General features: G+C 51.8%; 42 protein-coding genes. 8 read left to right on the plus strand and 34 right to left on the minus strand.

Features of this window, described 5'->3' with window-relative positions; translation table 11 throughout:
* The 8 genes from ED901_RS25440 to flgB form a co-directional block, all read right to left on the minus strand.
* Positions 1 to 388 (minus strand): flagellar basal body P-ring protein FlgI (locus tag ED901_RS25440; RefSeq protein WP_240993950.1); only part of this gene is annotated, 388 nt, incomplete at its 3' end.
* A 72-nt stretch (positions 389 to 460) separates the two neighbouring features.
* A complete protein-coding gene (locus tag ED901_RS15200) occupies positions 461 to 1,180 on the minus strand; it encodes a flagellar basal body L-ring protein FlgH (RefSeq protein ID WP_120509063.1) in 720 nt (239 codons plus the stop codon).
* 92 nt (positions 1,181 to 1,272) lie between these two features.
* Positions 1,273 to 2,055, minus strand: a complete 783-nt coding sequence (gene flgG, locus ED901_RS15205; RefSeq protein WP_122096412.1) for a flagellar basal-body rod protein FlgG — start codon at positions 2,053 to 2,055, stop codon at positions 1,273 to 1,275.
* Between the two features lie 23 nt (positions 2,056 to 2,078).
* Positions 2,079 to 2,834, minus strand: coding sequence for a flagellar basal body rod protein FlgF (locus tag ED901_RS15210; RefSeq protein WP_122096413.1), 756 nt, complete (start codon positions 2,832 to 2,834; stop codon positions 2,079 to 2,081).
* Positions 2,835 to 2,842: 8 nt separating this feature from the next.
* Positions 2,843 to 4,075 carry a flagellar hook protein FlgE gene (gene flgE / locus ED901_RS15215; RefSeq protein ID WP_122096414.1) on the minus strand — a complete coding sequence of 411 codons (1,233 nt, stop codon included), beginning with the start codon at positions 4,073 to 4,075 and terminating at the stop codon, positions 2,843 to 2,845.
* Positions 4,076 to 4,122: 47 nt separating this feature from the next.
* Positions 4,123 to 4,788, minus strand: coding sequence for a flagellar hook assembly protein FlgD (locus ED901_RS15220; RefSeq protein ID WP_122096415.1), 666 nt, complete (start codon positions 4,786 to 4,788; stop codon positions 4,123 to 4,125).
* An 11-nt stretch (positions 4,789 to 4,799) separates the two neighbouring features.
* Entirely contained in the window at positions 4,800 to 5,204 is a 405-nt protein-coding gene (gene flgC, locus ED901_RS15225) for a flagellar basal body rod protein FlgC (RefSeq protein ID WP_122096416.1), read from the minus strand.
* 8 nt (positions 5,205 to 5,212) lie between these two features.
* Complete coding sequence (gene flgB / locus ED901_RS15230) at positions 5,213 to 5,626, minus strand: flagellar basal body rod protein FlgB (RefSeq protein ID WP_122096417.1); 414 nt, start codon at positions 5,624 to 5,626, stop codon at positions 5,213 to 5,215.
* A 347-nt stretch (positions 5,627 to 5,973) separates the two neighbouring features.
* Here flgB and flgA point away from each other — a divergent pair, with 347 nt between their 5' ends.
* The 6 genes from flgA to ED901_RS15260 all read left to right on the plus strand — a co-directional run bounded on the left by flgA (position 5,974) and on the right by ED901_RS15260 (position 14,174).
* A complete protein-coding gene (flgA, locus tag ED901_RS15235) occupies positions 5,974 to 6,621 on the plus strand; it encodes a flagellar basal body P-ring formation chaperone FlgA (protein ID WP_240993945.1) in 648 nt (215 codons plus the stop codon).
* A gap of 73 nt (positions 6,622 to 6,694) precedes the next feature.
* Positions 6,695 to 6,994: a flagellar biosynthesis anti-sigma factor FlgM gene (gene flgM / locus ED901_RS15240; protein ID WP_120509071.1), complete on the plus strand. Its 300-nt coding sequence runs from the start codon at positions 6,695 to 6,697 to the stop codon at positions 6,992 to 6,994.
* A gap of 24 nt (positions 6,995 to 7,018) precedes the next feature.
* On the plus strand, positions 7,019 to 7,462 hold the full coding sequence (locus ED901_RS15245) for a hypothetical protein (RefSeq protein ID WP_240993946.1): 444 nt from the start codon (positions 7,019 to 7,021) through the stop codon (positions 7,460 to 7,462).
* A 209-nt stretch (positions 7,463 to 7,671) separates the two neighbouring features.
* Positions 7,672 to 9,072 (plus strand): SrfA family protein, encoded by a 1,401-nt coding sequence (locus ED901_RS15250; RefSeq protein WP_122096419.1) that lies wholly within the window; start codon positions 7,672 to 7,674, stop codon positions 9,070 to 9,072.
* 3 nt (positions 9,073 to 9,075) lie between these two features.
* The gene (locus tag ED901_RS15255; protein ID WP_122096420.1) at positions 9,076 to 12,048 is read left to right on the plus strand and encodes a virulence factor SrfB; all 2,973 of its coding nucleotides are present in this window, start codon (positions 9,076 to 9,078) and stop codon (positions 12,046 to 12,048) included.
* Between the two features lie 29 nt (positions 12,049 to 12,077).
* Complete coding sequence (locus ED901_RS15260; RefSeq protein WP_256370288.1) at positions 12,078 to 14,174, plus strand: virulence factor SrfC family protein; 2,097 nt, start codon at positions 12,078 to 12,080, stop codon at positions 14,172 to 14,174.
* Positions 14,175 to 14,292: 118 nt separating this feature from the next.
* On the opposite strand, the gene ED901_RS15265 is transcribed toward ED901_RS15260, so the two are convergent.
* The 8 genes from ED901_RS15265 to ED901_RS15300 all read right to left on the minus strand — a co-directional run bounded on the left by ED901_RS15265 (position 14,293) and on the right by ED901_RS15300 (position 23,038).
* A complete protein-coding gene (locus ED901_RS15265; protein WP_122096422.1) occupies positions 14,293 to 15,036 on the minus strand; it encodes a class I SAM-dependent methyltransferase in 744 nt (247 codons plus the stop codon).
* Positions 15,036 to 15,488, minus strand: coding sequence for an N-acetyltransferase (locus tag ED901_RS15270; protein WP_122096423.1), 453 nt, complete (start codon positions 15,486 to 15,488; stop codon positions 15,036 to 15,038). Before ED901_RS15270 ends, ED901_RS15265 begins: the two co-directional genes overlap by 1 nt.
* Complete coding sequence (locus ED901_RS15275) at positions 15,485 to 16,453, minus strand: hypothetical protein (RefSeq protein ID WP_122096424.1); 969 nt, start codon at positions 16,451 to 16,453, stop codon at positions 15,485 to 15,487. Before ED901_RS15275 ends, ED901_RS15270 begins: the two co-directional genes overlap by 4 nt.
* Positions 16,450 to 17,412, minus strand: coding sequence for a glycosylase (locus ED901_RS15280; protein ID WP_122096425.1), 963 nt, complete (start codon positions 17,410 to 17,412; stop codon positions 16,450 to 16,452). The genes ED901_RS15275 and ED901_RS15280 overlap by 4 nt, the downstream gene beginning before the upstream one ends.
* Positions 17,413 to 17,415: 3 nt before the next feature.
* Entirely contained in the window at positions 17,416 to 18,114 is a 699-nt protein-coding gene (locus tag ED901_RS15285) for a WbqC family protein (protein ID WP_122096426.1), read from the minus strand.
* Between the two features lie 197 nt (positions 18,115 to 18,311).
* Positions 18,312 to 18,638 carry a hypothetical protein gene (locus tag ED901_RS15290; RefSeq protein WP_122096427.1) on the minus strand — a complete coding sequence of 109 codons (327 nt, stop codon included), beginning with the start codon at positions 18,636 to 18,638 and terminating at the stop codon, positions 18,312 to 18,314.
* Positions 18,639 to 18,744: 106 nt separating this feature from the next.
* On the minus strand, positions 18,745 to 22,386 hold the full coding sequence (locus ED901_RS15295; protein WP_122096428.1) for an ATP-binding protein: 3,642 nt from the start codon (positions 22,384 to 22,386) through the stop codon (positions 18,745 to 18,747).
* Positions 22,373 to 23,038 carry a response regulator transcription factor gene (locus ED901_RS15300; RefSeq protein ID WP_205965109.1) on the minus strand — a complete coding sequence of 222 codons (666 nt, stop codon included), beginning with the start codon at positions 23,036 to 23,038 and terminating at the stop codon, positions 22,373 to 22,375. The genes ED901_RS15295 and ED901_RS15300 overlap by 14 nt, the downstream gene beginning before the upstream one ends.
* Positions 23,039 to 23,376: 338 nt before the next feature.
* On the opposite strand from ED901_RS15300, the gene mutS reads away from it, so the two are divergent.
* Positions 23,377 to 25,932, plus strand: a complete 2,556-nt coding sequence (mutS, locus tag ED901_RS15305; protein ID WP_122096429.1) for a DNA mismatch repair protein MutS — start codon at positions 23,377 to 23,379, stop codon at positions 25,930 to 25,932.
* A gap of 118 nt (positions 25,933 to 26,050) precedes the next feature.
* Here mutS and rpoS read toward each other — a convergent pair whose 3' ends face one another.
* From rpoS to ED901_RS15395, 18 genes are all read right to left on the minus strand, one after another.
* Complete coding sequence (rpoS, locus tag ED901_RS15310) at positions 26,051 to 27,037, minus strand: RNA polymerase sigma factor RpoS (protein ID WP_122096430.1); 987 nt, start codon at positions 27,035 to 27,037, stop codon at positions 26,051 to 26,053.
* A 51-nt stretch (positions 27,038 to 27,088) separates the two neighbouring features.
* Positions 27,089 to 28,099, minus strand: a complete 1,011-nt coding sequence (gene nlpD, locus ED901_RS15315) for a murein hydrolase activator NlpD (protein WP_122096431.1) — start codon at positions 28,097 to 28,099, stop codon at positions 27,089 to 27,091.
* 231 nt (positions 28,100 to 28,330) lie between these two features.
* On the minus strand, positions 28,331 to 28,957 hold the full coding sequence (locus tag ED901_RS15320) for a protein-L-isoaspartate(D-aspartate) O-methyltransferase (RefSeq protein WP_056772817.1): 627 nt from the start codon (positions 28,955 to 28,957) through the stop codon (positions 28,331 to 28,333).
* Positions 28,947 to 29,711 carry a 5'/3'-nucleotidase SurE gene (surE, locus tag ED901_RS15325; protein WP_122096432.1) on the minus strand — a complete coding sequence of 255 codons (765 nt, stop codon included), beginning with the start codon at positions 29,709 to 29,711 and terminating at the stop codon, positions 28,947 to 28,949. The genes ED901_RS15320 and surE overlap by 11 nt, the downstream gene beginning before the upstream one ends.
* Positions 29,692 to 30,738, minus strand: coding sequence for a tRNA pseudouridine(13) synthase TruD (gene truD / locus ED901_RS15330; RefSeq protein WP_162997883.1), 1,047 nt, complete (start codon positions 30,736 to 30,738; stop codon positions 29,692 to 29,694). The genes surE and truD overlap by 20 nt, the downstream gene beginning before the upstream one ends.
* A gap of 22 nt (positions 30,739 to 30,760) precedes the next feature.
* On the minus strand, positions 30,761 to 31,234 hold the full coding sequence (gene ispF, locus ED901_RS15335; protein ID WP_056772822.1) for a 2-C-methyl-D-erythritol 2,4-cyclodiphosphate synthase: 474 nt from the start codon (positions 31,232 to 31,234) through the stop codon (positions 30,761 to 30,763).
* Positions 31,234 to 31,953 carry a 2-C-methyl-D-erythritol 4-phosphate cytidylyltransferase gene (gene ispD / locus ED901_RS15340; RefSeq protein WP_056772824.1) on the minus strand — a complete coding sequence of 240 codons (720 nt, stop codon included), beginning with the start codon at positions 31,951 to 31,953 and terminating at the stop codon, positions 31,234 to 31,236. Before ispD ends, ispF begins: the two co-directional genes overlap by 1 nt.
* A gap of 2 nt (positions 31,954 to 31,955) precedes the next feature.
* Positions 31,956 to 32,276 (minus strand): cell division protein FtsB, encoded by a 321-nt coding sequence (gene ftsB / locus ED901_RS15345; protein WP_056772828.1) that lies wholly within the window; start codon positions 32,274 to 32,276, stop codon positions 31,956 to 31,958.
* 236 nt (positions 32,277 to 32,512) lie between these two features.
* The gene (locus tag ED901_RS15350) at positions 32,513 to 32,893 is read right to left on the minus strand and encodes a DUF3561 family protein (RefSeq protein ID WP_082465706.1); all 381 of its coding nucleotides are present in this window, start codon (positions 32,891 to 32,893) and stop codon (positions 32,513 to 32,515) included.
* Between the two features lie 58 nt (positions 32,894 to 32,951).
* The gene (gene cysC, locus ED901_RS15355) at positions 32,952 to 33,575 is read right to left on the minus strand and encodes an adenylyl-sulfate kinase (protein ID WP_056772831.1); all 624 of its coding nucleotides are present in this window, start codon (positions 33,573 to 33,575) and stop codon (positions 32,952 to 32,954) included.
* Between the two features lies 1 nt (position 33,576).
* Positions 33,577 to 35,004, minus strand: a complete 1,428-nt coding sequence (cysN, locus tag ED901_RS15360; RefSeq protein WP_056772832.1) for a sulfate adenylyltransferase subunit CysN — start codon at positions 35,002 to 35,004, stop codon at positions 33,577 to 33,579.
* Positions 35,005 to 35,017: 13 nt separating this feature from the next.
* Positions 35,018 to 35,926, minus strand: a complete 909-nt coding sequence (cysD, locus tag ED901_RS15365) for a sulfate adenylyltransferase subunit CysD (RefSeq protein WP_056772835.1) — start codon at positions 35,924 to 35,926, stop codon at positions 35,018 to 35,020.
* 10 nt (positions 35,927 to 35,936) lie between these two features.
* Positions 35,937 to 37,361: a siroheme synthase CysG gene (gene cysG / locus ED901_RS15370; protein WP_122096433.1), complete on the minus strand. Its 1,425-nt coding sequence runs from the start codon at positions 37,359 to 37,361 to the stop codon at positions 35,937 to 35,939.
* Between the two features lie 399 nt (positions 37,362 to 37,760).
* A complete protein-coding gene (locus ED901_RS15375) occupies positions 37,761 to 38,297 on the minus strand; it encodes a GNAT family N-acetyltransferase (protein WP_240993947.1) in 537 nt (178 codons plus the stop codon).
* A gap of 395 nt (positions 38,298 to 38,692) precedes the next feature.
* Positions 38,693 to 40,075: an MFS transporter gene (locus ED901_RS15380; RefSeq protein ID WP_122096434.1), complete on the minus strand. Its 1,383-nt coding sequence runs from the start codon at positions 40,073 to 40,075 to the stop codon at positions 38,693 to 38,695.
* A 28-nt stretch (positions 40,076 to 40,103) separates the two neighbouring features.
* Positions 40,104 to 41,027, minus strand: coding sequence for an aminoglycoside phosphotransferase family protein (locus tag ED901_RS15385; RefSeq protein WP_238485024.1), 924 nt, complete (start codon positions 41,025 to 41,027; stop codon positions 40,104 to 40,106).
* 53 nt (positions 41,028 to 41,080) lie between these two features.
* Positions 41,081 to 42,223, minus strand: a complete 1,143-nt coding sequence (locus ED901_RS15390; RefSeq protein ID WP_122096436.1) for a hypothetical protein — start codon at positions 42,221 to 42,223, stop codon at positions 41,081 to 41,083.
* Positions 42,224 to 42,271: 48 nt separating this feature from the next.
* On the minus strand, positions 42,272 to 43,699 hold the full coding sequence (locus ED901_RS15395) for a bifunctional 2-methylcitrate dehydratase/aconitate hydratase (RefSeq protein ID WP_122096437.1): 1,428 nt from the start codon (positions 43,697 to 43,699) through the stop codon (positions 42,272 to 42,274).
* Positions 43,700 to 44,157: 458 nt separating this feature from the next.
* Between ED901_RS15395 and ED901_RS15400 the strand changes: the two genes are divergently transcribed.
* A partial coding sequence (locus ED901_RS15400; RefSeq protein ID WP_162997879.1) for a LysR family transcriptional regulator occupies positions 44,158 to 44,683 on the plus strand: 526 nt, incomplete at its 3' end.

The raw sequence follows: 44,683 nt of genomic DNA on the forward strand, positions 1-44,683 counted from the left end.
CCTGCGCCAGTGCGTAAATCTGATTATCCACCCCCTTAAGTGGCGTCATCAGCAATGTGCCACCACGCAAACTCTTGGCGTTACCGAGGGAGGAAACCACTACATCAATTTTTTCACCGGGGCGGGAAAAAGGCGGCAGATCGGAGGTCACCATCACCGCGGCCACGTTCTTGAGCTGCATATTGGTGCCCGCTGGCACGGTAATTCCCAGCTGAGAAAGCATGTTACTCAGGCTCTGAGTGGTGAAAGGGGTTTGCATGGTCTGGTCACCGGTGCCGTCCAGCCCGACAACCAGTCCGTACCCCATCAGGGAGTTGCTGCGAATGCCCTGTATGGAGGTCAGATCGCGAATTCGCTCGGCCAGGGCGTTCTGCGGCATGATAAACATCAGACCAAAGAACAGGCTCAGGCAAAAAGAGATAAATGAAGTTTTCATGAGCTGTTATCGTTTAGCCATTCATTAATAAGGAGAAAGATTCAGGAACAGGCGCTGTAACCAGCCCATCTGTTGCGCTTCATTGATGTATCCGTTACCGACATATTCAATGCGGGCATCCGCCACCTGCGTGGAAATCACCGTGTTGCTACTGCTGATAGTTCGCGGATTGACCACGCCGGAGAAACGAATAAATTCGGTGCCCTGGTTAATCGCGATTTGTTTCTCGCCGACCACCCGCAGGTTGCCGTTATCCAGCAATTGCTGAACAGTGACAGTGATGGTTCCGCTGAACGTATTTTTGGCCGCAGCCCCCCCTTTCCCGGAGAAATCATTTTTGCCACTGATCGAAGTGGCTGCGCGGTCGCCGCCCAGTAATCCGGCCAACATGCTCGGCACAGCATCTACGGAAAGATCGGTTGAACCGCCCCGGTTGGCATTCGCGGAGGAGCTTTTGCTGGCGCTGACATTTTCCTGCAGCACAATCGTCAGGGTATCGCCCACATTTCGGGGTCTGCGGTCTTCGAACATGGGCTGATAGCCATAGCCCATCGCCTGCCCGGTCTGGAATACGGAACCGTTCGCCGTGGTCATCGCCGACGGCGTGGGTGTGGCCGTCGTCACTCCGTCAACCAGAGGCTTATGCGGGATATACGCACATCCGTTGAGAAACAGAATCAGCACCACCGGCAATGCCCGCTGGGCAAAGGGAGGGAAAGTCAGGGAATAAAGCTGGTTTTTCATTTCATCCACTACAGCGTTAAACAGCCATAAAGCGGCCCCCGTCTGCAGGACAGAGGCCGGGCTTATGGGTGCTATTGGGCTTAATTAGTCAGTTAAAGCTGGGACAGGCGTTGCAACATCTGATCAGACGTTGTGACCGCTTTGCTGTTAATTTCGTAGGCTCGCTGAGTCTGGATCATGCTGACCAGTTCTTCGGCTACGTTAACGTTGGACGCTTCGACATACCCTTGTTTCAGACTGCCGCCACCGTTCAGACCCGGCGTTGTCTCGTTGGGTGCACCCGAAGCCTGAGTTTCGCGGTAAAGGTTTTCACCAATACTTTCCAGACCCGAATCGTTAATAAAGGTGCTCAGTGTGAGCTGACCAATCTGCTGCGGAGCTGTCTGCCCCGGCACCGTTACGCTGACTATCCCGTCTTTGCCGACGGTCAGCGTTTCAGCATCCTGAGGAAGGGTGATCGCAGGCTGTACCTGATAGCCACTGGCGGTAACTAACTGGCCATTCTGGTCGAACTGGAATGAGCCATCGCGTGTATAACCGGTGGTGCCGTCTGGCATCAGCACCTGGAAGAAGCCGCTGCCGTCAATCGCCAGATCCTTGCTGTTATTGGTCGCCGTCAGGTTACCCTGGCTGTGAATGCGCTCGGTGGCGACAGGACGTACACCGGTACCCAGCTGCAATCCTGAAGGAATGGTGGTCTGCTCGGAAGACTGAGCGCCGGGCTGGCGAAGCGTCTGATAAAGCAGGTCTTCAAATACAGCACGCTGACGTTTGAAACCCGTGGTGCTCACGTTTGCCAGGTTGTTAGAAATGACATCCATGTTGGTTTGCTGTGCTTCAAGACCTGTTTTGGCAATCCATAAAGAACGAATCATACTGAAATTCCTTTTTGCCGGGCTTAGCCCATGCTGAGTAGCTGGTTAGCCTTCTTTTCATTGTCATCGACTGCGCTGATGACTTTCATATTCATATCGAAACCGCGGGCGGTGGCGATCATCTCGACCATTGATTTAGCCGGATTGACGTTGCTTCCCTCCAGTGCGCCGGGGACAAGCTGCAGATTCTGATCTGCCGGCAATACCGCCAGACCGGCATTCGGGGACGTGGGCGCAATATGGAATAAGCCATCGTCGCCGTGGGTCAAATCCTGAATGCTGGCATTGACTATTTTCAGCCGTCCGACCTGCGCCAGCGCCGTTGGCTCATCGCCCGCGCCCAGTGCGGTAATGGTGCCATCCGGCGCAATAGTCAGTTCTGATTGCGGAGGAACGTTGATCTGCCCGCCGTCACCGATAACCGGCATCCCGCGGATACTCAGCAAACCCTCGCTGTCGACTTCAATATTGCCCGCGCGGGTATACGCCTCGGTGCCATCCGGCAGCGCAACGCTCAGCCAGCCGTTTTGCGGCAGAGCGACATCAAGGTTGCGGCCGGTCTGATTGATGGCCCCCATCGAATCATCGTGGTAAGGCGTGGATTCCGTCACCAGCGTGCGGGTTGCCACAGAAGGGCCATTCACCGGCACCGCGCGATAAGCGGCGAGTTGTGAACGGAAACCCGCAGTGGTGGCATTCGCCAGATTGTTAGACGTCACAGCCTGACGATTCAGGGCGGCATTCGCTGCGCCCATAGCGGTATATATCGCGCGATCCATATCAGCCGTTAACCCAGGTTAGCCAGGATCTGAAGCAGTTCAGACTGGGTTTTGATGGTCTGTGAATTGGACTGATAGTTGCGCTGATAGACGATCATATTGACCATCTCTTTACTCAGATCCACGTTCGATGACTCGAGACGATTGCCGAGTAATTTCCCCAGATTCCCCGTCCCGGCGATACCGGTAGTAGGCTGTCCGGACTCAGGCGTTTCGGCCCAGCTGTTATCGCCTTTGGAAGACAATCCGCCCGGATTGGTGAAGTTCGACAGCACCACCTGACCCAGCAACTGCGACTGACCGTTACTGTAGCTGGCAATAATCTGACCGTTATCACCCACGACATAACCGTTCATCAGACCCGGTGCATAACCGGTGGTGGTCGGGCTGCCCATTTCCGTATCGGAAGACTGCTGCGTCATACCGGTCAGATCTAAGTTGAAATCCAGTGCTTCAGCGCCGTTTAACGCCGCACTCTGAATGTTCAGATTCGGTGGATTTGTCGTCAGCTGACCCGAGCTATCAAAATCCAGATCCAGCTCGCCATAGATCGGATCACCACCGGCATCAAGCTTGGGAGAGGTCGCGTCGCTGGAATACGCTTTCCAGGTGTTGTCCCCGGTTTTCACGTAATAAATGTTAACGGTGTGCTTATTGCCGAGACTGTCATACGCATCCATCTGCGAGACAGAACTGTACGTTTTGTTATTCGACGGATCGAACGCATTGGCCGGAACAGTCTGGTCAATAACGTCGGTTTCTGAATTCAGGTTGCCTTTCAGGCTCCCTGCATCTGAAGCGCGAGCTGGCATCTGACCATTAGGGATCTGAATCGGGCCGACTGGCGCGCCGGGCTGAATGGTCGGCGGGTTACCCGTGGCCTGATAACCGGTCAGGAACATGTTCTGGTTATTGACCACATATCCATTTTCGTCCTGCTTGAACTGACCGTTACGGCTGTAGAACACCGCGCCAGCTTCGTTAGTCAGGCGGAAGAAACCGTTGCCCTGAATACCCATATCCAGAGAACTGTTACCCATACCCAGAACACCATCACTGAAGTTCTGATTGACGGAGGACACCTGCACACCCATCCCGATTTGTGAACCGGCAAAGACGTCTGCAAAAGCAATTGAACCGGATTTAAAACCGACAGTCTGCGAGTTGGCAATGTTGTTGCCGACCACATCGAGAGCTTGAGAAGCCGCATTTAAGCCGCTGAGACCTTGAGAAAAACTCATTATTATTCTTCCTGAACACTAGAAATTAATGAAACACTGAGACCGAATCACTCAATCAGATACACTTTGCTTAATGTCGTGCTGCCATCAATGCCGAGCTGCAACTCTGCGCTTCCGCTGGCAAACGAAACCCCTTCCACTTTGGCTTTTTTCAGGGACACAATTTTTGGCGTATTGCCGTCTTCATTGGTCGCTGCATAGGTCACTTTGAAGGAGCTGTTTTGATCTATAACGGGCTCGGAAGGCTTAAAGTTGGTCAGATCGTCATAGGTAAATTTATTCACCCCGGCTTTCAGATCTTTCAGCTCCGCGGTGTAAGCATTCCCTTCTTTATCCGTCAGCGTGACCGTGACTTTGTCGGCGTCACTTTCCAGACTGAAGGAAAGATCCTGCTTGCTTTCAGTGATGACTGAATCCCCCTCGACATACACAGAACGACCGACCCATTGGGCGGAGTTCATCTGCTGCATGCTGTTCACCAGGAAGCCGACGCCTTCGAGCGTGCCGTTGAGTTTTTCAACGCCCGCGGCGGTATTAAACTGCGCAAGCTGAGAGGTGAGCTGGTTGTTATCCATCGGATTGGTCGGATCCTGGTTTTGCATTTGAGCCACCAGAAGTTCCATAAAACTCTGCGAAAGGTCGGCGGCACTGTTGCCGCTCCCGCCTGAATTGTTAACGTTGTTATTGCTATTCACTACCGGCGAAACAGCCATGATTAAGTCCCTTATTGGCCCAGCGTTAATGTTTTCAACATCATCGATTTGGCGGTATTCATCACTTCAACATTGGCCTGATAACTGCGCGATGCCGAAATGGTATTCACCATCTCATTGACGACATTCACGTTAGGCATCCGGACATAGCCATTGGCATCGGCCAGCGGATTCGAAGGCTCATACACCATTCGGTCTGGCTCATCGCTTTCAACGACGTCACTGATGCGCACGCCGCCGATCTCCTGACCGGCAGCACTGTCGACCTGAAACACCACATGCTTAGCGCGGTATGGTTGACCGTCTGGGCCGACGGCACTGTCCGCATTGGCCATATTGCTGGCGCTGACGTTTAATCGTTTTGACTGAGCCGCCATCGCGGAACCTGAAATATCGAAAATACTCATTGTAGACATGACAATTATTAACCCTGACTGATGACACTCATCATGCCTTTAATTTGTGAGCCGAGAACGGTGAGGCTGGTTTGGTATTTCATGTTGTTATCCGCGAAACTGACGCGCTCACGATCCATGTCTACCGTATTACCATCTGCACTGGGTTGATCCGGGATACGATAAAGTAATTGTCCGTTATCCATTGCCGGTGCGACTGCGGGAATATGATTGCCCGATGTTAATGATAAGTTCAGAGGCCCCTGCACCGGCGTATTACGCTCCACTACACTTTTTAACTGCTCTGAAAAATCAATATCTCTGGCCAAATATCCTGGCGTATCCACATTGGCAATATTAGATGCCAATACATTCTGACGCTGCGTCAGTAAACCGAGCGCTTCCTGCTGGAAACGTAGCGCATTATCGAGTTTATCAAGCATGAAAAAACTGACCTCTGCCTTATGAAAATTAACGCATGCATTCTATTGGTGAATGATTCAATTTTATACTGCAAGGATAAGACAAAAATAACAGCAATTAGCGGGATGGATTTTCAGTCATTATCCAAAAAATCTCATCCCGTTAAATGGCGTCATAAATTCGCGCATTTAACACGTTAATAAAGTTAACTTATGGCATATACTTTTCATTATCAGAAAGTGATAGCCAAGGGATTTACCCTGCGTTATACAATATAAGGTTTGTAAAACTCATGGTTTCATTTCGCCATTTTATTAAAATGCTGCTTGCCGGAGCAGGAATATTATTTCTGCCCGGTTCAGGAGGTATGCTGGCCTTCGCTGCATCTTCGGATATAAGTCAACTGCATTCGCAGATTACGGCCCTGATTAACATGCCGCACGGCAACGGCGCAGAAATCCCGGTGGTCAGAACAATAAAAATCCTGACGCCCGCGGAGCAACTTTCTGCCCTTTGTGCCGAACCGGAGCTTTCGATTGCAGGCAATAATACCCGGCTGACCGGCAATAAGAGCGTGGTGGCGCAATGCGGCACCCGGCGTAAATTCATTCAAATTTCGGTACACGCGCAAGGGACATGGTGGACCGCCAAACATCCCCTTAAGCCCGGCAGCGTGATCACTGCCGACGACCTTCAGGCAAGAACCGGTTCACTGGAACGATTACCCGCCGGCCTGATTTTCGATCAGCAACAGATTATTGGTAAAACTACCACGCGCTCAGTCAGCCGGGGACAACCTCTGGCAGAGAACCAGTTGCGTAAAGGGTGGGCTGTCGTTTCCGGGCAAGAAGTTGATATCCTCGCGACAGGAAAAGGCTTTCAAATCAGGAGCAGAGGTAAAGCACTGGGCAGCGCCGCTGCCGGACAGCCCTTGCGAATCGCCACCCGTTCTGGGCAAATTATGACCGGTGAGGTTGATCCACAGGGCTACGTGAAAATTAATCTTAAAGAATAATTTTAGTTTTTCTGAGTACCACCGATATTTAAAATATACCGCAAGGTCAGAATACAAATTATCGAGGAACACCATGAGCATAGACCGCACGCTACAGCCTCTGTCAGTCACCGCTGTTAATCTGCAACAGCAGGATTTGAAGATGCGTCCAAGAACCGAAGACGCCAGTTCAGCGAAGATGACGAACAGCGAAAACTCCGGTACACAGATTAAATTAAGCAAGCTGACGCAGGAAATTCAGACCGACAGTTCACGTGATGTCGACTACGACCGTCTGGCAAAAATTCGTGCTGCGATGGATGCAGGCGAGTTAACACTCGATCCTGATGCCATTGCCCATGCGCTGGTTGACGATATATTTCAACTTTCATAAGCCCTGATAAAGATAGTAATGAAAATGGAAAATCTACGTTCTATTCTGCTGAAACTACAGGACTCTTTGGGCGAACTCGAAGCTATTCTGGTAGAAGAAGTAAATCAATTAAGGCGGATTCAGATTAACCCTGTTTCCCTGCAAATTGTGTCTGATAGCAAAAGTCAGTTACTTGCGACCATCACGCATTATGATGACTTGCGTAAGCAGCAGGAAAAATCTTTACATCTTTCTGCACCCTATCAGCAGAATGCGAGATTTGCCTCTTACTGGAATAATATTACCCGTAAAGTGAAAAATTCGAATGAGCTCAACATAAAGATTTATGATCTGCTCGAATTGCATATGCAAAAAACAGACAATTTAAAAAAGCTCGTCAATAATGCAGGGGTGACGTCTTCTCTTTACAGTCAGGAAGGGCAGTCGAATACACCGCCTTCTGGAAAAGTTTATAACATCAGCGTGTAGCGCACAGAATATTCATTCTGTAGAAAAGTTTCGGACTCGTTGTTCCACTTCAGGCTTCTCCCCAGAGAAGCTTTTTTTATTTTAAAACTATCGCTCTATTTGCGGACACTTTCGTCCTCTCTTCGCCCTTTCTCTTTACCATTATTTCCTCTCAAAAGCCGCTAAAATAACCAAAGCAAAATAGGCGGCAAATAATCAGGATTAATGAAGTGGCAAAAATAATACTGCGTAGTGGTTATCTGGATGATTTTACTGCGCTGGGCGAAAACGGACAGACTATATTCGACAGCGCAATCCAGATACGCGAAACATTACGCCTGCGAAAGCAACTGGCTCTGCTCAGTTGTCTGGCGATCCCTCAGCGAAACGATGCGCACGATAAAGTGGACTGGTACGCGCCACATGAAGGTGTGTTGACGCAATGGGCTTACGCCAGTGAACAGCAGCGTACCGGTGCCCTTCGTTATCTGGAAAATGCGGTGGCGGCGGCACGGACACTCAGTCAGCGATGCCTGGACGCAGACAAAATACCGGTTCGCCTGCTGGGATCCTTGCTGACGAAAGTGCTGCACTTTCCTGCCAGCCAGCACATTTATCTGGTGGATGATAAACCGGTCATCACGTTCTGGGGATTTGCCTCCCTGAACGATACCGCACGGGAAGATATTCTCGACTGCCTGCGCCAACCCCTGCTGCCTGAAGAAGTGCAGCCCGTGGAAGCTGCGCCACAAGACGCTCTGACCGCGCCTGAGCCGGAACGGGAAATAGAAAAAGAGCAGGATATTGCGGAGCATGTACGCGTCACACTGAGCCAGACCGACTCCCCGCTACTGAGCAGTACGATGACGCCCGTGACGGTGATGAGCGAACCTCATGTCGTGCCAGCAACCCCGTTACCTGTCACCGGAAAAGCACAGTCTGTCTGGCGTCAGCTGTTGCTAAAAATCGCTCTGGTCGGGCTTTTATTTATCGGACTTCCACTCGCGTGGCCGCATCTGTCTGGCTTGCTGTTTTCCCCCTCAGCCTCCGTGGTAAGCCCGGACTCTGCCAAACCCGCTGCGGCGTCGGTTATCGAACAACCTGAGCCCCCGAAACCCGTTGTGGCGATGGTTTTACCGGTGCAGAAAGCGGAATTTGTGCCCCCTGCCCCGGCGGTTGTGGCTGAACAACGCAAAGAACCTGATGCAGAACAGAAGGCAGAGAAAATCCCGGAAGCAGTCGTGGATAAAAATGCACTGGTCCTCCCGGCTCCGGAGGTAAAAGCCGGTTCCGTGACGTTTATGAATGGCCGCTGGAAAGCCAGCATTGACGTTAACAATCCGCTCACCAGCAAACCGCCGGGCTTGCGCTATCAGTTCAAAAACGGTGAAGGCAGCATACTCATTACGCGCAGTAACAAAGTGACCTGCCAGGCGGAGGTGTATTCAGGGCTGATGCTGACCGGCAATTTGCTCATTAAAAGCCGCAGCAAAGCGAAATGCAGCGATAACAGCCGTTATCAGGTGCCGGAAATAACCTGTAAGCAGCCTCTGAGCGGTGCAGCACAATGCACTGGCCGGTATGAAGATGACACCGTAGTACCAATGACGATAAGCAAGGTGGGTAACTAAATCATGCTGGCAAATCTTATCGACTACCAAAGCGCAGTGACGCTAATGCGCGACAGCAGTATCCAGTGCCTGGACTTTGGTCTGAACCCTGTCACCACAGATCCTCATGGTGGCCGGTTTGTTCGCCATAGCGTTAACGGCCCGCTTTTGCGTCTGCGCCACGATCCTCTGTCAGACCGCTTTACCCTGCCGGGCGAAAATGGCCGCGAACCGGAGATCGTCAGGCCGGAGCTGACCGTCGGACTCGAACACTCCTTGCAGGTACTGGACGGCGTCTGGCTGCCGTTACCCTTTATGCGTTTCAGCCCGCCACGGGCTTTTGTTAACAGCCCGTCGAACTGGGCTCGTATGCAGTTCAAACGCCTGAAAACGCCGGATGCGTCGGGTAATGTCCTGCGCCTGTGCCTGGCTTTTGATACCAAAGTGCAGGCCGATGAAGACTCTGTCGCCGAACTCGCTCTGACCGAACGGGATATCCGCGATGGCATCCGCTTTGCCCTTGCATGGAAAGACCATGAAGTGGCTGAGTTTATGGATAACACCTGGGTAGATGGCTGGCTGCGGGAAGCGTTCGTTCAGCATGCGACGAAGCAGGAAGAACGCAGCACGCAAAGTCTCAACAGCGCGCTGAAAGTCTTCGAATATCAGGCGCATTACCTCAATATTCTGGAGATGGTGGGCACTCAGCTTTCAGTCCCTGAAATACAGATCATTGCTCAAACGCTCAACACCCCGCCAGTGCCTGTTGATCTGATCCTTGACGTCGGCAATACCCATACCTGCGGAGTGATCCTTGAAGATCACGGTGAAAAAAATGTCGGCTTACAGCAAAGCGCGGAGTTACACATCCGTTCTCTGAGTGAACCGCATCTGATCAGCGAGCCACTTTTCACCAGTCGTCTCGAATTTAGCGAGGCCAAATTTGGCAAACATCATTTTTCAATGGAAAGTGGCCGGGAAGATGCCTTCGTCTGGCCTTCCTTTGCCCGCGTTGGCGACGAAGCCAGCGGACTGGCTGCACGGCGTGTGGGTATCGAAGGAACCAGCGGAATTTCCAGTCCGCGACGCTATCTCTGGGATGATACGCCTTCCGCCAGGGCGTGGCGTTTCAGCCAGCTGAGCGGTAAAATCCCCCGTGAGCCCCGAGCCATTGCGCTGCCGCTGATGAACCTGATGAATGATGACGGCCAGCCTTTATACAGTCTGCCGGAAGAAGAACGTCTGCCGGTTTTCTCACCTAATTACAGCCGCAGTTCGCTGATGACGATTATGCTGTGCGAACTGCTGGCACAGGCACTGGCGCAGATTAACAGCGTCAGTCACCGCCAGAGTATGGGCCAGACTCACGCACCGCGTCAGTTACGCCATCTGGTCCTGACTCTGCCTTCGGCGATGCCCAAACCGGAACGTGAAATTTTCCGCCTGCGGGTACAGGAAGCGGTGAAACTGGTCTGGGAAGCCCTCGGCTGGCAGCCCGGAGAAGACAATAATTGCGGCAGTGCCGCATCACGTTTGCTCACTGTGCCACTGCCTGATGTCCAGATGGAATGGGACGAAGCGACCTGCGGGCAGCTGGTCTGGTTGTATAACGAGGTGGTCAATAATTATTCGGGTCAAGCTCCGATCTTTTTCGAGGGGATGGCTCGTCCTGATCGTCAGCTTGCCAGTGATGAACTGCCGGGCAAAACCTTGCGCGTGGCGTCGGTGGATATCGGCGGAGGGACGACTGACATGGCCATCACCCAATATCAGCTGGATGACAGTGCCGGGCGGAATGTCCAAATCACACCGCAGCTGTTATTTCGGGAAGGGTTCAAGATTGCCGGTGACGATATTTTGCTGGATGTTATCCGCCAGTGCGTTCTGCCTGCACTGGAAAGTGCGCTGCAAGCCGCCGGTATCAGCGAGACTCAGCGGGTGATGGCGAAACTGTTTGGAGAAAGCAGTGCCGATGACAACCGTGTAATACTGCGCCAGCAAGTCACGCTACAGCTTTTTATTCCGCTCGGGCATGCCATTCTGGCCTGCTGGGAAAATTGTGACCCCGGAGAGACTTCCGCTCATTTTGAGGGGCATTTCGGCGAGCTTCTGCCTCATCCGCCTACGCCCAACGTTATCAATTATATACAGCAAGTCGTGCAGCCGCTGCTGCCTGCCGGTGCTCCCCCCTTTGACGTGCTGGATGTGCCTTTTTGTATTGAACTTGCAGCCCTGAAAGACGCGATGCTGGCGGGAAACTTCAGCCTGACCGCTCCTCTGCTGTCACTTTGCGAAGTGCTCCGCCATTACTGCTGTGATGTTCTTCTGGTGACGGGACGCCCTTCCGGTCTTCCCGGCGTTCAGGCACTTTTACGTTATCAGCAGCCCGTGCCGGTTAACCGGATCATCTGGCTGGACGACTATCAGCTGCACGAACGTTTCCCGTTCGGTCAGGCAGGCCAGCGGGTCAATCCTAAATCGACGGCGGCACTGGGCGCCATGTTGTGCTCTCTGGCGAAAGACCTGCGTCTGCCCGGCTTTAACTTTAAAACCTCCGATATTCAGGCGTATTCCACCCTGCGTTTCATCGGAGCGTTAGGCAACAGTTTGGTTCTGGATGAGAAAGATGTCTGGTACAGCGACACCGATCTCGATGACCCAACGGCACGGCTGGATGAGAACGTCAGCTTCCCGCTACGCGGTGATGCCTGCCTGGGATTCCGTCAGCTGGCAGATGCCCGCTGGCCAGCGACGCCGCTGTATCAGCTGAAAATCACACATCCTGAACTGGCAAAGCGTATTGCCGGTGACACAGTCCTGCGTGTCCGCCTGCAATATTGCCGGCAACGCGGAGGCTTTACCCTGGCAGACGTGAAAATGGCGGATGGCAGCCCGGTACCCAAAGAGGCTGTGCAGCTAAAACTTAACACCATGGCCGGTAGCTATAACGGCATCCATCACTATTGGATCGACAGCGGGAACGTATATCTAAAATGAGTCAGCCAGGCATTCCATTTCACCCGCTCATGAGGTGGGTCAGTAAATCCCGTTCGCATTCAATGCGTCTCAATATTGAGGCCGATGGCCTGCAGGCCCGGTTGACTGATTTGCAACAGCGCCAGCAAAAGATTGATGATCTCGCTGCGGCGCCGCTAACGCTGGGACTTTACGGCACATCCGTCGCAGGAAAACATCATTTACTCAAGATGATCCTATCTGAAGGGCGGGATGAAATTGATGTTCTGCTGGGGGGAAATCCGCTTAATTATCTGCGACATATCAATCCGGAGAATACCGTGCCGTTGATGGCCGTGCGTTTTACAACGACTCCGGCCATCGCCATGGAAAATCTTCCGCTGCTGCTCACGTTGTTCAGTGAAAGTGAACTGGCACAACGGCTCATCGTTCAGTACCACTCTTCACGTCATCCCCATATTGTGGCGGACAGCAAAATAAGAGACACACTGAAAATCCTGAATCTGCGCCGGCAACCTCATGAAATTCCGGGGATGAGCAGCACAGAGTTTATGTCTGTCATCCGTTGCTATCATCAGCGGGTTCACAGCTCACATCGTCCTGGTGACGCGTTGATTTACCAGATGGCGCAGCTGATACCCTTTTTAGCGCTGGCTGACCGGGCTGCGCTGCTTTCAATGCTCTGGGGGGAACATATCGCACTGACCTCTCAGTGGCAGCAACAGGCGCAAAAACGGCATTATCTGGGTAACGCCATGCAGGTTCTTGCACCGGCAAGTCTGGTGGTAGACCACCTGCTACTGCCCAATAAAGGTTTCCTCATCCCTGCCAGCGACCATGAACGCGGGCAAAATCAGGATGTGATCGTTTGCCCGCTGCATGACGGCGTACCGGGGAACAGACTCAGCATCTCACAGCAGGATCTGACCAGTCTCAGCGCCGGAATAACCTTCACACTTAGCCGCCATTCCTCTTTAAGCTGCGTGGATATCGTGGATATTCCGGCGGATCAGCTGCCTCAGTATCAGGAGAATTTGCAGCCCGACACCCTGCTTATCTGTAACAGCACCGCCGGTCGACAGAACAGGATGCCGGTTGTCAGGGCGCTGACCGACTGGCTGTCAAAAACACAAACGCAAAAACAGCATTCGTTGCCACGGCTCGTATGGGCAATCACGCCGTTTGATGCGCGTTTCACGCACGGCCATCATGCCGACGAAGTAATACAGCGCATGATTACGCAGTCAGGAAAACAGTGGGGAACGCTTCAGGCGCTGGACAACCGCGATATGCCTTGTCTGAATGACTGGTTGTCGGCGGCAATGGCAACGTCATGCCGTGAAGCACGCGTAAATACGTTGCGTGACTCTCTCAGGCAACAGACTGCGGCACAATTCCGGCATTTTACTTCTGGTGAAAGTCGGTCTTCTGCACAATACGAGGCACTGATCCGGGTGATGCAAACACAGATTGCCCGGCACGGAAATCTTATTAGCAGCCTGATGCTTTCACGCACGGCGCTTCACGAAAGCTGGTTACAGCATCAGCAAACGCGCCCTCACCAGCCAGTGGCGCCTTTGATAAGCATCGATCTGTTTGACGAGCCGGAGACGGTGAAGGATGTAATTCAGGAGGAAAATAGTTATGCCGCGCAGGTATTTGCACAATGGGTGAATCATTTAAGCCAGCTGAGCGGAAATACCGCCGTGGCGAATGCCAGCGGACTGGGATCCCATCAGCTGGCAAGTCTGTGCGATATTCTGGTGACAACGAGTTACCGTCTGGGGCTGCCGGCATTACTGGAAGAGGCTCTGGAACAAAAAGGGGCGGAAACACCAATGGCAGTCACTTATGCCGGTAATGTGTTGAACGATTTTGTCAGCTGGCTGGGGTATCACCACACCCGTGAAGCGCTTCGCCCGAAAAGTCGCGTGCAAAAAGACTCAGCAATCTTTACTCCGGCGCCGCAAGCCAGTGCAAACCAACGCCTGACGCAGCTGGGAGTTCAGACTTCTCAGGGAAATGAGCGATATATTTATGACTGGCTGGTGGCGTTACTGACACGGGCGAAAGAGAATGAGCAATGCCCTCATTCAGACGATATCAGCACTGAACATCGCGAAATACTCAAGACACTCTTATCGTAAAACGCAAAATACCCCTCCCTGTAAAATTAAAACATTGTTATTTAATCTACGGGGAAGGGAATGATTTGACTCAGGTTGAATCTATCTGAAATAAAAAATAGGTGGTAAACAGGCTTGATTAACGCCCTCTCTCACACATCAGAAATATGCTTGAACAGAGATCAGGGTAATGTTGTCCCAGCTGATAACAACCTTCCAGATACTCCGGGGAAATAATGTCTGTTTGCAACAAATGGTCCCACTGGAAATTAGCCAGTGCTTTGAAGAAAATTCCGGAACGATGTACAACGTTGAGACCTGCCGCCGTCGCCTCGCGCTCCAGAGTGTCCAGACTATAAGTACACCGGTGGCCGTGTGCTGCCTCAGCCTCTGTCACGGCAGAGTTATGAGAAATCAGTCCCATTTTAACGGCAATCTGACGAGAAGGTGCATTCGCATTAGGGCAAACGAGGAAAAAGCGTCCGCCTTCTTCAAGCCACTCATCATTAATCCGTTTTAATAGTTTTACAGGTTCGTCGATATGCTCAAGAACGTGAGTCAGAACAATATTATTATAACGCTTGGGTAATGTAGCCTCTTCAAACAAGGCATTAATATAGTGAACCTTATCTCCGAGTTTTTCCCGTGCTTGCGCCATTGCAACGCTGGACGCCTCAACACATGTCACGTCGTCAAAATGGTGCATAAAACGTTGAGTGAAATCGCCCTTAAAACTGCCTAATTCCAGTAAACTTCCTTTTATGAAAAAAGGCTCAAAAGAACGGATCATGAAAGGATGCATGACATCAAAATCAAATCCGTAGGCATATTGATGGTCAGGCGCATCATTTATTTCATTATTATAATCACGTTGTAAATTCATCATATTTCTCTTTGCAAATCCATTGTCATCAGGATGGTGCCTGTGGTGTTGAGCTCCGGGGTAAAACCCAGCTTCCGGTAAAGGCTCAATGCAGCTACATTCGCGTTATTAACTTCCAGGCTGACTTTCCCCACCCCTTGCCCATGAACCTGCTCAAGCGCATTTTTCATCAGAAGGAGGGCTATTTTTTGCCCCTGCAAAGCAGGGATCACGCTGACATTAGTAATATAAGCACCCCGGTCAGGATCGTTGGAGTACAGGCATATCAAACCCGCCAGAACGTCATGATGCCAGCCCTCGATACACAGGGCGTGTCGGGTCACTTTCGTCGCGTACTCAGCAATGTTGACCCGGTGGCTCAGGGGGGGAATAAAGGCATCGTCACATATCATCAGATGTTCAGTGACCTGTGCGGCGCTTGCAGAGTCAGAACGGACAACAATTTCGCTCATGATAATTTCAGTTCTGCGAGGCCGAAGCCGTCGCGGCCAAAATCATTACCGTTATAAAGCAGATAAATATGTCCTTCGCATTCAAAGATATGCGGATAGCACTGCATCTCGTCGTCCCATTCACCGGTCTCACCCAGCGCAGGCACCTTAGTGTCGTCACGGGTCCAGGTGATCCCGTCTTCAGAAAAGGCATATCCCAAACGATAACCACGGCCTGCGGCCTGGCGAAAATTATAAGATTCGCGATAACAAAAAAAGAGGTGAAAAAGTCCGCCAAAATGCGCCACTGTTGGGAGTGCCTGACTTTCCTGCGGGCCAAGCCGGTCAGGAATTATCTGATTCGCCTGCTGGCGATGCCATTCAATGCCATCCGCTGATTGGGCGTAACCAATTTTATAGGTACGGTCGGGCGGAGAGTCTGGCGCATATTGCTTCCACCCGGTTCCAAAGATGTACCACATATGGAATGTATCGTTAATCACCTTCACAAACGCATCAGCGACAAGGCATGGCTCATACTGGGACGCCGCCATAACTGGCCCTTGCCCGAACCGCTGAAATGTTTTTCCCGCATCCTGACTTGTCGCAAGCCCGATCGCGGTATCAACCGATACAGAAACCCGCCGGTTCCATCCCGTCGTAAAGGCCATGACTTTATTTTTGTACGGCACAACGTTAAAAGGGAAAATACCATGTTCGTCAAAACATCCCGTTTCTCCCTGGCAAATAACGGGCTGCTGGTTGGTTGCCAGTACCTTTTGAAGTGTTTTATCCATATCAACATACGCGACATGGCTGATGTATTTTCCATTATGAGGGTCGGGAGTGCGGGTGGAAAAATAGATACGGATAAACGTTTCAAATACTAAAGTCTGAGGTGATTGTGCGAATAAACCCGGTTGCCCGTTCAGGATAAATTCGCCGGGCGTAAAAATTTTGCCATGCCGGATCCATTGCCAGTTCATCGTAACTCTCCCTGTAATTGCGCAAGTCCAAAACCTTCGCGGCCTACGCCGTCACCCAGATACGCCATATAGATTTTGCCATCCAGTTCAAATACATGTGGATAGCTGATCATTTCCGCATCCCATCCTTCAGACGACACATCAATGCCCGCTTTACTGTCATCACGCGTCCAGTCAGTTAAGTTTTCACTGGACGCATAGCCAATTCGATAGCCATATTGCTTGCCCCGGTAATCACTGCTGTAGCGATAACTGAAAAACATATGGTATTTGCCATTCGCAAAGAAGACATCCGGGCTGGCCTGAGCCTCATCTTCTTCAATACGACTTGCAATTAAATCGCAGTTGCGTTTTTTCCAATGAACGCCGTCATCTGAGGTCGCCATTCTTATTTTGTAAACAGGTTCAGCACGGCCCTCAACAGTCTTCCACTTTCGCCCGGCGATATAAAAAAGTTGCCACTGGTCGTTGAAGCGCCGAATTTTGGGGCCACTGATAACAAAAGGCTCTTCAGGAGAATATTCGATGACCGGCCCGCACCCAATCCTTTGAAAACTCTGCCCCCCGTCGTTACTGACAGCGGTACCAATGGCGACGTTAAAAGGCACTGATTCACAACGCGTCCAGCCTGCATACCAGGCTCTGATCTGCGTTCCATCGCGTATCACCGAGACAGGATAGGTACCGAATTCATCAAACTCGCCTAATCTGCCCAGCGGAAGGATGGGGTTATCAGCGATGCGCAGCACTTTGAACAGGTCATTACGGTCAAGATCTACCCAGGCTGAATAACTGACAAACTGGCCATTCTTATCTGCAGGAGGCCGGCAGGAGAAATAAACACGAACATAATTATCGAAGACCAGTGTGGCAGGCGCTTGTGCAAAGGCACTGAGCCACGGGCGGCCTGTGACTTCCTGCGGGGTAAAAACTTTACCCAGCTTTTTCCATTGGAACATTATTCATACCAGAGAATAGTTATATTTGACACTGTGGCGAACGGTGTCCAGAGAGTTGAACATCAGAACGTCGGCGATCGAAAGCCAGGGGACGAAAGTGTTTGAAAATTGAGGATATTCTTCCCCATGAGATTGGATGAAATTAAGCCTGATCCCTTCACGGGCAAAGTCGCCTTCGCTGTATAACGCTTTGCCACCAATAGCGTTGATATAATGATCTGCCGATAACGCCTTGCAGATTGATAAAACTTTCTCCGGGCCTTTTAAATTTTCGTTTTTTGATACCGAAGAAGATATAATGATTCTTGTTTTAATATCGAGCAAAGCAGCGGTTCTACACAGTGAATAATGTAGGTACGCAAACAGATTACTCTCTTCATGTAGGACAATATCTTCAACAAATGGATATATCTCACTGAAGAATGGCGCTTTCGAATAGGCACCTTTGAACTGATTAAGTAATTTCGTTTTATTAAATCCCGGCGAGATAGTCCTGTCAGCGATATTCAAAGAATCGGCGCCTTTCGTGAGAGGCAAACTGAATACCGTATCCTTGTTGTTTTGCAACATGCGATTTCGATTTATCCAGCCTTTTTTTGTATATTTAATATTATCATAGATAACAAACACATCAGCTGAAGCCATCAGTTGAAAATAACCAATATAGGGAAGAAAATAAGGCTGCATAATAGCGATTTTCATACTTTTCCTCTCCTGAAGATCCCCGGTTCTTAACGCCATCTGTGAGTCACAGGATACCGTATTTAAGTGGTCGCTAAAGCCTTAAACACGGCGCTGTTTCAGCGCTAATTTGGGCAACGGTCATGCAGACAGGCACTGCGAGAAAACGTGAGAAGATAATAAAAAGCCGCCTGTGAAGGCGGCCTGAAGACGATTTATTATCTGACCATCATATAGTCCTGATGGACAGTGGCACTAATAATGGTATCGACAGCAGTGAAGAAGTCTTCCAGGCCGTTGACCTTATTAAGGTCAACAGTTCCTGTTTTATGTTTTCGAAATACAACACACTCACCGTCGTAGTCATAGTCGAAAAAGACTTCGCCCTCATTCTGACCGGTTATTTTCAGCAGTTTTAATCTGAATGAATTATCTTTATAAACAACCTGAATGGACTCACTGAAATCTCCTTTAAATTGAGAGGAATAGGTCTTTATTTCATTCATCTGTTCGAGATCTAATTTTCTTACGTCGCTCTGCCCCATCGTCACTGATTCCTGTTTTAAAAAGCGGCTTCATTGCCGCTTTCTGAATGAATTAATCGGAGAAAGACAGAGAAAATAAAGGGAGCGGAAGACGTTTTTTCCAAACTTATCCCGAGAAAGGTGTTTCAGTTGTACGGGTATATTCCGCGAGTTTCAGTGCAAGATAGTCCAGCTCAGCCAGTAACTGATTCACTGCTTCTTCACAGTCCTCCTCATTCTCACAGACGATTTCCAGCGTATCGCAGGCATCTGTCAGGTTCTGCGCCTTGATCACCTGTGCGCCACCCCTTATCCGGTGAGCAAGGGCTTTCAGAGTGGCCAGATCCGCGGCGGAAAAAGCGGTCTGAATGTGTTTTTTATCCTGCGACATTCCGGTGAGAAACGTCTGCAAAAGCATTGCGAGCTTTTGTGGACCCCCCTCCGTCAGTTGAATAAGCTCTGCTAAATCGAAATCTTCTTTTGGCGAAATAAACGCAGGGGACACTTCCTGGGATGAGGGTTCATTGACGAACAACGACGCCAGCATAGCCAGCGTGGCAGGCTTAAATAAACAGGCGTTCATTCCCTCGTGAAGGCATTTCTGACGTTCTTCGTTCAGTGCATTCGCTGTGAGCCCGACGATTCTGACAGGCGTGAGTCCCTGAGAATATTCGCTCTGGCGTATACTTCGCGTGAGCGCATAGCCATCCATCACAGGCATGTTGCAGTCGGTTATTACCAGTTCAAACACACCGTTTTGCCAAAGTTCCAGTGCCTCCTGCCCGTTTTGGGCAGACGTGACCTGATGGCCTAATGAGGCGAGTTGTAATGATAAAACTTCGCGGTTGGCGGCGTAATCATCAACGATCAGAATACGTTGTCGTGCCGCTGTTTGTGCCACAGGAGCTGCTCTCGCAACGGCAGGCTGCCATTTCGCCCGACGCAACGGCAGTACAATGCTGATGCAAGTGCCCTGTTGCAACTCGCTTTCCAGCAACAAAGTGCCGCCCATCATTTCGCACAGTGTTTTGCAGATAAGCAAACCCAGCCCGGAACTTTGCTGCGATGAAAGGGTATTGTTTCCTGCCTGAGAGAAACGGGAGAACAAATTCTGGCTGTCTTCATGGGAAATCCCGATGCCACTGTCGCGGATTTCCAGCGACAGTTGCAGCTGCTCATCACTGGATTCTGTCACACGGGCACAAACGCTGATTTCACCCTGGTCCGTGAATTTCAGCGCATTGCTCAACACATTGGAGAGGATTTGTTTGAATCTCAACGGATCAATCAGGACACCGTAATCCAAAGAGCTGCTTTCACGTAACGTAAATTCCAGCCCCTTACGGCGCGATAACGCCTCAAACAACCGGCAAACAGAATGGATGAGCTGACCGAGGTTACCGGTCTGTTCATTAAGGGAAAGATGACCACTTTCGGCGCGCTCGATATCGAGAATATCCCCTATCAGCTCCAGTAAACTTTGCGCTTCAGCCGATGCAATTTTCAGGGAGCGTTTATCGACAATTCCAGCCTCAGCACTATTAGCCGCCAGTTCCAGCATGCCGATGATCACATTCATCGGCGTGCGGATTTCATGACTCATGGTGGTGAGGAATGTCGATTTAGCTTCGCTGGCTTGCAGAGCCCGGTCTTTATCCGTTTGCAATCTTTCCAGGCGCTGCTGACGTTCACTGATGTCATACCAGCCACCGATAATGCCGATGATTTCCCCCTGCCCGGTTCTGTAAGGCAGGATCCAGTGATGGATAATCCGAAAGTCGTTTTGGCTGATACGCAAAATACGGTCACTGACGATACTTTCTCCACCCTCGATGACACGCCGGTAACTTTGTTGTAATTCGTCAGCACGCTCACCGTTATCGCCCAGCACTTCATACACCGATTTACCAAGCATCTCCTCTCTGGTGCTGTTAAGTTGCCGGAGATAACTGCTATTGCATAACAACAATTTTCCTTCACGATCACGGACATAAATAGGTAAAGGGGTGCCGTCGATCAGATCCTTCATAAAGGTCAGTTGATCATTGAGTTTATGTTCAGCCTTCACCCGGCGTCGGATCAGGCTGCGTAGCCAGATTATCCAGAACAACAGAAAGACCAGTGACGCAGTGAGGACCAGAAATCCTCGTAACAATTTACGCCGATCGAAGTTCCAGAAATTGTGATCGACAATAATCTGCCCGCGCCAGTGATTACTGAGTTCGCTCATTTGTGCCGGCGTGATCGTTGCAAGGGACTTACTGATAATACTCAGCAATTCTGGCTTATCTTCTGAGACCGCCACGCTCATATGGAGGGACTGATTGCTGAACACTGCATCAATTTTGACGCGATTTTTATAATAGTTATCGACAATAAAAACAGCTTCCGCCAGGGAGATAATCGCAGCATCCACTCTGTGGCTGTCCAGCATACGGAAGGTTCCGATGGCGTCATCAGCGACCAAAGGTTGCATCAGCGGATAGTCGCGGCGGATGACGTTAAGGACAGGATCACGCTCCACCACGGCCACGCGTAATGCTTGGGCAGAAAGCTCACGGGTTGCCAGAGTACTTTCCGACCGGCTGACGATGACATAACTGTCACGATAGAACGTGGGGGAATAACGAAGTCCTTCAGGAGGGGACTGATGATTGTCAGTGACGGCGACGGCAATATCCGCCGCGTTATTTTTAAGTAAACGTTCAGCTTCACCCGCGCTTTTCGTTTTTATCCAGACAAGCTGCAAACCGGCAATCCGGGCGACTTCTTTCAAAACATCAGAGTTAATACCATGCGCCTGACGGTCGGGACCAAAAAAGGAATAAGGCTCGTTATTGTTTTCCAGCGCGACCCGCAGCACACGGTGCTCATCGCGCCACTGTGTTTCCCGTGCATCAAATAATGCCGCCTTACCTTCCAGGCCCCGTTGCGATTTTATACCCCAAAATTTGAGAAGCTTCTGATGATCATGGGGGGTAATAGAGGTGAGAACTTTATTGATGAGCGCTAAGAGGGGCTGTTCATCGTCTCTGAGAGCAAACGCAAACTGACTTTCCGGCAACGACGCCTTGCTGTGAATGGAAATGTTATTGAAGAAACGACGACCAGAGAGAAACTCTGCACTGATATTATCACCGAGGAAAAAGTCATTTTCACCGAATGAGACGGAACCCATCGCACTAAAATTGGACGGATAAATCTTCAGCCGGATCCCGGGGTATGCCTGCAATATCCAGCGGGGTGGCAGGTAGTGATAGACCATCGCCACAGAGACTCCGTTGAAATCACCGGAAAAATCACGCCCTGCATCTGAGCGTCCGGCCAAGACAGGTTTATCTTCGGAATAAGGGGCAGACAACACCAGCCGCTGCTCAGAAGCATCAAATCCGTTAGCGGTACCGAGGAAATCAATATCCCCGCGCCTGAGTGCAGCAATGACTTCCTGCCGTGAATCAAATACTTTAACCCTGACCGGGATCTGCAATGTATTACTGATAACTGTCGCAAAATCGGCAGTCACGCCGTTATATTTACTGTCAAAGTTGATGATATCAAAGGGCGGATAATCCGGCTCAGAAACCCCGAGCGTCAGCTCACCTTTTTGTTTAAGCCAGCTCTGCTGCGCGTCAGTCAACGTAATCTGCGGCACCGGGCCATTAATCTGCCCGTCCAGTATCGCGCTGTAGGGGGCTGCCGCCGTTGCACTGAAACTCAGCAGCATGACGAAAATCAGACAGACTGCCCGCCACATGTCATTCAATCTCATGCCGTTGTGCCATTTCAGCCAGCGCCAGCACCGTACTGACGTTAAGTTTTTCCAGGATGCGTGACTTATAGGTACTGACCGTTTTTTCGCTTAATGAGAGAGATTCTGCGATTTGTTTATTGTTCAAACCATTCACCAGATACTTCATGACCATCATTTCACGATTGGATAAGGCCGCCAGCTTTTGAGCCTCGCCAGTGTGAAACGTATGTTCCCGCACATCTGGGGTCAACTGCGGGAAAAATGAATATCCAGCCATCGCCGCATTGATAACATCCGTCAGGATAGAAAGGTTATCTTTTTTGGAAACATAACCGACCGCGCCAGCCTGCAGACAGCGCAGGATAAACTGATCGCTTTGCTGTGAGGAGAGAACAATAATTTTGGTCGGGATCTCTTTCTCTTTAAGGCGGCGAATCACATCCAGACCGTCCAGGCCCGGAATGGCGAGATCCAGAATCATTAAATCAGGCTGATGCTTCTGACATTGCTGAACAGCATCAATACCATTACCGCATTCTGCAACAACCTCAAACCCGGCATTTATAACTAATAATCTGACACTGGCCAGTATGAAGGGATGGTCGTCAACAATGATGGCTTTGCGCAACGTAGTAATCTCTGAGTAAGGGTAAAACAGAATCCGCTGCATTAAGGGGCGACATCCATTGATCTTAGCAGTGCTTTGCAGTGCCGGAGAGAATTCCTGTGTGCAAATGATGTTAACATATTGCTAATCCATTTAAGGATGAGCGTCATAAACCACAGCCCCCGTGCTGGCATGGAGTCTCCGTACGTTAGTTTCCCTCCTTGTTACATATTTGTAATTTATCATATTTTTTCTTCGCACAGTTTGCGGGATGCTTTCCATTTTTAGCTGTGACAGCCGATTGCCCGCTGGGCTACTATAAGCGTCATTAAATGGCGGCCTGTATGTCAGAAAAGCCAATAAGTCGCTTGCGCCTAAAATGGATTAATAAGACTAAATCTATGACTGATAATAAAAATTTAGATGCCCACACCCCAATGATGCAGCAATACCTGCGTCTTAAAGCAGAGAACCCGGAAGTTTTGCTGTTTTACCGTATGGGCGACTTTTACGAACTGTTTTATGACGATGCAAAACGTGCGTCACAGCTGATGGATATTTCGCTGACCAAACGCGGATCCTCTGCCGGTGAGCCGATCCCGATGGCGGGTGTGCCTTATCACGCGGTAGAAGGCTATCTGGCGAAACTGGTGCAGCTGGGTGAATCCGTCGCTATCGCAGAACAAATTGGCGATCCGGCACTCAGCAAAGGGCCGGTTGACCGAAAAGTAGTGCGCATCGTCACACCGGGTACGGTCAGTGATGAAGCATTACTCAGCGAGCGCCACGATAACCTGCTGGCGGCCATCTGGCAGGACGGGCGCGGTTTCGGCTACGCAACGCTGGACATCAGCTCCGGGCGTTTTCGCGTCGCCCAGCCGGACGATCTGGAAACAATGGCTGCTGAGTTACAACGCACCAATCCGGCAGAATTGCTCTATCCGGAAAGCTTTGAAGCCATGTCGCTTATTTCTTCACGCCGCGGTCTGCGCCGTCGTCCTATGTGGGAGTTTGAGCTGGAAACGGCTAAGCAGCAGCTGAATCTGCAATTCGGTACCCGCGATTTGAGCGGTTTTGGCGTCGAGCAGGCGGCTCAGGCTCTGCGCGCTGCCGGTTGTCTGCTGCAGTATGTGAAAGATACCCAGCGCACCGCCCTCCCCCACATTCGCGGCGTGACCATGGAGCGCCAGCAGGATGGCATCATTATGGATGCGGCCACGCGCCGAAATCTTGAACTGACGCAAAACCTGGCCGGTGGGGTGGAGAACACTCTCGCCGCGGTGCTGGATCAGGCCGTGACGCCAATGGGCAGCCGTATGCTCAAACGCTGGATCCACATGCCGAGCCGCGACATCCGGCTGCTGACAAACCGTCAGCAAACCATCAGTGCGCTGCAGGATATCACGGCGGACTTACAGCCCGTTCTGCGTCAGGTCGGCGATCTGGAACGTATTCTGGCACGTCTCGCCCTGCGCAGCGCACGTCCGCGCGATCTGGCCCGTATGCGACACGCTCTGCAGCAGTTGCCGGAAATCCGGGCAATCTTGCAGGAAACTCATGCTCAGCATGTTCAGACGCTGGTGGAGCAAACCGGAGACTTCACAGAACTGGTGGAACTGCTGGAACGCGCAGTGATCGAAAGTCCTCCGGTGCTGGTTCGTGATGGTGGCGTGATTGCACCGGGCTACAATGCTGAACTGGACGAATGGCGTGCGCTGGCCGACGGAGCAACAGATTATCTCGATCGCCTCGAAATCCGCGAACGTGAAAAACTGGGGCTGGATACGCTGAAGGTCGGTTTTAATGGCGTTCACGGTTATTACATTCAGGTAAGCCGGGGTCAGAGCCATCTTGTGCCGATCCACTATGTCCGCCGCCAGACGTTAAAAAATGCCGAACGCTATATCATTCCGGAACTGAAAGAGTACGAAGATAAAGTCCTCACGTCGAAAGGCAAAGCACTGTCGCTGGAAAAAGCGCTGTACGAAGAGCTTTTTGATCTGCTGATGCCGCATCTGTTTGCTTTACAGCAAAGTGCCGGTGCGCTGGCTGAGCTGGACGTACTGAGCAATCTGGCGGAACGTGCCTATACGCTGAATTACGCCTGCCCGGCCATGAGCGAGAAACCGGGGATCAACATCACCGGCGGACGTCACCCGGTCGTTGAACAGGTGCTCAGTGAACCCTTTATCTCCAACCCGCTGAACATGTCTCCGGCGCGACGTATGCTGATCATCACCGGCCCCAACATGGGCGGTAAGAGTACCTACATGCGTCAGGCGGCGCTGATCGTTCTGATGGCACATATTGGCAGCTACGTCCCCGCAGAGTCGGCAACGATTGGCCCTGTCGATCGCATCTTTACCCGCGTGGGGGCTGCGGACGATCTGGCGTCAGGGCGTTCAACCTTCATGGTGGAAATGACCGAAACGGCTAATATCCTGCATAACGCCACTGAAAACAGTCTGGTGCTGATGGATGAAATCGGCCGCGGTACCTCTACTTACGACGGCCTGTCACTGGCCTGGGCATGTGCCGAGAATCTGGCTAGCCGCATAAAAGCCATGACGCTGTTTGCCACCCATTACTTCGAGCTGACCACGCTGCCGGAAAAAATGGAAGGCACGGTGAATGTTCATCTGGATGCTATCGAACATGGCGATACCATTGCCTTTATGCACAGCGTCCAGGACGGTGCCGCAAGTAAAAGCTATGGCCTGGCCGTAGCCGCACTGGCCGGTGTCCCGCGCGATGTGATTAAGCGAGCACGCCAAAAACTGAAAGAGCTGGAAACGTTATCTAATAACGCCGCCGCCAGCAAAGTGGATGGCCCGCAGCTGACGCTGCTGACGGAGGAAGTCTCACCGGCAGTTGAAGCGCTGGAAGCCCTTGATGTGGATTCGTTATCACCACGGCAGGCGCTGGAATGGATTTATCGTTTGAAAGAGTTGGTGTAGAAGCGGCAGAACGCCAATGAAATGACAGACATAAAAAACGGCGGAGATTAACCCGCCGTTTTTTTGATGCAAAATCTGATGCTGTATTGCCTAAAAAGTAAATGATTCGCCGAACGAATTACTCACGGAACAAAGCTTCGATGCTCAGCCCCTGTCCCTGCAAAATCTCACGCAGGCGACGCAAACCTTCTACCTGAATCTGACGAACACGTTCACGTGTCAGGCCAATTTCGCGACCTACATCTTCCAGCGTCGCAGCTTCATAACCTAACAGGCCGAAACGACGTGCCAGCACTTCACGCTGTTTTGCATTCAACTCGAATAACCACTTCACGATACTCTGTTTCATATCGTCGTCTTGCGTGGTGTCTTCCGGGCCGTTGTCTTTCTCATCCGCCAGAATGTCTAACAGCGCTTTCTCCGAGTCACCACCCAACGGGGTATCAACAGAGGTAATACGCTCATTCAGGCGCAACATACGGCTGACGTCATGTACCGGCTTGTCGAGTTGCTCTGCAATCTCTTCAGCGCTCGGCTCATGGTCAAGTTTATGCGCAAGTTCACGTGCAGTACGCAGGTAAACGTTCAGTTCCTTCACGATGTGAATCGGCAAACGAATGGTACGGGTTTGATTCATGATCGCCCGTTCAATGGTCTGACGTATCCACCATGTCGCATAGGTAGAAAAACGGAATCCACGCTCAGGGTCAAATTTTTCAACCGCACGGATCAGACCCAGGTTACCTTCCTCGATCAAATCCAGCAGTGCCAGACCGCGATTGCTGTAGCGGCGGGCAATTTTAACCACCAAACGCAGGTTACTTTCAATCATACGGCGACGCGAAGGAACATCTCCACGCAGCGCACGTCTTGCAAAATAAACTTCCTCTTCTGCCGTAAGCAGAGGGGAATAACCGATCTCACCAAGGTACAGTTGAGTTGCGTCCAGCACTCGTTGGCTTACAGTCTGCGACAACAACTCTTCTTCAGCGTCGTTATCGGCAGTCTCTTCGACTGTGGTTTTCTCGTCAAAGGCTTCAGCGCTGTTCTCATCGAAATCTACATCATCATGTAACTCGTTAACTTTCAGCGTATTCTGACTCATAAGCTGCTCCTACCCGTGGTCCCGAGGGCAGAATTTAAGACTCTGCCCGAGTTATCGCTGCGGAAGATAACGCAGCGGGTTTACGGATTTCCCCTTGTAACGAATTTCAAAATGCAATCTTACTGAACTGGTTCCGGTGCTACCCATAGTCGCTATTTTTTGTCCCGCCTGCACTTCTTGTTGTTCCCGGACCAGCATTGTATCGTTATGTGCATAGGCGCTCAGGTAATCATCATTGTGTTTGATGATGATTAGATTACCGTAACCGCGAAGAGCATTGCCTGCGTACACTACACGCCCCGAGGCGGTGGCGACGACAGACTGTCCGCGCGAACCTGCAATATCGATCCCCTTATTTCCCCCTTCAGAAGCAGAGAAATTATCGATAATTTTCCCGTCGGTCGGCCATTTCCATGTGGAAACCGGACCGCCATTATTTGCTGGAGTGGCGACGGGAGTGCTGGCTACGGCAACAGGTGTGGTTGTGGTAACTGCACCTGATGAAGGCAACATCTTACCTACATTCTGTTTACCAGAAGATTCAGAATACGTGGTAGTTGGTTGAGATGCAACCACAGAACCTGTGAGCATTCCGCCTGTCGGCACTTTAGGAACACCGCCAGAAGTTGCGTCTGTAGCGGCTAAAGTTCCCCCCGTGCTGGCAGCAGAAGAGACGTTATTTATCTGGATATTTTGGCCAACTTCCAGGCTGTAGGGCGCGGCGATATTGTTACGCGCAGCAAGGTCCCGGAAGTCGTTGCCGGTGATCCAGGCGATGTAAAAAAGGGTGTCGCCACGCTTCACCTGATACGTGCTGCCACTGTAGCTGCCTTTAGGGATAGCGTTGTAGCTACGGTTGTACACAATGCGTCCACCGGGGGCGACCGCAGGAGCATTTGGCGTCGCTGAATTCGGAGTATTCTGACTACCACCGCCGCCGCCATTGACACTACTGATAGGTGCGGATGTGGTTGAATTGTTCGAACATCCCGCCATCCAGGCACTGATAAACGTACAGACCGCAATGCGGCTTAGTGTTTTTATTGGGCTTCCCGTGCTCATATTTCCCCCGTTACGGCAATCTCAGAATAACGCTTTAACCTCGCACACCGCGCCAGATGGCGCTTCTCGTATCATGTCATACCGTGCGGGCAGGCAACACGCCCACTCAGGTTAATTCCTGAATGCGCCGTGCCATAAAAAACTGTAGTGGATGCTATCAACATAGCCAGTACAGCACCATATAACAGTTGTATTTAAATTTTAAGGGGTTAGTCCTGCCGGATGTCTGAATCAGGCCAGTTCGCCTTTCACCAGCGGGACAAAGCGAACAGCTTCAATCGTCTCGGCAGTGAACTCATCACCGCGGCGGGTGATACGTTGCAGGATCTGATTCTCTTCGCCGACAGGCAGAATCATCACCCCGCCGTCATCGAGTTGTTTCAGCAGGTCTTGGGGAATTTCAGGAGGAGCAGCGGTGACAATGATGGCGTCGAACGGCCCACGCGAAGGCCAGCCCAGCCAGCCATCTCCGTGACGCGTTGAGACATTATGCAAATCAAGTTGCTTGAGGCGTCTTTTGGCCTGCCACTGCAACCCTTTAATCCGTTCAACCGAAAAGACATGCTCTACCAGATGGGCCAGAATCGCGGTCTGATAACCGGAGCCGGTGCCTATCTCAAGCACCCGCGAAGAAGGCTCAAGGCGCAGCAGTTCAGTCATTCTCGCCACGGTATAAGGCTGGGAGATGGTCTGGCCGGAGCCAATCGGCAGCGCTGTATTTTCATAGGCTTTATGCTGGAACGCCTCATCCACAAAGCGCTCACGCGGCACCGCCTCAATGGCATGCAGCAGTTTCTCATCATGAATGCCCTGCTGCCGCAACTGTTCCAGCAGGTTATACATTGGCTTATTCACCATTCGCGCTCACCCCGGCTCTTTCCAACCATGAGACTACGACATCCTGAGCCGCATAGGCGGTTAAATCTACCTGAAGAGGCGTGACTGAAACGTAACCTTGTGCAACAGCAGCAAAATCTGTGTCAGCGGCGACATCAAACTTATCGCCCGGCGGGCCGATCCAGTACATATCCTGCCCGCGGGGATCCTGCTGACAAAATACCTTTTCGGCCGGATGTCGGCTACCACATCGGGTCACGCGGATGCCTTTGATCTCGGATAAAGGCAGATCAGGCACGTTAATATTCAGAATTTTGCCAGTACGTAATGGCTCGCGGGCCAGCGCCCTGAGAATGCGACAGGTGATGATAGCGGCGGTGTCATAATGCTGATGTCCGTCGAGTGATACCGCCAGCGCAGGAAAGCCCAGATGACGCCCTTCCATGGCCGCCGCCACCGTACCGGAGTAGATCACGTCATCGCCAAGATTTGGCCCGGCATTAATACCCGATACCACGATGTCCGGACGCGGACGCATCAGGGTGTTCACACCGAGATACACGCAATCGGTGGGCGTGCCGTTAATCACGGCGGTATCGCCGTTGGGATAGGACTGAATGCGTAACGGGCCGTCCAGCGTCAGCGCATTGGATGCGCCGCTGCGGTTACGGTCAGGGGCCACCAGCTTCACATCAGCAAACTCACGCAGCGCGGACGCCAGCGCCTGAATGCCGGGAGCCAGAATACCGTCGTCGTTACTCAGTAATATCCGCATTGCTTTCATCCAGATTCATCAGCTCGCGCACGACGCTCGTGGCGTAACTGCCGGCCGGTAGCCAGAATTTGAGTTCCAGAGTGACGTCATCCCAGCGCTGCCAGTTCAGATGCAAAGGCAACAGCATGATGGCGCGACGTGCAGGCTCGACTCTTTCGCGTTTAAGTAACGACAGTAAATCAGCCTGTTCACTCAGGCAAGCCAGCTCAAATTTTTCAGCGTCTTCCAGCGTACCCAGCGGGCCATCTCCGGGCAAAGGCGCCGTCACCAGCAGCTCTGCGTTTTCCACGCGCGGTTGAATGGAGTCGAACTCGTCGGCCTTCGCGACAAACCAGCTGCCGCGACCGCTAAGTTGTAACGCATCGCCAGGCATTGCCTGACGAACAGTGTTATCAGCCAGTCGCTGACTGGCAATAATGTTGAACAAAGCACTGCGGCTGGCTGAAAGATAGAAACTGCGTTTGGCACGTTCTTTTGGCCGGGCTTCGTTAGTCGCCCAGCGTTTCGCCTGCACCAGATTATTGCCGCCGCGACCAAAGCGCTGAGTACCGAAATAGTTCGGCACGCCGCATTGGGTAATTTTTTCCAGACGCGCTTCAACATCGGCGATATCACTTATCTGGCGAAGCACCAGCGTAAATGCGTTGCCTTTCAGTGTACCGATACGCATCTTTTTACGATGGCGTGAGGCGCGGATCACTTCGCAACCTTCGAGATTGAACTGACTTAAATCAGGATCGGCTTTACCCGGCAAGTGCAGGCAAAACCATTGTTCGGTGACTGCATGACGATCTTTCAAACCAGCATAGCTGACATCACGCGGATGCACTTTGGCAAAACGCGCCAGCTGTTCGGCAACAAACTGTGTATTACAGCCGTTTTTGCGGATCCGCACTAACAGATGTTCACCCTCGCCGTCCGGCTCAAAGCCCAGATCTTCTTCGACAATAAAGTCTTCCGGATTGGCTTTCAGCTGGCCGGTGGCGACGGGCTCGCCCAGTAACCAGGTGAGACGGGACATATCTATCATGCGGTAATCTTCCACAACATCATTCCTTAATCAGCAGGGCAACGGCTTCGCAGGCGATACCTTCGCCACGGCCGGTAAAGCCCAGCTGTTCGGTGGTGGTCGCTTTCACGTTCACATCATCCATGTGGCACTGTAAATCTTCGGCAAGAAATACGCGCATCTGCGGGATATGCGGTGCCATTTTAGGTGCCTGAGCAATGAGGGTGATATCCAGATTGCCCAGCCTGTAACCTTTTGCACGGATGCGGCGGTAAGCCTCGCGCAGCAGCTCGCGGCTGTCCGCGCCTTTATAAGCCGGGTCGGTGTCCGGGAACAATTTACCGATATCCCCCAGCGCAGCGGCGCCGAGCAGGGCATCAGTGGCGGCATGCAATGCAACATCGCCGTCGGAATGTGCCAGCAAACCTTGCGGATAAGGAATACGCACACCGCCGATCACCAGCGGGCCTTCGCCGCCAAACTTATGAACATCAAAACCGTGACCGATACGCATTATGCGTTCTCCTCGTGGGATATGCGGGTTAAAAAGAATTCAGCCAGCGCCAGATCTTCCGGCCTGGTGACTTTAATATTATCGGCCCGCGCCGGGATCAACACAGGATGATAACCACAATATTCCATTGCAGAAGCTTCATCTGTGACCACGGCACCTTCATTCAGCGCACGGCGCAGGCAGATTTTCAGTAATTCGAGAGGGAAAAATTGTGGCGTCAGCGCATGCCAGAGATCTTGCCGGTCAACAGTATGGGCAATGGCCTGCCTGCCGGTTTCACCGCGTTTCATGGTATCGCGCACCGGTGCGGCGAGGATCCCGCCGGTTTTACTGGTTGCGGAGATCGCCAGCAGATTTTTCAGATCATCCGGGTGCAAACACGGGCGGGCAGCATCATGCACTAAAACCCAGCCGTGGGAACCCGCCGCATCAAGACCTGCCATCACAGATTCTGCACGCTCGCCGCCGCCGGTCACCACCTGAATCCGGGGGTCGCAGGCAACAGGCAACTGCGCAAACTGAGTGTCATGCGGGCTGAGCGCCACGATCACCTTAGTGACCTGGTCGTTGTGCAATAAGGCGCGGATCGAATGTTCTATCAGCGTTTTACCGCCGATAGAAAGGTATTGCTTAGGGCATTCTGCCTGCATACGGCTGCCGATGCCGGCAGCAGGTAAAACGGCAATGACCTTCGGAAGGGAAACTGCGGTGTGGCTCATGGCTATGGATTCGAATTATTTTGCGAAACATTGCTGCCCGGAGCACGTTTATTGTCTGGCACCAGACGATAGAAAGTCTCGCCGGGTTTTAACATGCCCAGTTCGTTGCGTGCGCGTTCTTCAATCGCTTCCTGACCGCCGTTTAAATCGTCGATTTCTGCGAAAAGTTGATCGTTACGTGATTTCAGTTTGCCGTTGTTGGCTTGTTGCACTTCAACGTCATCGTTTACACGAACGTAATCATGAATACCATTCTTGCCCAGCCACAGTGAATACTGTAACCAGCCAAGTAAAATCAGTAACAGCAGTGTGAGTTTGCCCATCCCCGCCCCCTAAAAAAGCCGGGCAATCATCCCACAACTTTCCTTCTGACTCCACTATGGCGGGATAAATGCCGGTGAGAATCAGACTTACACACGCAATTATGGGTGAGAATGACACAATGACTTACATCGTGGAAAAGAATTGCCGGGAAAATCGCCAGTAAAACGCCGCAAAAAAGGATCCTCACAGGATCCGGTTTGTACTCTTTATTGCTGTCACCAGGCGGTCATTGCTGTTACCAGCCGGATAAAAATGAGAAGACGGTCCAGAACATTCCAATCACGCAAATACCGGTGGCTGCGGGTGTGATGAGCCATCCGCCGCGGAAAAGCATACTAAAAGCGATACCGATAAGTACCGACACCGGCATCAGTGCCAGAAAGAAGGGCCAGGTGTAGAGGAGAAAAAACAGAGTGTTGGAGCCATATACCCAAAAAGGGATCGCCAGCGCCAGCCAGTAACAGACGAACCCGATAAATCCACCCTGCATGGAGTAAGAGGGATCTTCGTTTTCTGCGCCGTCTGAGGTCTGCGCTAACCGGGGTACCGGGGCGTTGTCTCCCCTTATACGATCAACCCAGATCCGGCTGACCAGTCTGCTGAATAAAGCCTGCATAGATGATCCCTGTGTTCAGTGTAAACCGGCACGCTCTCTGGCGTTTGGCCGGCAACATTCAGGGATTGATAATACCGCGACGGCGCATCACATCTAATAATTGGGGAACCAAATGTGTTACCAATTGTTCACCTTCAAGATGCACATCCGGCGCTTCTGGCGGCTGATATTCTGAATCGATACCGGTGAAGTTTTTCAACTCACCGGCACGCGCTTTTTTATACAACCCTTTCGGATCACGCGCTTCGCAGACGGCCAGCGGCGTATCGACAAACACTTCGATAAACTGCCCGTCTTCCAGCAACTCGCGCACCATGTCACGCTCGGCACGATGCGGCGAGATAAAGGCGGTAAGCACCACCTGCCCGGCATCCACCATCAGTTTGGCGACTTCACCCACACGGCGGATGTTTTCACGGCGATCGTCATCGGTAAAACCCAGATCGCGGCAAAGCCCGTGGCGCACATTGTCACCATCGAGCAAATAGGTGCTGACGCCAAGGGCATGGAGCGCCTGCTCCAGCGCCCCGGCCACCGTGGATTTCCCCGAACCCGAAAGCCCGGTAAACCACAAGACCGCCCCGCGATGACCGTGCTGTTTTTCACGATCCGCACGCGTAACGGCGTGCGGATGCCAGACAACATTGTCATCTTTCAGTGAAAGGCTATCCGGTGACGCCATCTTATTTGCCACCCAGCAGGTCGCGGGCGCCCCAGTGCGGGAAGTGGCGGCGAACCAGGCTGTTCAGCTCCAGCTCAAATGCGCTGTATTTATCGGACTCCTGATAAACCTGTTCAAGCGCTTCACGTACCAGACCGGCACCGACGGTCACATTGGTCAGGCGGTCGATGAAAATGATGCCTCCGGTGACCGCATTGCTCTGATAATTATCCAGCACCAGCGGTTCATCGAAGGCCAGTTCCACCAGACCAATACCGTTGAGCGGCAGTGTTTCCACGACGCGCTGTGTCAGGGAATTGATCTCGACCTGATAGTCGATATTTTCTACACGTGCGCGGGCTTTCTTGCCGCCCACTTTGATGTCGTAACTCTGGCCGACGCTCAGTGGCTGCTCCGCCATCCAGACCACGTCAACTTTGGCATTCTGTACTGACTTCACTGTTTCATTCGCATCCACCAGCATATCGCCACGGCTGATATCCCGCTCATCGGCCAGCACCAGCGTAATGGCTTCGCCCGCCCAGGCTTCCTGCAAATCACCGTCGAAAGTGACGATACGCGCCACGGTTGATTCCACACCGGAGGGCAGCACTTTCACTTTCTGCCCGACGCGAATGGAACCGGATGCCAGCGTACCGGCATACCCGCGGAAATCGAGATTAGGACGGTTTACATACTGCACCGGGAAACGCATCGGTTGCTGTTCGCGGATATTAATGATGTTGACGGTTTCCAGCACATCGAGCAGCGTCGGGCCGGTGTACCAGCTCATTTTGTCGCTTGGCGTGGCAACGTTGTCGCCTTCCAGTGCGGAAAGTGGCACAAACTTGATATCCAGATCGGTCGGCAACTGCTGAGCGAAATCCAGATAATCCTGTTTAAATTGTTCGAATACGCTCTCGCTGTACTCCACCAGATCCATTTTGTTCACGGCCACAACCAGATGGCGGATCCCGAGCAACGTGGCGATGAAGCTGTGGCGACGGGTTTGATCCAGCACGCCTTTACGGGCGTCAATCAGCAGGATAGCCAGATCGCAGGTCGAGGCGCCTGTGGCCATGTTACGCGTATACTGCTCATGCCCCGGCGTATCAGCGATGATGAACTTACGTTTCTCGGTGGAGAAGTAACGGTACGCGACATCGATAGTGATGCCCTGCTCGCGTTCAGCCTGTAAGCCGTCCACCAGCAATGCCAGATCGATTTTCTCGCCCTGCGTCCCGTGACGCTTACTGTCGTTATGCAGCGACGACAGCTGATCTTCGTAAATCTGACGGGTGTCGTGCAGCAGTCGCCCGATCAGCGTACTTTTGCCATCATCGACGCTGCCGCAGGTCAGGAAGCGCAGCAGGCTTTTGTGTTGCTGAGCGTGCAGGTAAGCTTCGACACCGCCCTGCTCCGCGATTTGTTGTGCAATTGCGTTATTCATTAGCTGCGGCTCCTCAGAAGTACCCTTGACGCTTTTTCATTTCCATCGAACCGGCCTGATCGCGGTCGATGGCGCGTCCTTGTCGTTCACTGGTCGTTGATACCAACATCTCTTCGATGATCTCCGGCAGCGTTTGCGCTTCAGATTCAACGGCACCGGTCAGCGGCCAGCAGCCCAGCGTACGGAAACGCACCATCTTCTTCTCAATCACTTCGCCCGGTTGCAGATCAATACGGTCGTCATCCACCATCAGCAGCATACCGTCGCGCTCTAGTACCGGACGCGGCGCGGCCAGATACAGGGGAACAATCTCGATGTTTTCCAGATAGATGTACTGCCAGATATCCAGCTCAGTCCAGTTGGAGAGCGGGAAAACGCGAATGCTTTCGCCTTTGTTAATCTGGCCGTTGTAGTTGTGCCACAGCTCAGGGCGCTGGTTTTTAGGATCCCAGCGGTGGAAACGGTCGCGGAAGGAGTAGATACGCTCTTTGGCACGGGATTTCTCTTCGTCACGGCGCGCGCCGCCGAAAGCCGCATCAAAGCCGTGTTTACTCAGTGCCTGTTTCAGCCCTTCGGTTTTCATGATGTCAGTATGTTTGGCGCTGCCGTGGACAAACGGATTGATGCCCATTGCCACGCCTTCCGGATTTTTATGCACAATCAGTTCAAAGCCGTAATTCTTTGCCGTACGGTCACGGAAATCGTACATTTCGCGGAATTTCCAGCCGGTATCCACATGCAATAACGGGAACGGCAGCGTGCCGGGGAAGAAGGCTTTGCGTGCCAGATGCAGCATGACCGAGGAATCTTTCCCGATGGAATACATCATCACCGGGTTGGCGAATTCAGCAGCCACTTCACGGATGATATGGATACTCTCCGCTTCCAGTTGCCGCAAATGAGTCAGTCGTTTTTCGTCCATAACAGATCCTTTAAGCCAAATTCACAACCGACGGGCGTTGAGTGCCGTCAGTCTCAGGATGATGCCCAAACCACGCCAGTTGCTGATGAAGTGCGACCACTTCACCAATCACCAGCAACGCCGGTGTCGGCGCCTGTTGAGCCAGATGTTCAAGATTATCGAGCGTGCCGGTCAGCACCTGCTGATCCGCACGCGTTCCCCGTCCGATCACCGCGACGGGTGTAGTCGCTGCGCGTCCATGAGCAATCAGTTGCTGGCTGATTTCAGCCGCTTTGAGCGTGCCCATGTAAATCGCCACGGTCTGTTTGTCTTTGGCGAGGTTTTCCCACTGCACGCCGTCGTCTTCCGGGCGGCAATGCCCGGTCACGAAAACCACGCTCTGCGCATGATCACGATGGGTCAGCGGGATCCCGGCATAGGCCGTGGCGCCTGCGGCGGCTGTCACGCCGGGTACCACCTGGAATGGAATCCCCGCCGCCTGCACCGCCTGTAATTCTTCGCCGCCGCGCCCGAAAATAAACGGGTCACCGCCTTTAAGGCGTACGACTTTTTTCCCCTGCTGCGCCAGTTCGACCAGCAGACGATTGGTTTCTTCCTGCGCGACAGAATGGCTGCCCGCACGTTTACCGACACAAATTTTGTCAGCATCACGACGGACTAAATCCAGGACTTCTTCGCTGACCAGATGGTCGTAAAGCACCACGTCGGCCTGCTGCATCACCTGCAACCCGCGCAGGGTGAGTAATCCTGCATCACCCGGCCCTGCGCCGACCAGCGTGACATTTCCGCTCTGCGAGATGTCTTCCGCGTTTTCCAGCTGCTGTTGCAGCGCCTGCTCCGCTTCTGCGAGCTTTCCCGCAGAAGCGAGGCTGGCAAAACGTCCGGCAAACGCCTGTTCCCAGAAACGCCGGCGGGCACGCATCGAAGTGAACTGCGTTTTCACATTCTCACGCCAGCGACCGGCAATATCGGCCATTTGCCCCAGGCTGGTGGGCAGTAAGGTTTCCAGCTTCTCTCGCAGCATTCTGGCGAGCACCGGCGCTTTACCGCTGGAGGAAATCGCGACAACAATCGGCGAGCGATCGACAATCGAGGGGAAAATAAAGGAGCACTTCGGCTGGTCGTCGACCACATTCGCCAGCACGTGGCGCTGATTGGCCTGCTCAAACACTTCCGCGTTCAGCGCCGCATCGTCGGTGGCTGCAATCACCAGAAAGACATCTTCAAGCTGTTCCGGCAGAAAAGCCTGCGCCAGCCAGCTGACTTCCGCGGCCTGTCTGCGTTGTTCCAGCTCAGAGGAAAGTGCCTGCGCGACTATCCGGACTTGCGCGCCCGCACGCAGGAGAAGATCGATTTTGCGAGCAGCGACTTCGCCCCCTCCCACCACCAGTACCGGGCGTTGTTTGAGGTCGGCAAATATTGGTAGATAGTCCACAAAAGCCTTAATTGATAACCAGAATGAATATCCCGACTATACGTGCAGGCAATAATTGATCTGAAATGACGAAAAGGAATGATTAGTTCCAGAATGGAATAAGGAGAACTTCTTCAGGCCTCGAGCCGCCTAGATCTTCGGGAATAGATACCGTAGTACGAGACTGTATAAATCCCATCAAATCCTAGCGTTTTGGGCAAAATGTGGATCATTTTTGAGGGGGAAACACGGCTCCAAGGGTCTGAGTACTCTGAACAATAGTCGATCACCAACTGAGGCCTTACCACACAAGGTATTACTAATTTAAGGCGTAATTGAAGTCCCTCTGACCTGCTCCCCGCGCATGAGCTTAAAATGAAGTTAGTAAGGTCCGCTATGAGCGAATAGCGGACCTGAGTCCTAAAAGGTAACCCACATTGCAACACGTCGCGCCGGGATGAAACCCTTAGAAATCTCTTCAGCAATTAGGCTTACCAGATGCGGAGGTTGTGCGTGGCCTTCCACAATATTAAATCCTAATGTACCGTAAAATCTGGCATTAAAAGCGACCATCTTGTCTGTTGTCAGCGTGGCACCAGCCAGACCGCGTTGTTGCCCAGTAAGGAGAATTCTCTCCATAAGCAGTCTGCCGATTCCATTTCGCTGCCATTGCGGATGTACATCAATTTCAGCAATGTGCAGCCATGTGCCTTCAACTTTGCCTGCTACAAATCCTACAGGAACTGAATCAGACGTATAGGCCGTTAGTAACAGACCGTTACGACTGAAATTGCTCAGTTCCTCGAGGCTACTTGCCCCCGCCTCGCCTGTTACCGCACCTGCATTACGCAATGTTTCAAAAGCAGCCAGTTCAATAGCGCGAAGCTTGTCAAAGTGCTCAGGATGAGTGGGACCGATAGTGAAATCCATGACTTGGTTCTCAATGAATGATGTCATAATTTTTAGAGCCTTTTGTTCTCTATGAGCTGGAAACAGGAGTGAACCCTTCTCACTGAATGAATCATAACATGATGCATGCTACGTCCGCTTTTGGCACATAACTGACAGCCCTTATAGATGTGACAATAATAGCGATCACCAAATGCACGGGACTGCTCAAATCAGTTTTATTTAACCAGTTTTAATTGGTGGTCATTCTGGTGGTCTTGACAGGGAGAGTTTTCAGGTTTAGCTTTCATATTAGCCAGTTACTGGCAAAGGCGATCCCAGTCAGAGGAGCCAAATTAGAAAAGCCCGCTTAAGGAAACTTAAGCGGGCTTTTTGCTTTTCATGCCCGGCTACTGAAGAAACCCTCGCCGCTGAACAATGCAGCCGAATGTCTGTCCAGTTTATTACCGGTGCAGGCGTAACATGCTTGTGAAAGTCGATAATGCGGAGATAAGGCACGCCAGCCCAAAGACATAGACGCCAAACTGCGCGCTCGCGTGCCCCGTCAATCCGTTCAAAAGTGCAATCACCATTGCCACCAACGCCGCACCAATAGATTGTCCGGCAGTTCTGGCGGTCGACAATACCCCCGAGGCCGTTACTGTTCGATTCCCTGCGACATTGGAAAACATCTCTTTGTTGTTCGGCGGCAAGAAGAGTCCATAACCCACCCCACACACCGCCACACGCCAAAGAAAATCATTCACCGTCGCCGCTTCCGGCAGCAGAGCCAGAGACCCTAAACCCAGGCAGAAAATCATCACGCCGACCGTCGATATCTGAGTAGGATTTAAACGGTTGGACAACCTGCCAGCGACCGGGGCACAGATTGCAACGGCAATTGGCCACGGTGTAAAGATGAACGCCGATTCCAGGACAGAATAGTGATAGGCATGCTGCAGTACAAAGGGCAAACCGACCAGCGCCATCCCCTGAGCCACAAACATTGAGACAGAAGAGATCACCGCGAAGCTATATCTCCGGGAACGAAATATATCGAGAGGCAGCAGCGGGTTCTTTGAACGCGTCTGCGCTTTAAGAAAGATGGCGATCAGCGCCACCGATGCGACGCCACAAAGTATCAGTATGCGGCTGTCCCAGCGTCCGATTTGATCAACAGCCATGACCATCAGCCCTAAGGCGGCGGCGGAAGTGATAGCGCCTCCCCAATCGAAGCCTTTTTCCCTCTCGGTATCGACGCCCAAAGAGATAAGCGAGAACACAATGGCAAGTACGCCCAACGGGATATTGATATAGAACAACCAGGGCCAGTCAAGATAGGAGATGATCAGGCCACCTAACGCAGGACCAATGGCCGTACCCACCGCAAATGCCAGCGCATTCAGCCCTAAAATGGTTCCCAACGCATTCGGCGGAAAGATAACGCGGTAGAGACCCAACCCGACACTGATCATCACCGCATAACTCACCCCCTGAAGGACTCGCATGGCCACCAGCATGCCAAAGGTCGAGGAGAGGCTGCAACCCAGCGATGCCAGCGTAAACAACACCATGCCCGCCGTGTAGAAGCGCCGCTCCCCTATCCTCGAACCCAGCGATGCACAGATCAACATCGTTGCAGCGCTGGCAACCTGATAGCCGTTGGTCACCCAGATGACAGAGGCCGAATCCACCTGTAATGCTTCGGAAATAGTGGGTAAGGAGATATTGACGATGGAACTGTCCAGCGCCGCCATTATCACACCAATCAAAATGGCCGCAGCTGCCATATAGCGCCTTGGGGCCTCAAATCCTTGTTCTAAGGTACTGCTGCTTACCAACGACATATCCTTAACATCCTATATTGAATGGGAATCACGCACAGAGGCTTTCAGTCTCGGCACTCGGCCCTTCGAGGTAGGTCAGCAGACCCAGCATCAACACTTCTTCGGGGCTGGCTACAACGGGAGAACGCGGTGCTTTCCAGGGTTGTTTGCTGCCGTTGATCCGGATACTTCTCAGGAAACAATAGGTCGTGAGGACATAGAACCGGTTTCGCATACTTTCCCCCATCAGCGGCAGCAGACCTGAAATACCGCCTAACTCCGGGATCTCGCTGAGGATGCTGCCGTAGTCTGGCTTCGCCAGCACAAACATCAGTGCATCAGTCATGGGGACCATTTTGACGGCATCTTTCACTTCGGCCGCCAGTTCATGCCAAAACGAAAAGGCAAATCGGGAGAAGCCGAAAAGCGGGTCAAGCCCCCTGACCGAAAAATCAGGGTCGATGAAGCGGGTCTGAGCGTGTTCCTCGTTATAAAGCACATTGCCAAAATGAAAATTGAAATGGGCTTTTTCTACCGATCTGAACTCTTCGGTTCTGGCCAGTTCCAGAGATTTTTCGAAAACCTCCCTCGCCGTTATGCAAAATCGCGCGCCATTAAGCAGAATAGGTTTATCAAACAGCTCGTGTGCAAAACGCGTACCTTCCCACTCTTCCAATAATCTGGCGGGCATATCATGGGTCATCGTCGACGGCGCCTCTGACTCCAGGCCGATGGCTTTCTGCACGCTTTCCAGTGCATTTCTCACGATCATCCGGCGTTCAGCCAGCGACCGCTGGTCGTCGAACACGATGTTGCACAAAGGCAGGGAATCCATCTTTTCGAGAATATAAAATTGCCGCCCGGCAGCCAGCCCGTCGTGTAATACCGGAACCATCAGTTCCGGATAGATATCGTGCAACGCGCGTATCTGATCCACTTCTGCTTTCAGCTTGCCATTGAACATTTCGGACATGGCTGTCTTCACGACGAAGCCTGAACTCAAGAAATCGACTGTGTGTGAGCTTGTCATTTTTCAATCCCCTGGAAAGTGGCAACGGGCAGGCCAAGCGCGATGCTGCGCGCAACGGCACGAACAACAGCGCTATAGCCGACGGTGTTGTTAACAAACGACTGGATAATGATTTCACTCAAATTCTGGCTTGCCAGATAGGCAGGACGGAGAATGAGCAGATGATTCTTGTCTGAGAGAATCGTTGAGCACCTGCGTTCGTAAGCATACGCACGGCTCCCTAAAGGGCTTCGGGATGCCTTAACAACATGAGGATGTGTTTCGCTCACTCGCTCAATCGCCTCCTCGATGAGCCCCCTGTTCAACGCGCCGTCATCCTTTACGATAAAACGGTTTATCTGATATCCCGGCGCATGTACCGGTGCACGTAATGAAACGGTATTCACTAACGGTGCCCAGGGCATCACTTTGTCCTGACTCATGGCGATTTGTGAGAAGCTCGGACGGAGGTTGTCGCGCGCATCCTGAAGGCGGCCTTCGAAGGATCGGGTACCGAGTACACCGTTAGGCGTATCCGGATGGACGATATCGGTTTCAACCGACACGATATGCGAGGCATTGCAATTGATGGATCTCAGTGCGTCGGCCAATACGCGCAGCGAGGCATGCATCCCATTCGTCTGACACGACCCGAGGCAATACATGCCAGAATCGACCACCTGACGCTGTATCGTGCCAATATCATCGCGGGTAAGATCTTCCAGGCAGCCATAGATACTCGGCAGTTCATTGGCCTCTGCCACGCCCAGCACCACATCGGCAAGTTCTTGCATGTTACGGGCGACAGGGCTGTTCTTGTCCATGTCCAGTTTGCTGGTCGCGATAAAACCAATGTCGAAGCGACCCGTTTGCGGAGGAAGTTCTTTGGCAAGATCGCCGAAGAAAAAGTGCACCTCACGCCCGTCGATGTTGAGGGTGTTGCCATCGATAATGTTGATCTGAGACTGGATGCCGGGATGCGCCATCGCCAGACGGGCAACGATGCCATCAATCGGACCCAGTTCAGGATAATGTTTATCTAAAGAAGGCGCATTCGTGACCACAGTTTGAATCGCAAAACCATCCTTCGCCGGATCATTTTGAATCAGCAGGTTTGCGCCGATCTCCGCTCCACAACCCACCAGTATTGCTTTTTTCATTTCACTACCTCGCGCTAAAGGAATAACTGAAAGTGTTTTAGATGCGGCCTAGTCCCAGGAAAACATTCTCAGGAGGTCGGTAACGGACATGGCATCCAGTTTCGATTCACTAATCAGGGTTTCGGCCAGAATATGGGACCGGTCACCCAGCGGGCTGTCCGAAAGATTCAGATGGAATTTGGTGAGCAGCGCCTCGAAACACTCGTCACGACGACGGACATGTCCGAGCGGATATTCGATGGTTTCAGAGAGTTCCTCCGTCATTCCATGACATTTCAGAAAGAGCGCATTCGGAATGGCGCGCTTTTCTGCGTCGTAGTAGCTCTCTGTAAAGGAAGGACGTTCAGTGCAGGTAATCTTCAATCGCAGGGCATCCAGCAAAGGATCGCTGGCGAGCGGCTCGTGGAAATCCTTAATCGTCAGGTTTCCGGTTTGAAGCCCTACCGCAACCATGTACTGGAGACAGTGATCGCGATCGGCGGAGTTATTCAGCGGCCCTGATTTATCAATGATCTGAATCGCCGGACGCGTTGTCTCCACCCGCACGTACTCGATGCTTTCTGGAGAGAAACCGGCGGCAAGTATCCGTTGACGAAGATTAATGGCCGCTTCTACCGCAGTCTGGGCATGGTATTCAGCAGGGTTGGGGACTTTGAACAAGATATTCTTAATGACAAAATCTGACAGGTTACGCGACAGATTAAAGGGTTTGCCTCTCAAAACCGCATCATCGAATCCCCACCGACTCACCGTCAGCGCAGTGGGATAACCCATTTCGCCACTTTGCGCGAACAGCGCCAGTTGCAGGCCACGCGCCGTCGCGTCACCAGCGGCCCAGGACTTACGCGTTCCCGCATTGGGCGCATGCCGGTAGGTTCGAAGAGAATGGCCGTCGATAATCGCGTTGGAAAGTGCACTTAATGCCTGGTCTTTTGACAAACCGAGCAGTTGAGCAGAGGCGATCGCTGAAGCCACCTTAACCAATACAACGTGATCAATACCCAGCGCATTAAAACAGTTCGACAGACACAGCACGCCATGGATCTCATAGGCGCGAATCATCGTGTTCAACACTGCCGTCATGTCAGTCGCTGGCTTATCCGCGGCTGCCAGACTCTGCCATGCTGCGGCCGCCAGGATAGCGCCCAGATTATCGGACGGATGCCCCCACTCTTGCGCAAGCCATGTGTCATTGAACTCCAGCCAGCGGATCATCGAACCGATATGAAAGGCCGCTTCGACAGGTCCTAGTCTTAGCCCGGTACCGGCAACCGGCACACCGTCCCGGCTCTTGCTGAACTGAGCTGCGCCCATCAGTTTCATACAGTCATGATCGGTAGACGCGGCAATCGCGCAACCTATCGAATCCAAAAGGCAAAAACGGGCCAGTTGTAAAGTCTCATTATCGAAAGTTGCTTGCTCATAGGCATAGTCAACCAGCTGAACCATTAGCTCATCAAACTCTGCGTGCGCCATATTTCATCCCATAACCAAAAAATGAATTATCGAAATACAAGTCATGGAGACCCAGTAATATATAAATGCAGAAAATAGATATGGATAACAAATTGATTTATATGGAAATAATTCGCCATCACAAATCTAATCCTAATTGGCATGGCAATAAAATACCAACGAATAAAATCGAGGGATTCATCGAAAATATTGATGCCGTAACAATATTCCTATTGAAAATAATGTGCTGGTCAGGGAAATGAGCTACTGAGAGGAAGTGTAAGCAGAGTCTGTTGTTATAATTCACAATTCAGAATTAATGTCTGTTTGAAGAGTAATAATACTGACCCGCCCTTAACGTGGCCAAAAAGTGATCGGACCTGCATCTCCAGGGGGGTTAAAACATAGTGACAAACTTATTAATACAGAATATAAATAATTGTTGTGACGGTGAACTAATTTTTAGCATGAGGTCTCAAATGAAGCTAAGTGAACTTCTTGCGTTCGTGACAGTCGTGGAGACAGGAAACATAACCCAGGCAGCCGAACGTCTTAATCGAGTGCAGTCGAGTATATCCCACCGAATCAGGAGCCTGGAGGATAACCTGGATGTCACCCTATTAGATCGAAAAAACGATGGATGCTCACTGACTGCGCAAGGCCAGATACTTTATGACTACGCGCTTAAAATATTGAACCTTGCAGATGATTGTAAAAACAACATTTCCCACTCTAAAAGTAGTCAACTTAATATACGTATTGGCATTATAGAATGTTTGCCACCCTATATTGTCACTTCACTGATCGATTTAGGACATGATTTGGGTTGGAACATAGATATTTCAATTGGAAATACCATAAGCTTACTCAGCGCTTTTGATCAAAACGAATTTGATGCGGTCATCATCGGCGCAGGTTTTTCAAATACCCAACATGCACGTTCCATATTACTCTCCAGTGAACTGGTCATTATCACTGAGAAAGATTACCCAACCATAAAAGATA

The organism is Rahnella sp. Larv3_ips (assembly GCF_003697865.1).
Lineage (GTDB): Bacteria > Pseudomonadota > Gammaproteobacteria > Enterobacterales > Enterobacteriaceae > Rahnella > Rahnella rivi.

Excerpts from the sequence above, each read along its gene's own strand:
- ED901_RS15200 (WP_120509063.1), bottom strand. The coding sequence starts at position 1,180 with ATGAAAAACCAGCTTTATTCCCTGACTTTCCCTCCCTTTGCCCAGCGG.
- flgG (WP_122096412.1), bottom strand. The coding sequence starts at position 2,055 with ATGATTCGTTCTTTATGGATTGCCAAAACAGGTCTTGAAGCACAGCAA.
- ED901_RS15210 (WP_122096413.1), bottom strand. The coding sequence starts at position 2,834 with ATGGATCGCGCGATATATACCGCTATGGGCGCAGCGAATGCCGCCCTG.
- flgE (WP_122096414.1), bottom strand. The coding sequence starts at position 4,075 with ATGAGTTTTTCTCAAGGTCTCAGCGGCTTAAATGCGGCTTCTCAAGCT.
- ED901_RS15220 (WP_122096415.1), bottom strand. The coding sequence starts at position 4,788 with ATGGCTGTTTCGCCGGTAGTGAATAGCAATAACAACGTTAACAATTCA.
- flgC (WP_122096416.1), bottom strand. The coding sequence starts at position 5,204 with ATGTCTACAATGAGTATTTTCGATATTTCAGGTTCCGCGATGGCGGCT.
- flgB (WP_122096417.1), bottom strand. The coding sequence starts at position 5,626 with ATGCTTGATAAACTCGATAATGCGCTACGTTTCCAGCAGGAAGCGCTC.
- flgA (WP_240993945.1), top strand. The coding sequence starts at position 5,974 with ATGCTGGCCTTCGCTGCATCTTCGGATATAAGTCAACTGCATTCGCAG.
- flgM (WP_120509071.1), top strand. The coding sequence starts at position 6,695 with ATGAGCATAGACCGCACGCTACAGCCTCTGTCAGTCACCGCTGTTAAT.
- ED901_RS15245 (WP_240993946.1), top strand. The coding sequence starts at position 7,019 with ATGGAAAATCTACGTTCTATTCTGCTGAAACTACAGGACTCTTTGGGC.
- ED901_RS15255 (WP_122096420.1), top strand. The coding sequence starts at position 9,076 with ATGCTGGCAAATCTTATCGACTACCAAAGCGCAGTGACGCTAATGCGC.
- ED901_RS15260 (WP_256370288.1), top strand. The coding sequence starts at position 12,078 with ATGAGGTGGGTCAGTAAATCCCGTTCGCATTCAATGCGTCTCAATATT.
- ED901_RS15265 (WP_122096422.1), bottom strand. The coding sequence starts at position 15,036 with ATGAATTTACAACGTGATTATAATAATGAAATAAATGATGCGCCTGAC.
- ED901_RS15270 (WP_122096423.1), bottom strand. The coding sequence starts at position 15,488 with ATGAGCGAAATTGTTGTCCGTTCTGACTCTGCAAGCGCCGCACAGGTC.
- ED901_RS15275 (WP_122096424.1), bottom strand. The coding sequence starts at position 16,453 with ATGAACTGGCAATGGATCCGGCATGGCAAAATTTTTACGCCCGGCGAA.
- ED901_RS15280 (WP_122096425.1), bottom strand. The coding sequence starts at position 17,412 with ATGTTCCAATGGAAAAAGCTGGGTAAAGTTTTTACCCCGCAGGAAGTC.
- ED901_RS15285 (WP_122096426.1), bottom strand. The coding sequence starts at position 18,114 with ATGAAAATCGCTATTATGCAGCCTTATTTTCTTCCCTATATTGGTTAT.
- ED901_RS15290 (WP_122096427.1), bottom strand. The coding sequence starts at position 18,638 with ATGGGGCAGAGCGACGTAAGAAAATTAGATCTCGAACAGATGAATGAA.
- ED901_RS15295 (WP_122096428.1), bottom strand. The coding sequence starts at position 22,386 with ATGAGATTGAATGACATGTGGCGGGCAGTCTGTCTGATTTTCGTCATG.
- ED901_RS15300 (WP_205965109.1), bottom strand. The coding sequence starts at position 23,038 with ATGCAGCGGATTCTGTTTTACCCTTACTCAGAGATTACTACGTTGCGC.
- mutS (WP_122096429.1), top strand. The coding sequence starts at position 23,377 with ATGACTGATAATAAAAATTTAGATGCCCACACCCCAATGATGCAGCAA.
- rpoS (WP_122096430.1), bottom strand. The coding sequence starts at position 27,037 with ATGAGTCAGAATACGCTGAAAGTTAACGAGTTACATGATGATGTAGAT.
- nlpD (WP_122096431.1), bottom strand. The coding sequence starts at position 28,099 with ATGAGCACGGGAAGCCCAATAAAAACACTAAGCCGCATTGCGGTCTGT.
- ED901_RS15320 (WP_056772817.1), bottom strand. The coding sequence starts at position 28,957 with ATGGTGAATAAGCCAATGTATAACCTGCTGGAACAGTTGCGGCAGCAG.
- surE (WP_122096432.1), bottom strand. The coding sequence starts at position 29,711 with ATGCGGATATTACTGAGTAACGACGACGGTATTCTGGCTCCCGGCATT.
- ispF (WP_056772822.1), bottom strand. The coding sequence starts at position 31,234 with ATGCGTATCGGTCACGGTTTTGATGTTCATAAGTTTGGCGGCGAAGGC.
- ispD (WP_056772824.1), bottom strand. The coding sequence starts at position 31,953 with ATGAGCCACACCGCAGTTTCCCTTCCGAAGGTCATTGCCGTTTTACCT.
- ftsB (WP_056772828.1), bottom strand. The coding sequence starts at position 32,276 with ATGGGCAAACTCACACTGCTGTTACTGATTTTACTTGGCTGGTTACAG.
- ED901_RS15350 (WP_082465706.1), bottom strand. The coding sequence starts at position 32,893 with ATGCAGGCTTTATTCAGCAGACTGGTCAGCCGGATCTGGGTTGATCGT.
- cysC (WP_056772831.1), bottom strand. The coding sequence starts at position 33,575 with ATGGCGTCACCGGATAGCCTTTCACTGAAAGATGACAATGTTGTCTGG.
- cysN (WP_056772832.1), bottom strand. The coding sequence starts at position 35,004 with ATGAATAACGCAATTGCACAACAAATCGCGGAGCAGGGCGGTGTCGAA.
- cysD (WP_056772835.1), bottom strand. The coding sequence starts at position 35,926 with ATGGACGAAAAACGACTGACTCATTTGCGGCAACTGGAAGCGGAGAGT.
- ED901_RS15375 (WP_240993947.1), bottom strand. The coding sequence starts at position 38,297 with ATGACATCATTCATTGAGAACCAAGTCATGGATTTCACTATCGGTCCC.
- ED901_RS15380 (WP_122096434.1), bottom strand. The coding sequence starts at position 40,075 with ATGTCGTTGGTAAGCAGCAGTACCTTAGAACAAGGATTTGAGGCCCCA.
- ED901_RS15385 (WP_238485024.1), bottom strand. The coding sequence starts at position 41,027 with ATGTCCGAAATGTTCAATGGCAAGCTGAAAGCAGAAGTGGATCAGATA.
- ED901_RS15390 (WP_122096436.1), bottom strand. The coding sequence starts at position 42,223 with ATGAAAAAAGCAATACTGGTGGGTTGTGGAGCGGAGATCGGCGCAAAC.
- ED901_RS15395 (WP_122096437.1), bottom strand. The coding sequence starts at position 43,699 with ATGGCGCACGCAGAGTTTGATGAGCTAATGGTTCAGCTGGTTGACTAT.